Below are 43,382 nucleotides of genomic sequence, written 5' to 3'. Positions count from 1 at the left end.
GCGAGTTTGATTCGCAGGTTCCAGGCGTCGAGGGTTTTCTTCACCTTCGCGGTGTAGGACTCGATGAGTGTGAGGGTGCCGAGGCTGTGGCGTTGTTGAAGGGCTGCGGTACGGGCTTTGCGTTGTTTGCCGCTAAAGCGGGTGGGACCGAAATACACCTGGTTAAGGTTTGCAAGCTCAGTGGCATCGGAGGCATCCGCGCCGAGCGCGCGGAGCTCGTCGGGTGAGCCAGGAATGTTTTCCACCAGCGCAATCCCCGAATTGCGAAGGCGGATGTAGGTTTCAATATCCCCCATGAGCACAGAGACTAAAACAGGTCTCTACACCCCGCAACCGGAAGAAGAAAAATTCTGGTCGCGGGTAGCGGAGGGATAAGAAAAGCCCCTCAGGGGAGGGGCTTAGCAGCTACATCTCGGTAAGCGAGCGGTCACCTGACCATTCGATATGGAACGTGCCCTCGCGGTCCACACGCTTGAAGGTGTGGGCGCCGAAGAAATCGCGCTGGCCCTGAATCAGAGCAGCTGGGAGGCGCTCGGCGCGCAAGCTGTCGTAGTAGGACAGGGAAGAGGCAAACACCGGAACCGGCAGGCCCAGCTGCGTTGCAGTAACCACGACGCGACGCCAGGGGTCGATGAGGTTCTCCAGCTCGCCCTTGAAGTACGGGTCCAGAATCAAGGCAGGCAGGTCGGCATTGTTGTCGTAGGCCTCACGGATGCGATCGAGGAACTTCGCGCGAATGATGCATCCACCGCGCCAGATGGTGGCCAAATCGCGTGGGTCCACGTTCCAGCCGAACTCCTCGGAGCCAGCCTTGATCTCATCGAAGCCCTGGGAGTAGGCAATGAGCTTCGCGGCATACAGTGCACGGCGAACGTCTTCGACGAACTCAGCCTTGTCCACATTGAGCTCGGCAATGGTTCCGGAAGGCAGCTGGCCTTCCTGGGCAGCTGCACGTTGAGCAGTGGCAGAAGAGAGCGCACGCGCGAAAACGGATTCCGCAATGCCGGTGATCGGCACGCCCAGCTCGAGACCATTAATGGCGGTCCAGCGGCCGGTGCCCTTCTGACCGGCGGCGTCCACGATGACGTCGACAAGCGGGGCACCTGTCTCCGGATCTTTCTGTGCTAGTACTTCGGCGGTGATCTCAATGAGGTAGGAGTCTAGGTCTCCGGCGTTCCATTCGCGGAAGACTTCGGCGATTTCAGCCGGTTCCATGCCCGCACCATAACGAAGCAACTGGTAAGCCTCACCGATAACCTGCATGTCGGCGTATTCGATGCCGTTATGCACCATCTTGACGAAGTGGCCAGCGCCATCGGGTCCGATGTGGGTCACGCACGGAGTACCGTCGACATTAGCGGCGATGGACTCGAGGATTGGTCCCAAGGTCTCCCAAGACTCAGCTGGGCCACCAGGCATGATGGACGGGCCATTGAGCGCGCCTTCCTCACCACCGGAAATGCCTGCGCCGACGAAGTGACGGCCCTTAGCGGCCACCTCCTTCTCGCGGCGAATGGTGTCCGTGAACAGTGCATTGCCGCCATCGATGATGATGTCACCCTCATCCATGGCTTCGGTGAGTTGCTCGATGACGGCGTCAGTAGCCGCGCCAGCCTTAACCATGATGATCGCCTTACGCGGGCGCTCGAGGGAGGCAACGAAGTCCTCGACGTTCTCGGAGGCAATGAACGCTCCTTCATCGCCGTGCTCGCTGATGAGCGCGCGAGTCTTTTCCGGGCTGCGGTTGTACACCGCGACCGTGTTGCCGTTGCGAGCAAAGTTTCGCGCAAGGTTGGAGCCCATCACAGCAAGCCCCACAACGCCAATCTGAGCGAGATCTGTCTTTTCAGCACTTTGAGTCATGTTCACCATCCTACGTCACCGAATTCCACTAACCTGTTGTGGCATGAACCACTCTGAAATCTTTGAAAAGCTCTTGGCCGTTTCCCAGTCGCGTCCGCTCAACGCGGAAGAACTCGAGTTGATCAACTCCAACCCGCAGGGGCTCGCAGGGCTTATTGGCCTGCGCTACACGCACATTTCTGCAGACGAGGTTCGATCTGAGGTGGAAGTCGTCCCAGATCACCACCAGCCTTGGGGCGTTGCAAATGGGGGTCTGTACTGCACAATTACGGAATCGACTGCATCCGTCGGCAGCCTAATCCTCGCAGGCAAGCCCGTTGTCGGTGTCAACAACAACACGGATTTCCTCAAGCCGGTGGCTTCGGGCACGGTGACCGCCGTTGCTACACCGCTGTACAAGGGGCGCCGCACGCAGCTGTGGGAGGTTAAGATCAGCCAGGGGGATGTGCTCCTCGCCGCGTCCACGCTGCGCACGATGGTGGTGCAGTAGCCTCTTACAACCAGTTGTTGCGGCGGAACCACCACCACATTCCGGCCACGACTAACACCATGAGGCCGATTGCGCCGTAATAGCCCCAAGGAAAATGCAGCTCCGGCATGACATCGAAGTTCATTCCGTAGATACCCGCGACAAGCGTTGGTGCGGCCCACATACCAACCACCGCGGAAATCGTGCGCATGTCGGAGTTTTGCTGCATGCTGATCTTGGCCACGGAGGCGTCGATAAGCGAGGTCAAGCGTTCATCGAACCCCGACACGTGGTCCTGGACCACCAGCTGGTGATCGTTGACGTCCCTGATGTAGGAGCGAATCGCCTTCGGAATGAGGTCCTTGTGGTCAGAGACCATCGAGCGCAAAGCAGGCGAAAGCGGCACGATGGCGTGCTTCATCTCCAGAATCTCGCGCTTGAACATATAGATGCGATCGATGTTCGGCAGCGAATTCGGAGTGAAGATTTCTTCCTCGAGCTCGTCGACCTCGATGGCGATGAGGCGGCAGATCTCCGAATAGCGGTCCACCATCATGTCTAGGATCTTCCACGCTAGGGACACGGGGCCCTGTTCGACGAGGTCCTGCTCATCATCGATCACGTAGGCCAAGTTGGGTAGCTTCGCCGAGTGACGCACCGTGATGATGAATGTGTCACCGATGATCATCTGCATCTCACCAGTGGAAATAATTTGGCGCTTATCGGCTACCTCGTCGTGATCCCGGTAGTTCACCGACCGCGCCACCACGAACAGCTGGTCATCGTAGCGTTCCAGCTTCGGGCGCTGGTGAGCTTGGACGACGTCCTCGACGATGAGCTCGTGGATACGAAACTCAGCCGCCACCTTCGTCATCTGTGATTCGAGCGGCTCGTAGAGGCCTACCCACACGAAGCCGCGTCCGTACTCTTCCACGGTTTGCAGCGCGCTGTGCGGCGAAAACTCGCCGGGAAGAGCCTCGCCATCGACGAACACGCGGCAGTGCTCAATGGCACGTTCGACGGGAACGGAAAAACTCGGAGCACTGTCGTCAGAAGTGTTTTTCTTGCGTGGCTTGAATGGTGACGGTACAGATGGCATCGTGTCTCAGCCTCCTTCGTTTCGTATAGGCGTTTTGTAATGGCGGCTAAAGCTTACACCTGTAAGGGCATATAATCGTTGTCATGCCTACCTGGAAAGAAGTTACTGCAGCGAATCCCGCCCATTCCCATAACTTTGCGCGGAAGTGGAAGACACTTCGGGCCCAGGGCAAGGACATCGATGGGGAAGCCCGGCTTATCGACGCCATGAGTGAACGCCACTCCCGCGTCCTCGACGCCGGCTGCGGTTCCGGGCGCCTCGGCGGTGAGTTGGCAAAGCGCGGCCACACGGTGTTGGGCGTGGACGTCGATCCCATCCTGATCGAGCATGCGGTCAATGATTATCCGGAGGCCCGTTGGGAAGTGGGGGACCTTTCGGAAGAGGAAATCCCGGAGGGTAACTTTGATATCGCTGTGGCTGCGGGCAACGTGATGACCTTCATTGCCATCGAAGGACGTGAGGCCGCTCTGCGCAACGTCTTCAACGCTTTGCGCCCGGGTGGTCGGTTCGTCGTTGGTTTTGGCGAAGGTCGTGGTTGGGGCTTCGATGAATTCCTCGACCTCGCCCGCGCGGTGGGCTACCGAGTCGACTTCATCTTCGCATCCTGGGACATGAAGGTCTTTAAGGAGAACTCCACCTTCATGGTGGCCGTGCTTACCCGCCCCGGCGCAGACCTATTGGGTTAGCGCTGCGCGCCTGCGGCGAGGCGCCGCAGCCGGTGACCATGGTCAACGGGGCCGCGCCCGCGACCGACGTGAAGCGCATCAGCATTCTCTATCGCTTCGTGGAGCCATTCGGTGGCCCATACCAATGCCTCGTCGAGTGTTTCCCCCGCTCCTAAACGTGCTGCGAGCGCGGAGGAGAGCGAGCAGCCGGTGCCGTGCGTGTTCTTCGTGTTAATCCGCGGGCAGGGCACGCGGGTTACCGCGCCGGACGGGCTTACCGTTGCATTATCGGCTTGGGCGCCGTCGAGGTGTCCGCCCTTGACCACGACCCAGGTCCCATTGTCGTGAGCCCACTGAATGGCGATATCGATTGCTTCCTCGAGGATGCGCGGCTGTGCGACGTCCGCGAGGACAGCGAGCTCCGGCAAGTTCGGCGTGACCACGGTGGAGCGGCGGGCGAGTTCGCGCACAGCGCGCTCCGCCTCCCGTTCGAGTAGGCGGTCGCCGCTGGAGGCGACCATGACCGGATCGCAGACTATGGGAACCCCCTCGGGCAGGGTAGAGACGAACTTGCTCACCGTTTCGGTGATGGACACCGAGCCGAGCATGCCGATCTTGAGGGCGTCGATAGTCACGTCCTCCTTCACACTTGTCAGTTGTTCGCGCAGGAATTCCACCGGAGGGGTGTGGATGGCGCGCACCCCTTGCGTGTTTTGCGCGACGAGGGCCGTCACCACTGCCATGCCATAGGCGCCGGCCGCCTCAAAGGATTTGAGGTCAGCGTGAATTCCCGCCCCTCCCGTGGGATCGGTGCCAGCAATGCTGAGGACGCGAGGCAGGGCAGGACGGTTCACGGTTTTCTCCTTTACGCTAGGGACTTCTTCCGTTCTACCGTATGTGGCCAAAGAAAAGGGAGAGAGGATGATTCCTCTCTCCCTTAAAGCGCGTAGAACTTAGTGAAGGTCGCGGTCAATGACGTTGCGAGCGACGCGCTGCTGCTGGGTGATTTCCAGGTTGCCGCGGTCGCGCGAGAAGGCGTTGAGGATCCAGTGCAGCGCCACGAGGGTACGGCTGCGGAAGCCAACGATGTAGAAGATGTGCAGGCCGAGCCAGGAGATCCACGCCGGGAAGCCAGCAAACTCGGTCTTGCCCAGCTTGACGACGGCGTTGAAGCGGGAAATAACGGCCATGGAGCCCTTGTCAAAGTACTCGAACGGCTCGGCTTCGTTCGCGGTGGACTCTTCATCGATCTTGGCTTCGATGAGCTTGCCCACGTGGTTGCCGCCCTGGATGGCCACCTGGGCCACGCCCGGAAGGCGGTTGAGGGAAATCATGTCGCCGACGATGTAGACGTTCTTGTACTCGCCAACCGTGAGGTCCTCGTTAACGGAGACGCGGCCGGCACGGTCGGATTCCACGCCAGCCTGGTCAGCGATGACCTTGCCCAACGGGGAAGCGGCGACACCTGCGGACCAGATCTTGGTCGCGGCCTCGATGGTGACCTCTTCCTCGGTCTTCATGTTCTTGTAGGTGACGGCGTCAGCGGTGACGTCGGTAACCATGGCGTTGAGGCGCACGTCAACGCCCAGCTTCTCCAGCGTGCGCTGAGCCTTGCGGCCGAGGCGCTTGCCGAACGGCGGAAGGACCTGCGGAGCGCCGTCCAAGAGGTAAATCTTGGCGGAGGAGGAACCGAAATTGGAGTATTCGCCAGCAAAGGTGCGCTGTGCCAGCTCGGCAATCTGGCCGGTCAGCTCAACGCCGGTCGGGCCAGCGCCCACGATGACGAAGGTCAGCAGCTTCTCGCGCTTTGCAGGATCCTCTTCCAGCTCCGCCTTCTCAAAAGCGGAGATAATGCGGGAGCGGATCTCTAGGGCATCATCCAGCGTCTTCATGCCCGGGGCATACTCGGCGAAGTGGTCGTTGCCGAAGTAAGACTGGCCAGCGCCGGCTGCCACAATGAGGGAGTCGTAGCCGTAGGTACGAACAGCGCCATCGAGTTCCGCGGTGACGGTCTGATCCTTGATATTGACGTCGGTGACCTCACCGTTGACAAAGTTAACGTTGTCCTGGTGACGCAAGATCTGACGCGTAGACGGGGCGATTTCGCCGGCGGAAATGACGCCGGTGGCTACCTGGTAGAGCATCGGCTGGAAGAGGTGGTGGTTCTTCTTGTCGATGAGGGTGATCTCAACATCCGCGTCCTTGAGCTTCTTGACGGCGTTGATACCGCCGAAGCCGGCACCGATAACAACGACGTGGTGGCGGCCGTTACTAGGACGGTGGGGAGTTTGCGCCATGGTGTTTGATTACCTTCCTTAAGAAAGCCAGATTATTTTACCCGAGTCAGTCTAAACCTTTCTAGCGGTACATGCATACTTTATGGGTTATTAACTGGCTTTTTGGGCCGCGCCTCCACCCGCGCGGGCCCCGTTGGCTTTAGTCTGGGAGGACACATGCGTGCGATGAGGAAGGCTGACTTGAGCGTGTATCCCCACTTGGCTTCGATCGATGCTGCGGTGTGGCCCGGTGTGGCTACTGTCCCTTCACCGCGCCTACTGCGTATGAAAGCTGGCCGGGCTGAGGCGGAGTTCGCGCAGGCCTGTTCCAAGGCTGGGGTAGAGCTGGACGGCGAAGACCCAGATGTCACCGTGCTTCACGACGCCCTTTTCTCCCGCATCGCCGATTCGGGCTGGCTGGGCCTGGCCGAGTCTTATATGGCTGGCGAGTGGACAACTCCCGATTCTGAGCGCCTTGTCAGAGTCCTCACGCGGCTGGTGGGGGTGGGTTATCGGCCGAAGGCCAAGGAGCTTGCCGTGGAGACATCGAGCCCTGGTGAACTACCCCTTGACGTTGTGAAACTGTACGCAGGTGACTCGTTGAGCCATTCGGGCGGCATTTTTGCAAGTGGCGTACCCACTACGGTGCGCGAGGCGGTGCGTAGCTATAGCGCGCGTGCGGGCAGAAAAGAACCCAAAGAGCACTTCGTCGATGTAACCACGGTGACCGAGCCGGCATCAACGGACCGCGAGGACTTGGGCGACGCACAGCGTCGCGCTGCGCAGTGGCTTCTCGACGCCACCCGCACCGGCGCCGGAACCCACCTCCTGGTCTACCCAGCCACTGGGCTGCAAGTAGCGGTTCAGGCGGTGGCCCGGCGCGCCACGGTGGACGTGCTTACGGGCGACACGGAGCAGAAGGCGCTTTTCGACGAGCAACTGCTTCTCGAAGGCGCCGCTGATTCGGTTCACGTGCAGGGCATAGAGACGGCCTTGCCCAACCCAAAGAAGTGGCGCGGGCGGTATGACGCGATAGTGAGCGTCGAAAAGCTGGAGACGCTTTCGCCGCCGGAACGCCGCCGATATGTCGAGATGCTGGACCGCTCGCTGGTCAGTGGCGGGCGTCTGGCTTTAGCTTCGCTTTTTGCCACGGATGCGATGACTCCGGCGGCTCGTTCGGCGATTCAGGTTCTGCGTGCCTATATCTGGCCTGGCTTGGAATACCCGTTGTTGGAAGAAACCCATAGGCTCTTCGATAAGCGTTCCAACCTGCGAATCATCGCGCAAACCCACACCGGAAGCCACTACCTCGAAACGCTTCGCTACCAGCGCAGCTTTTTCGATGGCCGCCACCGCGAAGCCGGGGCAGCCGGGTTCGATCAGGTCTTTCGACGCCTGTGGACCTTCCAATTTGCCCTGCGCGAGGCGGTGCTCAGCCTGGGCATGCTGGATGCCGTGCACGTGGTGGCGACCCACCGCCACCGCGGCGGCCGGCGTTAGCGGTCTACACTGGGGCGGCGCCAACGTCACAATTCACTTTGCCGCCCGGAGGATAAGAGTATGTCAGAGCGCCCAGGAATTATCGCGCACCGAGGTTATAACGGCTGGTACCCCGAAAACACATTCCGGTCCTTCGAAGAAGCCCTCAAACTCGACGTGGCTGGTGTGGAGTGCGACGTCAACCTAACCAAAGACGGAGAAGTCGTAGTTATCCACGATCAGACGGTGGACAGGACGTCGGATGGCGCCGGCGCTGTTGGCGACATGACCCTAGAGGAGCTGCGCACACTCAATTTCGGTACCCACGGGGATCCGCAACGCATCATGCTTCTCGACGAACTCGTGGACCTCGTCATGTCTTACCCCGGAAAGCAGCTGCTCATAGAGACGAAGCATCCGTCTCCTTTTGGTGCACGCCTTGAGGAATCGGTAGCGGAAGTCCTACGCGGCCGACAGCTCGATGCCGACCCACGGTTTAGCCTGATCTCCTTCAACCCCGAAGCAATTGCTCGGTTTCGACACTTCTTGCCGTCCTTGCGGTCATTCCTTCTCCTTGAACCTGATGAGGGAGTCCCGGAAATGCTCGAGGGTGCAACGGGATTTGGGCCTTCGATTCACCAAGCGCGGAGGGACGCCGACTTCTTTGTCGGTGTTGATGCCCCGTCCTACGTGTGGACGGTGAACCTGCCAAAGGACATGGAGTGGTGCCGCGAAAACGGAGTATCGCTCATGGCAACCGACCTGCCAGAGCTGGCAATCGACGTGCTTTCGCGCAGTTAGCCAGCGTTAGGCTACATCCTCATCTGATCCGTCATGGACCGAAATGGTCTATCTAAAGAGATGGCGGAGTTCTCTCATTAACGCAACGTGATGTGAGGTCTTCCATTGTGTTGCTTGTGATGTTCCCCACGCGCAGCATGGGTTTTCGAGTGCTCGGCTCCGGAAATTTTCCTGCTGTTTATCAAGTCAATACTTTCAATAAACTTTTTGTTTACTGCCTTGGTCTAGTTTCTTCTGCATGGCAATTTCCACCCCGGCAAGCGGGCTAACGGCTGCGATCCCTGCAGTCACTGAGAAGCCGGTCGTCTCCGAGGACTTCGCGCGTCATCCACGCAAACGGAAGCTCGATTGGAAACAGATCGGTCTTGCGGCATTGCTCGTTGGCCCGAACCTTCTCCTTCTCGTTCTTTTCACTTATCGGCCGTTGGTCGATAACATTCGCATCTCTTTCTTTAACTGGAATATTTCATCGCCGACCATGACCTTTGTCGGTCTTCAGAACTACATCGACTGGTTCCAAGCACCGGATACCGGACGCGTGGTGTTCAACACTGTCGTTTTTACTTTCTTCGCGGTGGCCGGTTCGATGGTTTTGGGACTGGCTCTGGCATTGCTGCTGGACCAAAAGCTTTTTGGTCGCGCTGCGGTGCGTTCGATAGTCTTCGCTCCCTACGTCATCGCAGGTGCGGCGATTGGCGTGGCCTTCCAGTTTGTCTTTGATCCCAACTACGGCCTCATCCAATACTTCTTGGGGATCATCGGGGTCGATGTGCCGAACTTTTACCAACAACAGAACTGGGCGCTGTTCATGATTACGGTGACCTATATTTGGAAAAACGTAGGCTACGTCTTCGTTATCTATCTGGCTGCCTTGCAAGGACGGCGCCGTGATCTTGACGAAGCATCGGAGATTGACGGTACCCCGGCCGCGCGACACTTCTTCCGTGTGGTCCTGCCGCAGCTTCGCGGCACCACCTTCTTCTTGTTGATTACCGTGCTGCTCAATTCCTTCCAGGTCTTCGACATCATCAATGCGATGACCGGTGGTGGACCGTTCGGCTACGGAACTTCCACGATGGTTTTCCAGGTGTACCAGGAAACCTTCATCAACAACCGCGCCGGCTATGGCGCAGCCGTAGCCACCATCATGTTCCTCGTAGTGCTTGTCATTACGGTGCTGCAGATTAAGTTGCAGGAAAGGATGGATAAGTAAATGTCCGAAAGCAACGCAATTCCGGCTTCCGTCCAGGTAGGTCTCCCGCAAGCCAAAGGCGAACTGCCACCCGTTCCTGGCTCCCAATCCCTCGCAGCGCCGGTCATTACTGATGCCCAGCGAAAACGCAAAGGCGAGCCAATTGATCACAGTCATCCAGCGACGAAGGTCATCGGCTACATCGCCTTGGTACTGACAGTGCTGATGATTATGGTGCCGCTGTACTTTATTTTCATCACCAGCTTCAAGTCTTTCCAGGACGTGTACTCGGATCCAATTTCCTTCTGGCCTAATCCGCTCGAGGCGGAGAACTATTCCTACGTCTGGCAGACCTCTGGCTTCTCGAGCTACCTGAAAAACTCCGTCATCATCACTCTGATCCTGACGGTGGTAGAGGTAGTCCTCGGCGTTCTGACTGCCTATGCCTTCGCATTCATTCGTTTCCCCGGCCGAAACCTACTGTTCCTGCTTATCATCGCCTCGCTGATGGTTCCCAACCAGATCACCATTATTTCGAACTACTCGCTGGTTGCGTCATGGGGTTGGAGAGATACCTACGCTGGCGTCATCATCCCACTGGCGGGCGTGGCGTTCGGTGCCTTCCTCATGCGCAATCACTTCCAGTCATTGCCCCCGGAAATTCTCGAGGCCGCTCGCATGGACGGAGCAGGTTTCTTTACCACCTTGTTCCGAGTGGTCCTGCCAATGTCGTGGCCAACGCTGTCTGCGTTTGTCCTCATTACCGTGGTCAATGAATGGAACCAATACTTGTGGCCCTTCCTGATTACGGATACACCGGCTGCCGCCACGCTGCCGGTGGGCCTGACCCGCTTGCAGGATGCGGAAGGCGTTACAAACTGGGCGCCGGTGATGGCCGGCACCGTGCTGACAACTCTGCCCATGATCATTATCTTCCTCATTCTTCAGAAGCCGATGATCAAGGGCCTGACTGCGGGCGCAGTCAAGGGTTAGTCTGACCGCCTGCTATCTCAACGCCCAACTCACTCAAGTCCCCCATATTCTTCACTTTTCAAGGAGAACCTCCACCATGTCTCGTAAGACCTCTACTCGCATCGCTGCCGTTTGTGCAGCACTGCTGACCACCGTGTCTCTGACCGCCTGCGCAGGTGGCTCGACCACTGCAGGAAGCGGCTCCAAGGATGGCGGCGATGCCAACACTATTACTTTCTGGTCCAATCACCCGGGATCCTCGCGCGACTTAGAGCAAGAGCTCATTGATGAGTTTGAGAAGGAAAACCCGGATCTCAAGGTTGAGCTGGTCACCGCGGGATCCAACTATGAGGAAGTTGCGCAGCGCTTCAATGCTGCCCTCGCAGGCGGCGATCTGCCTGACGTCCTCGTTGCCTCCGACGTCACCTGGTTCAACTTCGCACTGAATGAGGCCACCACGCCGCTCGATGACCTCTGGGAGATGAACGACATTGACTCGGAGAGCTACGTCGATACCCTGCGTGAAGACTACAAGTACAAGGACAAGCACTACGGCGTGCCGTACTCCCGATCCACGAACCTGATGTACTGGAACACCGATGACCTCAAGGCAGCGGGGCTTCCTACCGATCGTGGCCCGAAGGACTGGGAAGAGTTCGACGAGTGGGCTACCAAGATCAAGGACAAGCTCAACAAGCCGGCTGTTACTGTTCCGGATGGCTCCAGCTATCTCGACTGGTACTTCCAGGGCATGATTTGGGCCTTCGGTGGTTCTTACTCTGATGAGTGGGAACCGAACTTTACCTCGAAGGAGTCCATCGAGGCAGGTAAGTTCCTGCAGGAGCAAGTCAAGGCTGGGCATATCGAAATCTCCACTGACCCGACCGTCGCATTCGGCTCCGGCAAGGCCTCCGGTCTGTTGGAGTCCACCGGTTCCTTGGGTGGCCTGAAGGAGACGGCAACGATTCCGTTCATCACCACCTACCTGCCGGGCCCTGGTCCTTCGGCAGCGACTGGCGGTGCCGGACTGGCCGTGCCGGCTGGCATTTCTGACGAGCGCAAGGCTAACGCGGTTAAGTTCATTGACTTCCTGACTAATACCGAGAACACCATCAAGTTCTCCCAGAAGACGGGTTACATGCCGGTGCGCAAGGACGCCTTGGACGATCCGGAAGAGAAGAAGTTCTTGGAGGAGAACCCGAACGCGCAGACCGCTATCGAGCAGCTCAACGAGAACACCAAGCCGCAGGACTATGCTCGCGTCTTCGTACCAGGCGGCGGCCAGCGTATCGGTGGTGTTCTCGATCGCATCACCGTAGGCAATGAGGACGTGGAGTCCGCATTCGGTGACCTGCAGAAGGAGACCCAGAGCGTTATCGACCGCGACATCACCCCGAAGCTCAAGTAACACTTCGGATAGTTTGAAAGGACACCATGGCTACAGTTGAATTCCGTCAAGCTTCCAGGATTTATGATCCGAAGAAGCCTCCGGCGGTTAGCCGCATAAACCTAGATATCAAGGACGGCGAGTTCCTAGTACTCGTCGGGCCTTCGGGCTGCGGCAAATCTACGACATTGCGCATGCTCGCTGGCCTTGAGCCAATCGACGAAGGCCAGATCTTCATCGACGGGGTTGACGTTACTGAAGCCCGCTCGCGGGATCGCGATGTAGCTATGGTGTTCCAATCCTATGCGCTGTACCCCAACATGACAGCGCGCCAGAACATGGCCTTTGCTTTGCAGAACGCCAAGGTGGATAAGGCAACCATCGAAAAGCGCGTTAATAATGCCGCCAAGATGTTGGAACTGGAAGACCTCATTGATCGCAAGCCTTCCGCGATGTCGGGCGGCCAGCGCCAGCGCGTGGCGATGGGACGCGCTATAGTTCGCCAGCCCAAGGTCTTTCTCATGGATGAGCCGCTGTCTAACTTGGATGCGAAGCTGCGTGTCTCCACACGTGCACAAATCCTGCAGCTGCAGCGCGAGCTCAATACCACCACGGTCTACGTCACCCACGACCAGACTGAAGCGATGACCATGGGGGACCGCGTGTGCGTTCTCAAACAAGGCATCATTCAGCAGGTCGACGCGCCGAACACGTTGTATGAGAATCCGGGTAACTCGTTCGTGGCGACGTTTATCGGTTCGCCGGCTATGACTCTCATCGACAACGTCCCCTTCGTCGACGGTCGCGTTGTCGGCGGCAAGGACCATGCTTTGGACTACTACATGCCGCCGGAGCAGGCCGCGAAGGTGGCATCGGATCGCGTCATCGTCGGCGTGCGCCCAGAGAACTGGGAAATCGTTGGCGTGAACCAACCCGGTGAGCAATATGGTCTACCAGTTCGGGTCGACATTGTGGAGCACCTTGGCTCCGAGTTGTACGTCTACGGCGGCCGGGAGGAATCGGCGGACGACGTCATCGCAGTCCGCGGTGACCGGATCACTGTGAAGGTGCCGCGCGGCATTGCCGTGCACCAGGGAGACACGATTTACCTGCGCCCGATTAAGGGAGGTTGCGTGTTCTTCGCCCCAGACACCGAAATCAATTACGACTATCTCTAAGCTGCTTCCGCCACGACTGACGTGCCGGTGGCGGGGCTCCCACGAGGGGTGCCGCCACCGGCATGGTGCTATGGAGTGACGACCGGACGGGAAGCCCTCTCCAACAGCACTGCAATCGAGTCATAGGTCTTGCCCGCAATCATCTCTAGACCCATCTCGCAGGTGCGGTTATCGGAGACGTACGCGTCGAAGTGTTCGGCGTCGAGAGAAGCGCGCTCCTCGCGGGTAGCGGACTCAACAAGCTCCGGGTGAAGCATGACGCGGTCGCCGGCGGAGCCACAGCACATCGCGCCCTCAGGGATCTGGGCGTCACCGCAGAGGTTGGCCAAGTCAAGGAGGTCCTGGCTAATCCCCATGTGGTCTGTCGAGCACGTCGGGTGGACGGCGATGCTGCCCATGCTCTTCACGATTGGCAGGTGTGGTGCAATTTCATCACGCAGCCACTCCACGACATCGAGGATCTTTAAGTCCTCCCAGAGCTCGCGGTCAGCGGGGGAGAGCACCTCGGGAACCGAATCGAGTAACCCGTGGGTGCAGCTGGCAGCATCGACCACGATGGGCAGGCGGCCGTGTTCCGACCAGTGCCAGAGGTCGCGAACGATCTTTTGAGCTTGATATTCAAATCCCTCTTTGTAGCCCTTGGAGGACCATGGGGTGCCGCAGCAATCGCCCGCGACATCTTCGGGGATCCACACTGGCTGGCCAGCCCGGCGACCAAGCTCCACGATGGCGCGCGGCAGGTCTACGGAATCCTTGGCTGCCCCTGCTGGGTGGCCGAAGATGCGGTTAATACAGGCTGGGAAGTAGAGTGCGCCTGCGGCCTCGCGCGGCGTTTCCGGCAGGCGCGATGCGGCCTTCGGAAGTGGGCCCGGGACGGTGGGCAGCAAGTCGGGAGCTACCACGTTGCGAGCCATGTTGGCGCCCAGCTCGAGGGGCTTGTGGGGGATCTTGTTGGCGGAGATGATGCCAGCGCGGGCAAGCTTTTCCACCAGTTCCCAGCGCTGTGCCGTCGTTAGTGCCACCTTCTCGCGGGCCGGGGTGGCCTGTTGCGCGCGCAGCTGCTTCATGACCGCACCGGTATCGATGCTGATCGGGCAGGGGATAGAGCACGTACCGTCGGCCGCGCACATGTCGACGGCGTCGTACTGGTACTCCTTCTGCAGCTGAGCCAGAACCTCCGAGCCTTCTTTCTGCCGGGCCATTTCTCGGCGCAAGACGATGCGCTGGCGCGGGGTTACCGTGGCGTGCCGGGAGGGGCAGACAGGCTCGCAGAAGCCGCACTCCACGCAGGGGTTGATTTCATTTTCGACCTTGGGGAAGGACTTGAAGTTGCGCAGGTGGATAGTCTGGTCACGCGTAAGCTTCACGTTCGGCGCGAGGATGCCCTTGGGGTCGATCATGTTCTTGACCTCCCAGAACAACTCAAAGGCCTCCGTGCCCCACTCGTGCTCAAGGAAGGGAGCCATGTTCACGCCGGTGCCGTGCTCGGCCTTCATCGAGCCCTGGTACTTATCAATGACCAGCTCGGCGAGGTCATCCAAGAACGCGGCATAGGACTCGCGCTCTTCCTCGACATCAAAACGCGGGGTGAAGAAGAAGTGTAGGTTGCCAAAGGCTGCGTGGCCCATGACAGATTCCGGGTAGCCATACTTGGCCTGCAGATCGAGCAGATCCGCCGCTGCCTCGCCGACCTGGGAGGGCGGGAAACATACGTCCTCGGTGATATAGGCCGTGCCATTCGGGCGATCCGCACCCAACAGGCCGTACAGGCCATTGCGTAGCTCCCAGGCGCCGCGCATTCCTTCTGCGGTGGTGAGGAATTCGAGGGGGCGCAGTAGTGGGGCGTCGGCAAGCACGGTGCGCAGGCGATCCATGGCCTTGTTCAGGTCTGCCTCGTCGCTGCCGCCGACCTCCACGAGGAGTGCTGCGGCGTCATCGTCGAGGTTGCGCCAGGACTCCGGGGCGTGGGAGTAGTGCTCGGCCGAGCGACGCATGACCGGGGCGACGAGAAGTTCGCAGGCTTCCGCGCCGGTTTCCATGATGGGGTGCACGTAATTGGCTGCGTCGCGGAGATTGGGCAGCTCGACCCACGTCGTGGCCTTCACGCGGGGTAGCTTCACCGTGCGGATGATGGATTCCGTGATCGCGCCGAAAATGCCCTCGGAGCCGATGAGCAGGCGCTTGAGGATGTGCACGGGCTCGTCTTCGTCAAGGAAGGCATCGATGCGCAGGCCGTTGGTGTTGCGGATGGAGAACTTGGTGCGCAGGAACTCTACCATTTCGGTGTTGGCGCGTAACTTATCGCGGAAGGCCAGCAGCTCGGCGTGGAGCTTCGGCTCCTGCTTGCGGAAGGCCTCATCGCCGCGCGAGGTATCGACGATGGTGCCGGATGGCAGGACGAAGATGAGCTCTTCGATGCTGTGGTAGCTGTCGCGTTCCAAGGAGCAACGCATGCCGCCGGAGTTATCCGCCAGCACGCCACCGATAGTGCATACGGACGTGGAACCCGGGTCAGGCCCCAGCATGAAGCCGTGGCGGGAGAGTACTGCTTGGGCATCGCCCAAAATGACGCCGGGGTGCGACCACAACGTGCGGCCTTCCTCGCGCACTTCCATGCCACCGAAGTGGGTCTTGACATCGACGAGGATGTCGTCGCCCATAGCTTGGCCGTTGAGCGAGGTTCCTGCAGCGCGGAAGGTCATGTGGCGATCGTGGCTATCGCAATACTTCATCAAGGCAGACAGGTCCGCCGCGTTGCGTGGAGAGACCACGATGTTGGGGATGGAGCGGTAGGGGCCGGCATCGGAGGAGAAGCGCACGAGGTCGCTGAGACGTCCATGCACGTTTTCTGCGCCGACGATGGCTTCCATGTCCGCGAGGAGTTCGGCGGGGGAGCCGTTCTTGAAGCGTGCGGGGACGGCGTCGGCCTGGCTTGTGGTGCCGGCTGGACGTGAGAAACGAGAGGAATCGGGGCTTAGTAGCTTGGACATGTTTCTAATCTATCGCTTGATAGTAAATATGGGTCAAACCGGGTACGTGAGGTTCATCATATGAGATACTCAATTCATCTAGTGAGACACCTTCTGGAAAGGAAACACCGTGACGAACCCACGCACAGAGGGGGAGACCGGCGAGAAATTCGCCGTGTATATCTTCCCCATCGTCATCATTGCCTGCGCTTTTGTTGCTTTCATGAGCCCCAACACCTTTGAACCGATAGGGCAGTACACCTCGCAATTGCTGATGGTCATCATGTTCTCGATGGGTCTGACCTTGACCATTCCGGACCTGGCGCTCGTGGCGAAGCGTCCGTTGCCCATCTTCTTGGGTGTTATCTGCCAATTTGCCATCATGCCGACCAGCGCCGTACTCGTGGCAAAACTGCTGGGGCTTTCCGACGCCGCCACCGTCGGCCTCATCCTCCTCGGCTCTGTCCCCGGCGGTACCGCATCCAACGTCATGGCTTACCTAGCCAAGGGTGATGTGGCACTGTCAGTGGCGATGACCTCGGTATCGACCCTCGTCTCACCGATTATGACGCCTTTGCTCATGCTGTGGCTGGCGGGGGAGACCGCTGAGGTCGACGGCGCCGGCATGATGTGGTCGCTGGTTCAGACAGTGCTCATTCCTGTAGGACTCGGGCTTCTCTTGCGCGTTATCGCCAGCAAGGCAGTGGACAAGGTCCTGCCGGCGTTTCCGTGGGTAGCTATTGCCGGCATCGGAGGCGTGGTCATGGCTGTGGTTTCACAATCGCAGGACAAGCTCGTCACCGTTGGCCTGGTCGTCTTCGCAGGTGTGGCCATTCAGAACCTCATCGGCTTCCTTTTTGGCTATTACTCGGCGAAGCTTGCCCGTCAACGCGAGGCGGCGGCGCGTACTACGGCAATCGAAGTGGCAACGCAGAACTCCGGATTGGCTTCGGCCTTGGCGCTGCAGTTCTTTACCCCGGAGGCGGCGCTGCCGGGTGTCGTGGCCGCGGTGTGGGCCAATGTCACCGGAGCGATTTTCGCCGCCATCGTGCGCCGCAAGCCCATTGTGAACGAACTCCAGACCGAGCGAGCAACTGTTGCTGCGTAGTTAGCAGGCGCCTCTGTCACAAAGCAGCATCTCATGGGCGGCTAGCAACTACTGTGCTAGCCGCCCTTTCCATTTGTCCAGACCTGAAAGTGCAGGAACGCTGGTCGTCGCCAAGCACTGCCCGGATGCTTAGCGACGGCCACCTGCAGGTATGCACTTTCTAGTCTGCGCTTTTGGAAGCAGCGGCAGAGTGCTCCCACGATTGGATCCCCCAATCGGTGTCTTTCGGGACGGCGCTGCCGGGGCCAAGCCGCCGACGGAACCGAAACCAAAATCTCCCCGACCTTTGGTGTGAAACACCAGAAGAAGTCGGGGAGAAGTATGTGTCTTAAGACCGGCTAAACCTGCGAGAGGTCATGGTCCTTCAGCTCCTGCATCATGATGATTGCGATGAGAGAGATGAAGCAGACGATGATGAGATAGTATCCAACAAAATTCACGTTATAGGAGCTGACCAGCCACGTTGCGATGAAAGGTGCTACTGCAGCACCGAGGATGGATGAGACGTTGTACGCGATGCCGGAACCGGTGTAGCGCACGTTGGTGGGGAAGAGCTCTGGAAGGACAGCGGACATAGGGCCGAAGATGAGTCCCATGATGAACATGCCGACGACGAGGAATCCGAGGACCGAGTTTCGGTCAGCGTTGTCGATGCCGAGGAAGAAGGGGAAGCTAAAGCCGAAGGCAATCATGATGAGTGAGGTTACGGTCAAGATTGGCTTGCGCCCGTACTTATCCGAAAGCATCGAAGATACGGGGATGCCGATCATGAACATGAAGATGGAGATTAGCTGAATCTCGAGGAATTCCAGGTAAGGGATTCCCAGGCCCAGCTCCTTGGTCTTATCACCAATGCCGTAGGAGAGAATCCAGGTGGTGACCAGGTAGAACAACGTGTAGCAGGCGACCATGACGAAGGTGCCGATGATCATTGGCTTCCAGGCGATGCGGAATGCTTCAGCCATAGGTGTTTTGACCTTCTTGCCTTCGTCAACGGCCTGCCGGAAGACAGGAGTTTCTTCCAAGCGCAGGCGGACATAGAGGCCGATGAGAACCATGACCGCAGACGCGAGGAAGGGGAGGCGCCAGCCCCATTCCATGAAGGTGCCGGTGGTGTCACCGCGTGAGTAATCCATGGTGGCAACCAAGGTTAGGAAAAAGCCGTTAGCTAAGAAGAAGCCGAAAGGTGCGCCAAATTGTGGCCACATGGCAGCAGAAGCGCGCTTACCTTCCTCAGCGGTTTCGGAGGCCAACAGTGCTGCGCCGGACCATTCGCCACCCAAGCCTAAGCCTTGGCAGAAACGCATCAGAGCCAGCAAGGCCGGGGCGATGATACCTGCGGTCTGGTACGTGGGCAGGATACCGATGATGAAGGTGGCGATGCCCATTGTCAGGAGCGCACCGACGAGCGTGGCTTTGCGGCCGACGCGATCGCCGAAGTGTCCGAAGAGCAATGACCCCAGCGGCCTCGCGATGAAGGCCAAGCCGAAGGTGGCGAAGGACTGGAGCAGGGCGACGGTGGGATCCTCGGTCTTCGGGAAAAAGAGAAAAGGAAAGACGGCTACGGCTGCCGTGGCATAAATATAGAAGTCGTAGAACTCGATGGTCGTGCCAATGGTCGAAGCCACGGCAATACGAACACGATCACGTTTGGTGAGTTGCTGTGTTGTGCCCGCTGGCTTTGGCAGCGTGGTGTTGACGGCGGTCATGTGAGAGGCGCCCTCCTTGAAAATTTCAATAGCTTGATTGGTTATGGAGGAAACACTACCGTCTCACCGGGTGAAATGAAAGTCTCATTGAGTGAAAAAGTTAAAGCGAGTGACTAGCGGTTGAAAGCTGGGGAGCGGAAGCGTGGTTAGAATGACATAATGTACATTATCGGACAATAAGATATTGAATGGGCGGAGTGAGATCTTTCAACGTGCACTGTTCGGGTCTACGCCCATGCCTTGACTGTGCGGCGACAACTCGCCTGCGGGTTACCAGGGCGCCACCCTGGGCAATATTAAGCACACTTGGCGGCCGTCTGGCGACTGGTGTTGGTTTCCGAGTTGCTGGTCGTCTCCGTGCTGCTGGTTCCACGCGATGAAGCTTTTAACGGCCGGGTGGTCGCTTTGCGCACCGCGCTTTGATGTGAGGTCGTGACCGTTTGTGCGCGGGGGCGCCGCTATTGGCGGCCGCTCACCTTGATCTGTGCCTCCCTGGTGGCAGTTGGCCGGACCTCTTCTATTGCCCATATATAGTCACTGTTACGTAATTGGGCTGTGTTTCCGTGCCTGCGGCGAGTGCCAGTTTTAGCGCTGACGGTAGGCGATCACCAGCTGCACCGCTGTGAGAGTTACGAGCACCACCGAAAAGGCAGCAAGGAGCTTCATCTCCTGCAACCAAATAAAGATGCCGAACCCTGCAAGCACGATGAGCCGGATCCACAGGACTGGAATGAGATGGCGAGAGTTCATAAGCAACCGTGGCTATTTCTTCTCAAAGGTGACGCGGACGTTGATCTCGCCGGTTTCGGAGATTCGCGCGGCGATCATCTCGGGAGTTTCAATGCCAAAATCGAGGCGGTTGATCGGGATATCGCCGCCTAAGATAATGGTGTCACCATCGCGGACCACCTGGAAGTCCTGGGTCACGCTCTTGGTCTGTCCATGGATGGTGAGATCGCCGCTAAGCGGGACGGTGGCCAGTGAGCCGTCGTCAGGCACGGCGGAAACGTCAGCGGGTTCGGTCAACGTAAAGGTGGATTCTGGGTACTTTGTGACCTCAAAGAGCTTCGTCTTCATGTTCTGATCGCGCACCTTTTTGTCCGTGGTTAAGGAAGTCATGTCCACGGCGATGCGCGCTTCTTCAACGATGCCGTCCTGAATGGTCGCCTGGCCGGTGACATGCTTGGTTGAGCCGGATGTTGTGCGCTTATCCGCTGGGAGGATTTCGTCGATAGTAAAACCTGCCGAGGTGTGGTTAAATGCCGATCCTTGCGCCACGTGCCATTCGCCATCGACGTCTGTGGTAGCGGCCTGGACCTTATCCGCGTTGATGGGCTCGGTGTGGACGCCCCGGCCCATAATCAGAGAGAACGCCAGCGGCCCTAGCGCCAGCGCTGTGGAGGCCACGATCAGGATCACGAAGATGCTGACAATCAGTTTGCGGTTGCCTAGTAAAGATTTCATGTGCTATCTCAATTCCTCAAGCTTGCGGGCCAGTGTGACCAGTTCGGCACACAGTTCTTCCATTTCTTCCGCGCTGGCGCTTTCCGACGCCGCTGTAGCAACATCCTCAGCGCAACACCGCAGCTCAAAAAGGCCGTCGCGGAGGCGATCAGCCTTCTCTGGAGTTAGGATGACGGCATCCGCAGGAATGGGCGTTCCAACCACGTTGTGGCGCTGCTCGTAGGCTCGCTGCTTGCAGGATGGCGAGCAGAACTTGCGTGGCCTACCCCGGCCGCCCTGCGCGATTTCCTTGCCACACCACTGGCAGGTTGCCGGGCTGCGCCTTGGCGGCGTGTCGGGCTGCGGATCCTGTGTACCAATCACCTCAATCACCTTAGCCCATTAACCCGAGGGTGGGAACAAAGGCAAGGGGCCATTCGTTATAATGATAGATCTTTGGGTGATATAGGTCGACCCTGATCCCTTTCCTACCTCAACACTTGAAAAGGATGATGTTGCATGGCAGATCGCGTACTCCGTGGCAGCCGCATGGGCGCAGTGAGCTACGAAACCGACCGCGACCACGACTTGGCCCCGCGCCAGATGGTGAAGTACCGCACCGAAGACGGCGACATCTACGAGGTGCCCTTCGCTGACGATGCGGAGATTCCCGAGGAGTGGATGTGCAAGAACGGTAAGCTCGGCACTCTGGTTGAGGGCGAAGGCGTAGAGTCCAAGCCCGTGAAGCCGCCGCGGACCCACTGGGACATGCTGCGTGAGCGTCGCTCCATTGAGGAGCTGGATGAACTCTTGACGGAGCGCATTGAGAATCTGCGTTCGCGACGTCGCGCGGCGGCACGCCTCCTCAAGGAGCAGAAGGCGCAGGAAGAAGGAGAGGCCTAGCAGCCTTTGCGCGCCGCATAGAATTCTCAAGGGTAGTGAATCCACGAAGAAGTGGATACCACTACCCTATTTTTCGTTTTGGGGCCGGCTTGCCCGCAGCGCCTTATGCGGCGCTGCCATCGGGTGAATCGGAATTGAGTTCGGGCCATTGTAGCGCCAACTCAGCGAGATAGACTGCGAGGGCCGGACCGAGCACAACGAGAAAGAACAGGTAGCCTCCCCACTGCGCAGGGAAAAAGAGTGGGTACAGTACCAGCAGTGCCCAAGGGCACACTGCTAAAAGCGTACGCGGAAGGTGCGCTACCGCCTTCATCATGGCCGTTGTGCACCGTTGACTAAACCTCAACCCTGGCGCATCGAGGTGGAAGAACCACACACTAATGCAGCTTATGACAATGAGGCCTGAGACCAGCGCAGCGCGAAGCACTACGCCCATCGTCCCGAGCTCAGCCTTTGCGATAATGGCGAATTCATAGGCGGCCAAGGCGCCTACGGCGAGGTAAATGAGCCACCATGTAGTGTTTACCCCGGGACGCGTCAAAAGGCCCCGAACGAAGGCCGAGCCGCGGCGGGAACCTTCTTCGCGAACCATCTGACCAGTCACCGCGTGAGCGGTGCGTAGGGACATTCCCCCAGTGAATACGGGAAAGCACGTGATAACCAGGAGAACGTTAACGATGACGAGGTCAGCGAAGAGGCTCAGAGCAGCATAGAACTTCGATTCGGGGCCCAGCATGCGGTTCATGGTTTTCTAACCTACCGCACTGCGGATTAGCCCTTGACAGCGCCGGCAGCAACACCTTCGATGATGTGCTTCTGCGTGGAGAAGTAGAAGATGACGATAGGAATAATGGCCAGAACCAGCATCGCCATCATGGCGCCCATATCGCGGTTACCGTTGGAGCCAACGAAGGACTGGATGACTACCGGGATGGTCTTGTAGCGGGTGGAAAGGCCGATGACCAGGTACGGCAGCAGGTAGTCGTTCCATACCCACATGGCATTGAGAATGGCCACGGTAATGGCAGTCGGCTTAAGCATAGGCCACACCACGCGGAAGTAGTTCTGGAGCGGGCCGCAGCCGTCGATCATCGCGGCTTCCTCGACGTCCAAGGGGATGGACTTCACGAATCCGGCAAACATGAACACCGATAGACCGGAACCGAAACCGAGGTAGAGCACCACGATGCCGATCGGGTTGTTGAGGTGAAGCATGTCTGCAATCTTGACCGTCGGGAACATGACCATCTGGAAGGGGATAATCATGGACACCACGAAGAGGTAGTACAGAAGGTTCGTCCACCAGGTCTTAACGCGCGTGATGTAGTAGGCGGTCATCGCGGAGAAAAACACGATGACAATCACGGAGAGAATCGTAATGACGAAGGACCACAAGGTCGCTTCAAGGAAGCCCTGCTTGGTCAAGCCCACCATGAAGTTCTCGAAACCGACCCAGGTTTCACCGATGGGTAGGGAGAAAGGATCGGATGAGATAGCGAACTTGGACTTAAAGGAGTTGATGAAGATGAAGAGAATCGGGCCAAGGAACACGATGGTAAAGAACACCAGGATGGCGTAGACAATGAACTTGGCGCCGCCGGACATCCTGGTCTGGTTGTCCGTGGGAAGCTGGTGTTCCTTCTTCTTCGGGGCCGGTGCGGCCTGCGCTGAAGTACTGGTAGTCATGACTTAAGCCTCGATTTCCTTGGAGCGGGTCGCGCGCAACTGGAAGTACGCGATGACGACCACGACGACGACGAAGATGACGGCCTTGGCCTGCCCCACGCCCTCGACGTTCATACGGTTGAACAGCGTATTGACGATGTTAAGGGCGACCATCTCAGTTTGTCCGCCAGGTGCACCGTTGGTCAGTGCAAGGTTTTGGTCGAAGAGTTTGAAGGAATTCGACAAGGTCAGGAAGAGACAAATGGTGATTGACGGCATGACCATCGGAATGGTGACGTGGCGCAGCATTTCCCACTTGTTGACACCATCGAGCTCAGCGGCCTCGAGAAGCTCCGGCGGGACGTTTTGTAGACCGGCGATGTAGATAATCATCATGTAGCCGATCAGCTGCCAGTTCAGCAGCATGATGAGGCCGGCGTAACCGAATTTCCAGTCCGCGCTAATAGTCGTGGAATAGTGCGAAAGCACGGCGTTGATCATGGTCTGCCAGGTATAGCCCAGGACGATGCCGCCGATGAGGTTCGGCATGAAAAAGACCGTGCGGAAGAAATTTGTTCCGCGAAGCTTGCGGGTCAGCATCCACGCCAAGAGGAAGGCGAAGACGTTGACGGTGATCACGGAGACGATGACCACGAGGACGGTGAAACCGAAGGCTGAGATGAATCCTTCGCGTTGGGAGAAAGCTTTGACGTAGTTGTCGATGCCAACCCACTTGGCGTTAGTGATGGTGGTGAATTTCGTAAAGGAGAGGAAGAAACCCACGATAAACGGCACCAAGAAGGCAATCATGAATGCCAGAAGGGTGGGCAAGACAAAGACTGGGAAGTATTTCTTCAGCGTTGCTTGCATGGTGGTGAAACCTTAAATTCAGGTGGTGCCACGCGTTTCCCAAAGGATGGCGGCGAGGAGAGGGGGGCTGAGGGGCGTGGAACAAACTGACGAGTACGTGCCATGCCTCTCACCTACTCCCCTCCCCGCCCTCCGTTTGGGAAGGCGGATGGCGAGGGGATGGGACTAAAGGTTTAGCCCCAGTTGGATTCCTTTTCAGCAGCCCAGTTGTCCTTGAACTGCTTGACGACGTCATCCCACTTCAGGGTGCCGGAGGCATACTGAGACAGGGCTTGGCCGAAGTCATCCTTGAACTGCTGTGACGGGAAGTACTGGAAGTTCCACGGGTAGGTGGTGAGGTCTTCGTTGTCGATAGCTTCCGCGACCTGCTTTGCCAGCGGGTCATTCGGAGTGTCTTCTGCGGAGTAGTTCTTGAACGGGGCAATGAAGCCAAGGTCCTTAACCACGTGCTCCTTGCCGGCATCGGAGGTGAAGAGCCAGTCCACGAAGTCCTTGGTAGCCTTCTGGTCTGCCTCGGAAGCCTCCGAGTTCACACCCAAGTAGTTTTCGGTACCGACGTTGATGCCGTGCTTCTCCTCATCCGGCAGGCCCATGTACATCGGCAGGAACTTGATCTTGTCTTCCTTGACTACGTTGCCGGAGGTCTCGGAAATCTGGGACCATGCCCAGTTACCGTTTTGGACCATGGCGGCCTTGCCCTGAGCGAACTCAGCCATGGAGTCAGAGACCGTCTTAGACGGGGCAAGAGACTTCTCGACGGTGGAGTTGTCCAGGTAGAGATCGAAGAGGTTCTTGTACTCCTTGTTATAGGAGAAGTCGATTTCGTTGGTGTCCTCGACGCCCTTGTCTTGGTACTCCTGCCAAATCGGAGCGTTGGCCAGGTGTGTCTGCCAGCGCCAGTCCTCGCCGGAGGTCAGTGAGGTGGAGGCAAAGGCGCCCTCAATGCCGAGCTCGTCCTTCTTCGCCTGCATGTCCTCGGCGACTTCCTTGAGCTTCTGGTAGCTCTTGATCTCATCGGTGGACTTGATCTTTGCCCCGGAGGTGGCGATGTACTTGTCGAAGATCTCGTCGTTGTAGATGATGCCGAAGCCCTCGACAGCGAACGGGACGCCGCGTACCTCTCCATCTTCAGTGGTCAGTGGCGGGATGTCATCGGTGAGCTGCTTAGCTACCTCGGTATCCGACATGTCTGCCATGTAGTCTTGCCAGGTGATGAAACCAGCCGGGCCGTTGACCTGGAAGAGGGTCGGTGCTTCATCTTTGCCGATCTCAGCCTTGAGGGTCTGCTCATAGGAGCCGGAGGCTGCGGTGACGACCTTGACCTTGACGCCGGTCTCTTCGGTGTAAGCCTTTGCGATCTCCTGGTAAGCGGCATCCTGTTCTGGCTTGAAGTTCAGGAAGTAGACATCGCCTTCGTCGTCAGTAGAGCCTGAGCAGGCGACGAGACTTGCGGCGGCCAGCATGGAAGCCATGCTGATGGATGCGATGCGAGTAAGACGCTTCATGTGGTCCTCATCTTTCTTGATGAAAAGCGGGATGTTGAGCCGTAGATAGACAACCGGCTCGTATGCGGTTATGTCTGGGCGATCCTCCATGACAAAGGCTCTTGCCCAGTGCTACCAGTTGGTCCATAGCTGGTCACTATCCGACTATGAACTGGTTAGCCTGTCTCCTACCTTAGTGAGGTATTCCACACGATCAAAAGAAATCGGGCCTAAAACGCCCGATTGTGACTATATCCATATTCGGGCATGAGATCGCTCCCCATTTAAGGGGCAATCGGGCCTAAAACATACAAAACGATATAAGAAACGGCTGAGAGCGGCTCGATAGACTTGAGCTATTGAGCGGTGTTGGGGCACACGGGCGGTTATGACAAGTCGTCATTCGGTGCCGGCGTCTGAAGCAGCCGAGCCTCGTCGCGGCGGGCGGGCAATACGGAAGAGAGATAGGACGCCGTGGCTTCCGGGAGGGTTACGGCTTCTCCCCTCTCTTGGGCGAGGAACCAGCGGTGGTCAACGATCTCGTGGAAGATCTGTGCCGGTTCCAGCTTGTGGAGCATCTCGACGGGAACCGCAGCAATGGTCGGTTCATACTCGTGTGTCATCCACAAGTGCGCCGCCTGGGTCAGCCCAACATGAGGGCCGCACTCGATGGCCTGATAGGCCTGGATAGAGCCCAATAGGCGTTGCGCTTGGTGCTCCTCGACGCTCAGCCCTGTCAAGCTCAACAACTCCGAACGATAGTGGCCGGGATCGACTACCACAGGGCGAATGCGCACGACCTGTTTCGACTCGTCCTTGGTGACCTTGAGCTCCCCCACGTCGAAACCCAGCTGGTTAAGGCGGTCGATCCTCTCGGAAACGCGCCAGTACTCGCTGGCATCTACGGATTCTTCGGCGGTCAGCTCTGTCCACAATTCAAGGTAGGAACTCTCGACCAAGCTTCCGAGGGCGATAACATCGATATCTTGATCTAGGCATTCACCTGCCTGCAAGTCCATGAGCTCACCGATGATGTTGACGCGGGCGATGTCGACGTCGTAAAGCCTGCGTGACTCGGAGAGATTGGGCTGGAACTCCCCTGTTTCGGCGTCGACAAGATAGGCCGAATAAGTCTCGGCATCACGCCGGAAAAGGGTATTCGACAGCGATACATCACCCCAGTAGAAATTCAGCAAGTGCATCCGCACCAAAAGCACCGACAAGGCACGGATGAGCTTCTCCGCTTCGACGACTGTCAGGTGCCGCGAGAAGATCTCGCGGTACGGAAGAGAAAACTCTAGGTGTTCAGTCACCAGAGCTGCGGTGAGCTCTCCGTAGCTTTCTACAGCCGGCTGGCGTCCCGTGATGACTGCAACGGGACGCACGCTGGGAGCGCCGAGGCGCTGCAGCTCACGCAGCATCTTGTACTCGTGGTGAGCGGTACGCGCACCAATCTCCTTGACTGCGACGATGCCGCGATTGATCCCCACGAAACGCACGATATGCCGGGAAATGCCCCTGGGCAGTGCGGCGATGAGATCATCGGGCCACTGTTCCAGGGGCGTATCCCAAGGCAACGCCAGCAATGCCGACGCGTACGTCGAAGAGGTGATGCTCATGGACTCTTTCATGTCGAGTCACTCCACCTTCTTTGCTGATTTTGGCCTAGAGCTTTGCCACAGCCGTGCTGACGTTCGCGACATGTTCCGCGGGTCAGCCGGCATATGGGCTTAAGGGAGGCGCTTGCCAGTCGACGCCGAGAAGTTGTGCTGGCCGCCTTCCACGATGCGTGCGTGGAAAATGCTGCCCGGGGCAGGCGCAGTGTTCGGAGCTGCACGAACGACGATCTGGCCCGACTCGGGAACGTCTTCGCTCGAGGAGCCGAGATCACCTTCGCCCACCAATTTTCCGTAGAGGAAGGAGTCGGAACCAAGCTCTTCCACGAAGTCAAGCTTGATCGGGATGGAGAGATCGGTGGACTCGCCCTCGGGGATGATTTCGAGGGCCTCTGGGCGGAAGCCGATGGTGATGCGACCGTTATCCTCCGGCGTCATCGCAGCGACAGTTTCCGGGGAAAGCTTGATACGAGCATGGCCGGAGGTTGCGTTACCGTCCTTGACAGAGAAGGTGCCCAGGTTCATTGCCGGGGAGCCGATAAAGCCGGCGACGAAGACGTTGGCGGGGCGGTCGTAGAGCTCGCGGGGTGCGCCAACCTGCTGAAGGTAACCGTCCTTCAGTACAGCGATGCGGTCACCCATGGTCAAGGCCTCAGTCTGGTCGTGGGTGACGTAGACGGTGGTAACCCCAAGCTTGCGCTGCAGGGCTGCGATCTGGGTACGGGTCTGCACGCGCAGCTTGGCATCGAGGTTGGACAGCGGCTCATCCATGAGGAAGACCTGCGGGTTACGCACGATTGCGCGGCCCATGGCAACACGCTGACGCTGACCGCCGGACAGGGCCTTCGGCTTGCGCTCAAGGAATTCGGTAAGACCCAGGGTGGCGGCGGCTTCGTCGACACGCTTGTTAATTTCGTCCTGGGACTTGCCGGCGATTTTCAGGGCGAAGCCCATGTTCTCGCGCACGGTCATGTGCGGGTAGAGAGCATAGTTCTGGAAGACCATGGCGATATCTCGGTCACGCGGGGCAACGTGGGTGACGTCTTTGTCGCCGATGTAGATGGCACCGTCGGTGACGTTTTCCAAGCCGGCCAGCATGCGCAGCGTCGTGGACTTACCGCAGCCGGAGGGGCCGACGAGGACGAGGAATTCGCCATCGGCGATTTCCAGGTTGAACTTCTTGACGGTGGGTTCCTTAGCGCCTGGGTAGGTCAGGGACGCATCTTTGAACGTTACGGTTGCCATAGCATACTCTCCTCCATCGGCAGGTACGTGCCGAACGATCCGTAGTGTGAGAATGAAGTGAAGCAAGTCACTGTGCACCAGATAAAGTGCCACCTACGACATTAGCACTGGTGGTGGTTATTACCGCAAAAGCCCGAAAACCATGACAGGTTTTCGGGCTTGTTTGCCTTATGCGAGGCTCGAAAGGTCAGCGTGCCTTTCCTTGGAGAGACTGGATTTTAACGGCTGAGCATTCCTTTAACCAGGCTGGATACCTCGGACACAAAGTCAGACACGGCATTCTTAGCCGTGGCGGCCTTGGAACCAAGCTCCATATCCTTCACTGTGCGGGAAGTGATCTTGGATACTTCCGAGGTGAAGTCGCTGACCTGCTCGGAGCGGTGAGCGACTCCCCACTTGGTCACCTCGAGCAGGGAATCCTTGACGAAGGAGCCGTCCAGCTTGGATTCGCCCAGCTCGCGCTCGGTGAAGGTAATCGGAACCTCGCGGACATCGAAGCCATCCTTGATGGCGCGGAAGGCAACATCTACCTGGAAGATGTAGCCGGCGTTGGATAGTTCCTCAAAGTCGAGGTGCTCTAGCAGTTCGCGACGGAAGGCGCGGTATCCAGCGGTCATGTCGTTGATGCCAGCGCCCAGCGCCACCGAAATGTACTTGTTGCCCAATCGGGACAGTAGCTCGCGGTTGGCCGGCCAGTTCACAGTCTCTCCACCCGGCACATAGCGAGAACCGATCACCAAGTCAGCACCCTTGTCGATCTCCTCGAGCAAGAGATGCAGCTGCTCCGGGGCGTGGGAGCCGTCCGCGTCCATCTCGCAGAGCACCTGGTAGTCCTTCTCCAGGCCCCACTCGAAGCCGGCGATGTAGGCGCCGAGGAGGCCGCCCTTGCCCTCGCGGTGAAGGACGTGCAGGTGAGAATCCTCGGCGGCCAGCTTGTCCGCGGCCTCTCCGGTGCCGTCCGGGGAGTTATCGTCCACGATCAGGATGTGAACCTCCGGGGTGGCCTTGCGCACGCGGCCGGTAATCAGCGGCAGGTTCTCAATCTCGTTGTAGGTGGGGATGATGACCAGAGTAGATTCGCGGGTCGAGCTCACTAGTTCCTTGCTCCTTTTGGTTTCTGCTTTAAGGCGCGCTGCGCCGTCCGGACAAGCGGGTGGAATAGATCGCGTACAGCGCGCAGACCGTTCCAATAATAGTCATGAGCCACTGCAGGAGCGAACCATAACGCACCGCAAATGTACGCCCCTCTCGGAGCGGAAGCTCTTCTTCGAGATAAGCCGGTTCAAAGATGCCGCTGTCCTGGCTCACGGAACCATCTGGGTGCACGATGGCCGAGACCCCTGACGTGGCCGCCACAACGACGGCGCGATCTGCTTCCATGGCGCGCAGACGGCTCATGGCCAACTGCTGGTAGGTCATATCGGAATCACTGAACGTGGCGTTATTTGTTGGCGTCGTGAGAATCTGCGCCCCGTTGTTAATCGCGGTTCGAAAGGCCTGGTCAAAGCTCACCTCGTAGCAGGTGGCAACGCCGACCGCAGTTCCGGCCATGGTCACCATTCCTGGCCCGTCACCGGGTTTCATGTCGCCTGCGAGATCCACCAAATCGGTAATCCGCGCAAAGAAGTCACGCATCGGCATCGTTTCGCCAAAAGGCTGCAGGTACTTCTTGTAGTGATGCTCCCCCACCGATCCATCCGGGTTGAATACCTGCATGGTGTTGCGCGCACCGACCTCATCGCGCGTTAACGTGCCGACGAGGATGGGGGCGTCGATGTCGTGGGCGGCGGCGTCGATAAGCGCCCGTGCGTCGTCGTTGGCAAAAGGATTGATATCGGAGGAGTTCTCCGGCCAGATGACGATGTCAGGCCGTGCACCATCCTTGGCTGCCTGTTCGGTGACGCGGACGTGGTTATCCAGCACCGCGCGGCGCTGCGCGGCGAAGTCGAGGCCAAGCCGCGGAACGTTTCCCTGGACAGCGGCTACCGTCACAGTACCCGTGGTATGGCTAGGGCGATTCACGCCCTGCGCAGCTACAAGTCCGGCAAGCAACGGCACCGCTAAGAGGGCACAGGCCAACCGTGGCGCGCGCGCAAGCCCCACCAGACCCGCGCCCATGCAGACGACCGCACAAGTAATGAGCGCGGGACCACCCCACGGGGCGAGGTTGGCCAACGGTCCTTCGATCTGACCCCATGCCAGGCGCACCCAGGCAAAGCCTCCAAAAGGTACGGAGGAGCGCAGCATTTCCACCGCCACGTAGAAAAAGGGAAAGAGCGCGAACCCATAGCGCAAGCGCAGCAGTGCTGCCCCACCGACGCCGAGGAGGATGCTGTACAGCGAGAGGAAGATAGCGAGCGCAATATAAGGCATGTTGCCCACGAGCTCACCAATCCACGGCAGCGTGAAGAGGTACAAGACAGCGCTATGGACTATGGCGATGAGTACTGCCCATCCTAGATGCAGGGGCTTTCTCCACGGCGCCAGCGCTGCCACCAGCATGGCCATCCCAATGATCCCCGCGGCCCACCAGCCGCGTGGTTCCACCGAAAGATACGTGACCGCGCCCGACAGAGCGGCAAGAACAAGCCGCGCGAATATGGGGAGCACTACTTGCTTCCGTCCTCGAAGTCCTCGGGCTTAACGTGTTGAGTCCACGAGCGGATTTCTTCTTCATCCAAGACTTCGTGCGATTGGCCTGACTGATCCATCCCGCTGCCGGCTGTATTGCCACCAACAGTGCCGAAGGAACCATAGGAATCGCGGTGCTGCGACATGGGCGAGGCCTCGTACACGCGCACGCCCATGTCCTCAATCTTTTTGAACATCGATGCGGCAAGGAGCGTGCGGATTATGGAGCGCGTGGGCGCAAAGATGAGCAGAGCGCCAAAAACAGTGGAGACGAACCCAGGCAGCGAAAGCAGGATGCCGCCCACCATGGTCAGACCAACATTGCCGGCCGTTTTGCCTGGGGTGGGATCCTCCATCACATAGACGCCGTCTTCGGTCTGCCGGATGCGGCTGGCCATCATGCGGCGCACTTCCCAGCTGGCAATCGTCATCCCGAACAGCATGGTTAACGCCAAAGCAAGCAGCGCCCACAGCACACCGATCCACTCGGCGACTGCCCAAAACGCCAGGGTTTCGAGGAGGATGTACGCGATGAACAGAAGAAACGGCATGCAGCCCACCATACTTGCTGGACCTGCCGGTTCGCTGGCGACCCTCCCGTAACGATTAAACTTGCGCACCATGTCCCTCACTGAGTCGAAGCATCCTGAATCCGAGACCATGCGCTTCCACCCCGCCGGCGGCGTCGTCACGCCCGAGCAGTGGTTAGCACTGGGCCAGGCCGCCCGTGAACATGGCGATGGCTATGTGTACCTAGAGCAGCACAGTGTTATCAGTGTGCGCGGCGTGAGTAACGAGCAGGCGCTTGGCGACGTCCCCCTCCCCACCGCCGCTGCCCACGTCTTGGCCTCTCCCCTCTCTCTTCAGGCGCGCCGGGTAGCGCAGCGCGTTGCTGATGCCTTATCTGAAGAGGAAGGAACCTCCCCGGCTATCACCCGCGCTGCGGTCTTCGGCGTCGATGGTGGAGCTGGCGATCTCCTCGCACACGGCGTGGCGGCGGGACTCCAACTATCCGGCGGCAGTGCAGGGCAGGTCGAGGAAGCCGACTCCGCACGCCTCATCCGTGAGGGGGCAGCAACTGGACCGGCGCTGGGATTATGCGACGCGATTTCGCAGCTCGTGGACTACGTGGACGAGGTCTCCGCTGAGAATCCAGAGGCCATTGACCGGTTGTCCTCGGCTACACCTGCCGGACTCGCGCAATCGGATGTGCCCATTGGTTGGTTAACCGAACACACTGCGCCCGGCCGCGTCGATCTCGGCGCGGGCCTCCAAGATGGCGTGTTGCCCGCAGAGTACGCAGGGCTCATTGCTCAGCTGGGAGCAGCGATCACCGTTACTCCGTGGCAGGGCTTGGTCATCCACGATTTGGCGGAGGGCGATGCGGACGTCGTGCTCCGCGTCCTTGCTCCGCGCGGCTTCATCTTCGATGCCAATTCCCCCGCGCTCGGACATCGCTAGCGCGGCATGTGCCGCCAGATGGGGCGCGGGACAAGCTTCATGACCCAGGCCAACAGCTGAAGCGTCCGTGGGATCCACAGCGTGCGGGACACCGGCCGCGAACCCGACGAGGATTCGACGGCCTTGACCACAGCTTGTGCGACTACGTCAGGTGTCACCGACAGGGGCGCGGGTTTCATCCCTTGTGTCATGGACCCGATAACGAAACCGGGGCGCGCGGTGATCAGCGCTAGGTCGCTGCCCTGCAGGCGATCCGCCAGACCTTGGCAGAAGGCATCGAGGCCAGCCTTGGTTGAGCCATAGACATAGTTGGCCCGCCGTGCACGCCAGCCCGCAATGGAGGAAAAGGCCACGATATGGCCTCTTTTCATGACGTCGGCCAGCACGGTGAGCATAGATACCTGCGCGGCATAATCAACCAGAGCGATGTCGAAGGCATGGGCTTCGTCGTGCTCAGCTTGCTCCTGGTCACCCAAGATTCCGAAGGCGACAACCGCCGTCGTGATGTCCTCACCCGCGAGCGCTGCAGCTTGCTCGATAACTGCGCGGTGGGAGGACACATCCGCGGCATCGAAGGAAAGCGTGTGAACGGACGTTGCTCCGTTGCGCAGAAGCTCTGAGGTGAGCTCATCCATGCCGTGCTCACCCCGCGCGGCAAGTACTACCGGGCGGCCTGCGCACAACCGGCGTGCAAGCTCGCCGCCAATATCGCTGCGCCCACCAAGAATCAATAGCGCGCCCATTAACGCAACCCCCTCGGAGCTTGGTTCAAAGACTCGTAGCCGGACTCGGTGGTCACCACGATGTCCTCGAGACGCATGCCCCATTTTCCGGGTACATAGATACCAGGTTCGATCGAGAAGGCCATGGACTCTGCAAGCTCCAGCTCGTTTCCTTCCATGATGAAGGGCTCCTCGTGCGTCGACAAGCCGATGCCATGTCCGGTGCGGTGCGTGAAGTACTCACCCCAGCCGGCGCTTTCGATCACACTGCGTGTCGCACGGTCGATCTCCTGGGCAGTCGCCCCGGGCCGTGCAGCAGCTCGCCCGGCAGCTTGGGCCTCTTCCAACACCGCATAGGCTTCCTGGAAATCAGCAGGCGCCGCAGAAGGATCTGCGCCTACCACGTAGGTGCGTGTGCAATCAGAGTGATAGCCGGAGGGCAACGTGCCCCCGATATCCACCACCACGGGATCACCAGCGCTGAGTTCGCGCTCCCCGTAGTCATAGTGCGGGTTCGCACCATTCGGGCCGGAACCAACGATGATGAAGTCCACCTCTTTGTGCTCGCGCAAGATAAGCTCGCGCAAATCTGCCGCTACGTCGGCCTCAGTGCGGCCAGGCTGCAGGAGACGTGGCACCTCTGCATGGACGGCATCGATAGCCACTGCCGCAGCGCGCAGCTCCGCGACTTCATCTGGGTCCTTGCGGCTAAAGAGCCCAGCCAGCGCCTCGGTAGCAAGCACATACTCCACATGTGGAGCATCCGTCGAAGTGAGCGAAGACGGCTCGACTTGGCGTCGAATCGTGGACTGGAAACGCAATACGTGGTCCGCAGTTAGCGAAGAGCCCACAGCCACGGTGGTGGGATGCGTACCGTCTAAGGCCAGTGCATAAGGGTCCTGCCCGTCACTCCATCCCACTAGCTGGGCAGCAACGCCTTGAAGCGATTCAATGTCGGTGCTGGGTGCGACGATGATCGGTTTGGCCTCGGGACGGATGACCAGGCACGTCAACCGCTCATGGGAAGAGACCCAGGAACCCGTAAGATAAGCGAACTCTGCGCCGGTACCCACGAGCAATACATCGATACCCTTGGCAGCGGCAATCGCGCGGGCGCGGTCCAAGCGGGAAGCATAATCAGTCATGGCAGTTAGCCTACCGCTCGCCTTCGTCCAGTTAAGCTGGGCGCCGTGAATTCCTATCCCGCAGCCGTCAAGATCCGTACCCGCGGTAGCTATTGCTCGGGTGTGCTCATCGATGCATCCTTAAACCCCCGCTCCCAGCAGCGAACCCGGCTAGTTCTGACCTGTGCGCACTTCTTTCGCGATGGCGTGGGCGGTGGTGAACACTACAAAGTCAGTGGCGGGTTCAACCGGCGGATCACCGCCGTGCGCACGATTGACGGGACCGATATAGCTGTGTGCCTGCTTGATATACCAGCACCGCCCCGGGACCTTCCGGGGCTCGCTAAAAGCACACCGCATTTTCGCGCGCCAGTCAACACCTGGGGATATGGCGGAAAGTCCCGTCGCGCACAGAAGCGAACGGGGTTGTTTCTACTGCCCTTCTTTCGCACGTGGTCCATCGACTTCCACACCACTGTCTCCCCCGCCGGATTTGTCTTCAACACGATTCCGGCAGTCAAGGGTGACTCGGGTGGGCCAGCGCTTGTCGACGCCGCCATCATCGGCACACAAGCCCTCATCCTCAACCCATTGGGGAGAAACCTGAAGCTAGCCACGGTGGCGCTGGTCGCGCCCCACCGCAAGGCCATCGCGGCGGCAGCCTCCGCGATGCTGGACTTGGTCGAAGGAAATTAAGCGCCGATGGCGACAACGCCTCGTTGAATCGCGTCAATGGCGCGCCGGGCATTGCGGCGAATCTCTTCTTCGTAGCCTGTCTTGGCTACCTGCTGGAGCAGGTCGATGACCTGGCGGCACCAACGGACGAAGTCGCCTGGAGTCAGCTCTGCGCCGGACTCGTTGGCAGCGGCCATGCAATAGGCCAAGGGTGCGCCCGCCGTCCACTGGTGGATCGCCAGCGCGAAGGCGGGCTCCGGTTCACGGGTCTGTGGCAGATTATGGCGCTTCTCATCGCTGACAAGCTCCGTGTAGATGCGCCACGTTGCGTTCATGGCGTCCGCCATGTCGTCGCTAGCCGCACCTGGTTCGCCGCGGGTGGCCTTGCGGTTTTCGAAGACACACAGGGAGGCAACGCCGGCCAGCTCTGCCGGGTCAAGGTCATTCCAGATACCCCGCTTGAGGCATTGTGCCACCAGTAGGTCGGATTCGGAATGGATCTTGGCCAAGCGCTCGCCTTCGTCCGTGATGACCGGCTCGCGGTCCTCGCCATAGCCTTCAAACTCCACGTAATCCATTTCCGCCAGCAGGTCCACGATGCGCTCGAAAGTGCGGCCGAGGGTATCCGTGGCGCGCTCCACCTTGGCTTCCAACTTGTGGAGCTCGCGCTCGCGTCGGGCGAGCTTTTGGGCCACACCGGCCAGCTGCTCGCGGTCGGTCGCCGGCCAATTGTGCACCGGGTGCTCGCGGAGGGCATCGCGCAGCTGCGCGATCTTCTTGTTGGGACGATTGCGCGGCTCAGTGCGCATCTTCTTAGGCCGCTTGTAGTAGTCGCGCTTGAAGGCATCCTGAACATACTTGGTATGCCGACGCGGATTCTTCTGCGCCGCACGCGGCAGCTTCATGTGGCCGACCACAATTGGCGGATTATCTATACCGGCTGCATCGATGCGGCCTGACCACCCGGTCTCCGTGGTGACCCAGGGGCGTGGATCGGCGGTCTGGTTTGCTGGGGTGATGACAACTGCCAGGGTTGGTCGCTTCTTCGTTGCGATAGCGATGACCTCACCCACCTGCAAGCGGGCAAGGACCGCCGCGACCTCCTTGCTCCTCTCTTCTTTCTTGGAGGCACGCGCTGACTTTTCCTCCTCAGTCAGTGCGCGGCGCAGCCTCATATAGTCCATGAGGATCTCCGCCGGGTCTTCACCATCAATTGTCGGTGGTGCCAAGTTATCTACGGCCTGATCCAACTGTGCCCGAAGCTCACGGACCCGGTGCTCAGCGCGCTCAATCTCGCGCGTTTCTTCCACGACGGAACCATCCGCCTGGAACTGCGCAAAGGACTTCTCCAGCAGGCGCAGAGAGTCATCGAAGCCGAGCATGCCCAGCAGGTTGATGGCCATGTTGTAGCCGGGTTCGAAGGTAGAGATGAGCGGATAAGTGCGGGTCGATGCGAGGCCCGCCACCGCGGTGGGATCCATGGCGGGTGCCCACTGCACGACGGCATTGCCCAAGGTATCGATGCCACGCCTGCCCGCGCGGCCGGTGAGCTGCGTGTACTGACCCGGTGTCAGGTCCACGTGTGCCTCGCCGTTAAACTTCACGAGCTTCTCAAGGACCACCGTGCGCGCCGGCATATTGATTCCTAGGGCAAGGGTTTCGGTGGCAAAGACCGCACGAACCAGACCTTTGACGAAGAGCTCCTCCACGATGTGCCTAAAAGCTGGCAGCATACCCGCATGGTGGGCGGCGAAGCCACGCGAAAGCGCCTCGCGCCAGCGCTTGAAATCAAGAACCTTGAGGTCTTCTTCCGGAATGCCTTCCACGCCCTTATCGACGATGGCCTTAATCTCAGCTGTCTCCTCTTGGGAGGTCAACACCATGCGGGAGCGCAGGCACTGATACAAAGCGCCATCGCAGCCCGCTCGGGAAAAGATGAAGGTAATCGCCGGCAGCATCTCCATTGACTGCAGTTCTTTGAGTACCTCTGGACGACCCAGCGGCCGGTAGCGGTCCTGCGCGCGGGGTGCGCCGCTGCGCCGATCTTTGTTTCGGTCGTTGCGTCCTCCGCCTTTGTGTCGGGCACGTGCACGGAAGCTCGCGCGGTTTTGTGCATAGTCTGCGCGGCCGTTATCGCTGTCTCCTGCTTCTAGGCGCTGGATACGGCGCGCCAACTCAGCATTGACCTGGCCGCCTGAATCAGGCTCGAAGAGTGGGTAGATCTTGCGTCCCACCATCATCCACTGGTCCAGCGGGACGGGGCGCTTATCGGTAACGATGACCTTGGTATCTCCGCGCACGGTGGTTAGCCACCGGCCGAACTCCTCGGAGTTGGACACCGTTGCCGACAAACCGATGATGGAAACATGTTCCTCGAGGTTGAGGATGACCTCTTCCCATACCGCGCCGCGCGAGGCATCCGCCAAGAAGTGGATCTCATCCATCACCACGTGGGTCAAGCGATCCAATGCGCCTGAGCCCGCATAAATCATGTTGCGCAAAACCTCAGTGGTCATCACGAGGATGTCCGCGGAAGAATTGATGGAGACATCACCCGTCAGCAGCCCCACGGCATCCTCGCCGTGTGCCTCAACCAGGTCGTGGTACTTCTGGTTACTCAGCGCCTTGATAGGGGTGGTGTAGAAACAGCGGGTCCCCTGGCGCAGCGCCAGGGACACGGCGAACTCACCAACGACCGTTTTGCCCGCGCCGGTGGGAGCACAGACCAAGACTCCGTGGCCCGCTTCAACTGCTTGGCATCCTTCGATCTGGAAGTCATCCAGTGAGTACGGCAGGGCTTGAGTGAACTCGTCCAGATGCGTCAGTGTCATAAGTCCCCAGGGTACCTGTCAGGTACCGCGAACTAGCGCGACGGTCCCCGGCGCCAAGCGGGAACGTTTGAACAAGGTACCTAAGAAGGCTGACAATCCTACAGAACGTCGTCGAAGAAGCCGCTCTGCGGGGGCTGAGTGTTCCTCTGTTGAGGCTGCGGTGTCGGAGCTTCACCCGTCGAGGTCGGGGGAACAGGCCTGGAAGATACCGGCCGCGAAGACGCAGAAACGCTCGTTGATGCAGACACCGGAGTTGGTGCACCTATGGCACCCGGACCTTCGTCCAAGGACGAGGCTGTTTCATCATCCAGATCCATCCAGTCTGGGCGCTGGCGCTTCTGGCGTTTGTCGTTGATGCGGCAGAACTGGAAGGCCAATTCCACGAGGAGTACGAGGGCACCGGCCAAGACCAACATCGAAAAAGGTTCTTGGCCGGGTGTCACCACCGCAGCGAAGATCATGATGGCGACAATGATGATGCGGCGCTTGTCCTTGACGTCATCGTATTCCAGGACACCTATCACATTGAGGCATACCACGAGTAGTGGGATCTCAAAGCTCACGCCGAAGATGAGGAGCAACGTCAGCAGGAAGTAGAAATAGCGCTCACCGGTTAGTGCCGCGGTCTGGTACTCCGAGCCCATGCCCATGAGGAACTCCAAACCCACGGAAAGGATGAAGTAGGCAAGAAGCGCGCCAAGCACGAAGAGAACTACCGCCGTGGAGACAAAAAAGAAGGTGAAACGGCGCTCGTTCTTATGCAGACCGGGCACAATGAATGCCCATATTTGATGGAGCCACACCGGTGAGGACATTACTGCGCCAGCCAACGCGCCCACTTTGAGGCGCAGCAGCAGCATTTCGAAGGGGCTGGTGGCGAGCAAGCGGCATTCGCCATCCGCGGTGAAAGAGATGCGCTTTTCCTCAGGCAGCGAGCAATAGGGCCCACGCAAGATCTCGCCTAGCGGCGCCATATTAAACGGAGCGTTTTGATACCAAATGAATCCGATGATGGTGCCTACCACGAGAGCAAGCAAGGAAATCACGATGCGCCGACGCAGTTCTTGGAGATGTTGGACTAGGGTCATCTCCCCCGTAGGATTCTTGGGCTTGCGGCGCAGCTTTGAGGTCCACTTTTGCTTGCGTGCGCTAGACGCGGGATTCGGCGGTGTACTCGCGGTACTCAATGCAATGCCTCCCTAGAAAGCCCACAGCGGCACACACTCCCTTGGAGTTCCAAGTCCCTTGAGCGTGGTGTGCCTACCGAGAAAGATGATTAGTTCTGATTTCCATCAACCGGCTTGGATGCGCGCGGCTGCATTTCCGGGCTGTTCCAGAAGTCCTCATCGTTCTTCTTCGATGCAGCAATTTGGGCCTGCTGCTCGGGAGTGTTGTTCTCCTCCTTCATCTCCTTGACTTCGGACTTAAAAATGCGCATGGAGCGGCCCATCGAACGAGCTAGCTCCGGCAGCTTCTTGGCGCCGAACAACAGCACGATAACGAGAACGACAAGGCCGATTTCCAAAGGTCCCACGGTCATTGAGGGTGCCCCTTCTTTCTAGGTTGATGAAGCGTACGCTTCCATGCAGCGCAGCGCTGCACGGGGCGCACACAGGAGAGCTCTTAGTCTGGCAGTTGAGTATAACGCTCCAACGCCCGTTTTCTATGTTCCGAAATGGCGTCGACGAGCTTCTGCGGCCCCACGACCCGCAATCGGTCGGCTTGACCGAGAGCGAAACGGCTAAACCATGCTTCAGATCCGACGGGCATCGTCGCAGCTATCCGCCCATTTTCTAGTGTTTTGCCGAGAGTGATGTCGTAGTGTTCTGCTAGCCAGGTGAATTCTTGGTTAATCTCCAGCTGCGCAACGAGAGTGTGATCTAGGCCAAAGGGGGAATCGGGGTTGAAGTCCAGCTTGCGCAGGTGCGGGGTTGCGGTTGCGTCAAGCACCTCAACATCGCTCATGCGGTCCAAGCGGAACGTGCGGTGCTCCCCTACCGATTCGTCCCAGGCCACCAAATAGGGTTCTCCATCCACGATGAAGATTCGTGCTGGGTGCACGGTGCGCTCGCTGGTGCGGTTGGAGGACATGCTCCAATAGGTGAAACGGACCTGCCGGCGCTTGTCGACGGCCCCCGCCAGCGCCGCTTGCACCTGAGATTCCTCCGGATCCGTTGTGGCCAGGGAATCGTAGATGGCGGCGGTCTTTTCATCCATGATCTCGCGCAGCTTCGCGGCGGCGGAATGGACTGCGGAGACGTCGACAAGCCCCGGCATTGCCTCAAGGGACTCGAGCGTCAGCAACAACGCGCCGGCCTCCGTTGGGGTCAAGCGCAGGGCCTGGGTCAGGCCCTGGTCGTTGTAGATCTCGATGCCATCGCGGTAGCTGAAGCTTAAGTCGATGAGGTCCTCAGTATTGCGGCCCACCCCGGAGCAGAAGAGCCTATCGACGGCATCCTTAAGCTCAGCGGGGGTCATTCCCAAATCCTCGGCCGCCTCCATCGGGGTCAACCCTGGGTGGTTGCGCAGGTATGGGATGAGGTTGAGGGAGCGAACAAGAGACTGCAGTTTGCGTGGCTGATCAGCCATGGTGTGATTCCTCCCCACTCAAGAGCGCGACGATGTCTGAACGAACTTCTGTCGGTTCAATCACCACGACATCTGGTGCATATCCCGCGGCGGTGCGCACTAGCCAATCGCGGCGCACGCCCGTCAGCGCAAGGAGGCCATCCGCGCGTCTGCGTCCGGCATCGACAAGCTCCGCGGCCTGGCCATCTGGTACCTCAAGGAGGGCATCGACGGTGTCTCCCCGGTCAAGCGCTTCCACGACGAGATCTTGCAGCGGCGCGGTGGGCTCGAGGTGGGTGGCCGCAGCGCGCGAGCGCCTGACGTTGTCCACGCGGGTAGCGCGGAAAGTACGAGGTGCCTCGCGGTCCACATCCCACCCGACGAGGTAAACGCGATCACGGTGGTTGACTAGGCCCCAGGGATCCATGTGGCGGCGAACCGGCTTGGCTGAGGGCGTGGCGTAGTAATCAAAGGAAATGCGCAGCCCCGCGCGCACGGCGGTAATCACCCCGGTGACGAGCTCTGGGCTCAGCCTGGTCATGTCGTTGACGGCGGTGTAGACGGGCGCACCGCGCAAGTCGCGGGAGGCTCCCGAGGCTGCGAGTTTGGTCCACGCGGACAAGCTGAAATCACTCAAGCCCCCCGGGGTGCCAATCCCTCCGGCAACGCCCAACACCATGGCTTCCTCGGGTGTGAAGTCCACGGGAGGCAGCTGGTAGCTCTCAGGATCAAGGCGATACAGCGAGCCTTCCACACCACTGCTGTGCACCACCGGCACTCCGGCGCGTTGCAGCGTCACAATGTCGCGGGAAAGCTGCTTCTGAAAGGCCTCGTCGCTGCGGGATTGATAACCCTCGACGTTGGTGCGAATCCAGGCAGCGCTGCGGTCGGGAACGCCGCCTTGGTGCGCTGCGCCGTGGAGGGCAAAGGCGAGGTTGGTGAGCCTTTCGATGGCTCGATCTCGGACTGGTGTCCGAGCCGCAGTGCGATCTGCTGACGGCATGATGGCAGGTTCCTTGTTGAGGTTCGGGGCCTTAAGCACCTTGGTGCGAACGCATGTAGTCTAACAACCCGTCTAAGCGCGGGTCCTCGGATACGAAGGGGTCGGAGAACTCTTCGGTCATGGGTTCTGGGCGGTTGACTTTCATCCGTGTCCAATCCACCGTCACAGCGGCATTGAGCTCGCGGGCAACGGCGAGGAACTCGCCGCGCAGCTTGGCACGGGTGGTCTGCGGTGCGGTATCGACGGCGGCATTGATTGCTGCATCATCGATCCACTGTTCCACCATGCCGCGCTGCTCCAGCACGCTGTAGAGACCGCGCCCAGGGCGAATGTCGTGGTAGGTCAGGTCAATCTGGGCCAGCTTGGGGTGCGCCCAATCTCCGCCCAGGCGCTCGCGGTAGCGGTTCAGCAGGCCGCGCTTAATCACCCAATCGATCTCGCGGTCGACCGCGGAAAAGTCTTGTGTGTCAATGGCCTGGAGGGTGCGCTTCCAGAGATCGACGACGCGTGCGAGCTCAGCCGTTGGTGTCCCGGTGTCCTCGCGGTGCTCCAGCCAACGCTCTGCGGCGGCACACAGTTCTTGCTGGATTGCGAGCGCGGTGGTGTTGCCGCCTCCCTCGAGCGGAAGCTCGGTGCGGCCGGTGGAATCGAGCGCGATGGTGCGGATGTGCTGAATTGGATCAAGCACCGAAAGCTCCGGTACCTCAAAGCCAGCCTCTAGCATCTCCAGCATGAGCAGCGTGGAGCCTACTTTGAGCGCCATCGTGGGCTCCGCCATGTTGGAGTCGCCGACGATAACGTGCATGCGGCGGAAACGCTTCGAATCACCATGCGGTTCATCGCGGGTGTTGATGATGGGGCGTGAGCGAGTCGTCGCAGAGGACACGCCCTCCCACACTTGGTCGGCGCGCTGTGAAAGCACGAAACGCGCAGGCTCGTCGCCCTTGGCAGGTTTAATCATCCCGGCGCCGCAAATGAGCTGGCGGGTGATCATGAACGGCAGGAGGGCCTTGCCGAGGTCTTTGAGCACCACGTGGCGGCCAATGAGGTAGTTCTCGTGGCAGCCGTAGGAATTGCCCGCAGAATCGACGTTATTCTTGAACAAGTAGACGGCGCGCTTCTCCCCCTCCGCAGCCAAGGCTTCCTCCGCCTGTACGGCCATGCGGTTGACCATGGCATCGCCAGCGCGCTCGTACGCGATGAGCTGGCTCAGGCTATCGCATTCAGCGGTGGCGACCTCCGGGTGGGAGCCGACATCGAGGTAGAGGCGCGAGGCGTTGGGGCTAAAGATGTTCGAGGAGGAGTACTTCGACACGATGGGCCGGAAAAGCACGCGAGCTATCTCATCCGGGGACATGACTCGCTGGCCATGGGAAGCACTCGCCGTGATTCCGTACTCGGTTTCGATGCCCATGATCCGCCGTGCGTAGACAGGGGCGCTACCGGAGCGCTGTTCCACCTTTATTCGCCGCCCTTTTGGACGTAGGAGCGCACGAACTCCTCGGCATTGGATTCCAGGAGCCCATCGATCTCATCGAGGAGATCATCGGTTCCGGCGCTGTTGATGCTGACTTGTCCAGCGTCGAACTCTTGTGAGTCTCCTCCCTCACCGTTGCCGCCGCCGGCATTGATCTGAGACTGCTGTCCGCTCATTGTCAGAGCTCCTTTCGCGAGTGGAGGTTTGCTGCGCTAATACAGTGTAGGGTACTCGATTCGCACCCCGAGCTGGCGCAAACCGTCGACGAAATCGGCGGCGCTGTCTGCAGATTCCAGCAAGGTTCCCACTTCGTCCTGTCCGAGCCGCGTGGTGTCATCGAGCGCCACGCAGGCGGCTCCCGAGTTGGCGCCCTCGGCTTCACCAATTCGGAAGGTTAGTGACTGCCACGATGCGGCCAGGACGTCTTCGCCGAACATGCGGGTGGCGTGTCCGCGCAGATAAGCGCGGGTATCCGTGGGCGGGGTGTCGCCGGCCGC

Annotated in this window: 40 protein-coding genes and 1 pseudogene (1 of these 41 only partly in view); 12 read left to right on the top strand and 29 right to left on the bottom strand. The window is 59.3% G+C overall.

The features are described 5' to 3' along the window. Nucleotides 1-296 (bottom strand): annotated as a pseudogene (locus HMPREF2760_RS02965) (HNH endonuclease); the annotation flags it as partial. 109 nt (nucleotides 297-405) lie between these two features. Then, a complete protein-coding gene (gndA, locus tag HMPREF2760_RS02960) occupies nucleotides 406-1,863 on the bottom strand; it encodes an NADP-dependent phosphogluconate dehydrogenase (protein ID WP_070520417.1) in 1,458 nt (485 codons plus the stop codon). A gap of 43 nt (nucleotides 1,864-1,906) precedes the next feature. Between gndA and HMPREF2760_RS02955 the strand changes: the two genes are divergently transcribed. Beyond that, nucleotides 1,907-2,353, top strand: coding sequence for a PaaI family thioesterase (locus HMPREF2760_RS02955; protein ID WP_070520420.1), 447 nt, complete (start codon nucleotides 1,907-1,909; stop codon nucleotides 2,351-2,353). A 4-nt stretch (nucleotides 2,354-2,357) separates the two neighbouring features. On the opposite strand, the gene corA is transcribed toward HMPREF2760_RS02955, so the two are convergent. Beyond that, the gene (gene corA, locus HMPREF2760_RS02950) at nucleotides 2,358-3,431 is read right to left on the bottom strand and encodes a magnesium/cobalt transporter CorA (protein WP_070520423.1); all 1,074 of its coding nucleotides are present in this window, start codon (nucleotides 3,429-3,431) and stop codon (nucleotides 2,358-2,360) included. Between the two features lie 83 nt (nucleotides 3,432-3,514). Here corA and HMPREF2760_RS02945 point away from each other — a divergent pair, with 83 nt between their 5' ends. Beyond that, nucleotides 3,515-4,117: a class I SAM-dependent methyltransferase gene (locus tag HMPREF2760_RS02945; RefSeq protein WP_070520425.1), complete on the top strand. Its 603-nt coding sequence runs from the start codon at nucleotides 3,515-3,517 to the stop codon at nucleotides 4,115-4,117. Here HMPREF2760_RS02945 and thiD read toward each other — a convergent pair. Next, a complete protein-coding gene (gene thiD / locus HMPREF2760_RS02940) occupies nucleotides 4,114-4,950 on the bottom strand; it encodes a bifunctional hydroxymethylpyrimidine kinase/phosphomethylpyrimidine kinase (RefSeq protein WP_070520428.1) in 837 nt (278 codons plus the stop codon). The genes HMPREF2760_RS02945 and thiD overlap by 4 nt on opposite strands. A 99-nt stretch (nucleotides 4,951-5,049) precedes the next feature. Beyond that, nucleotides 5,050-6,393, bottom strand: coding sequence for an NAD(P)/FAD-dependent oxidoreductase (locus HMPREF2760_RS02935; protein ID WP_070520431.1), 1,344 nt, complete (start codon nucleotides 6,391-6,393; stop codon nucleotides 5,050-5,052). Nucleotides 6,394-6,579: 186 nt separating this feature from the next. Between HMPREF2760_RS02935 and HMPREF2760_RS02930 the strand changes: the two genes are divergently transcribed. The 6 genes from HMPREF2760_RS02930 (at nucleotide 6,580) to HMPREF2760_RS02905 (ending at nucleotide 13,381) form a co-directional block, all read left to right on the top strand. Next, nucleotides 6,580-7,872 carry an SAM-dependent methyltransferase gene (locus HMPREF2760_RS02930; protein ID WP_070596587.1) on the top strand — a complete coding sequence of 431 codons (1,293 nt, stop codon included), beginning with the start codon at nucleotides 6,580-6,582 and terminating at the stop codon, nucleotides 7,870-7,872. 60 nt (nucleotides 7,873-7,932) lie between these two features. Further along, complete coding sequence (locus HMPREF2760_RS02925; RefSeq protein ID WP_070520437.1) at nucleotides 7,933-8,652, top strand: glycerophosphodiester phosphodiesterase; 720 nt, start codon at nucleotides 7,933-7,935, stop codon at nucleotides 8,650-8,652. A 238-nt stretch (nucleotides 8,653-8,890) separates the two neighbouring features. After that, nucleotides 8,891-9,865, top strand: coding sequence for a carbohydrate ABC transporter permease (locus HMPREF2760_RS02920; protein WP_070520440.1), 975 nt, complete (start codon nucleotides 8,891-8,893; stop codon nucleotides 9,863-9,865). Beyond that, nucleotides 9,866-10,837 (top strand): carbohydrate ABC transporter permease, encoded by a 972-nt coding sequence (locus HMPREF2760_RS02915; protein ID WP_070520443.1) that lies wholly within the window; start codon nucleotides 9,866-9,868, stop codon nucleotides 10,835-10,837. A gap of 76 nt (nucleotides 10,838-10,913) precedes the next feature. Then, entirely contained in the window at nucleotides 10,914-12,224 is a 1,311-nt protein-coding gene (locus HMPREF2760_RS02910) for an ABC transporter substrate-binding protein (RefSeq protein ID WP_070596586.1), read from the top strand. A gap of 26 nt (nucleotides 12,225-12,250) precedes the next feature. Then, nucleotides 12,251-13,381, top strand: a complete 1,131-nt coding sequence (locus HMPREF2760_RS02905) for an ABC transporter ATP-binding protein (protein WP_070596585.1) — start codon at nucleotides 12,251-12,253, stop codon at nucleotides 13,379-13,381. Between the two features lie 68 nt (nucleotides 13,382-13,449). Here the strand turns inward: HMPREF2760_RS02905 and HMPREF2760_RS02900 are convergent, their stop codons facing one another. After that, on the bottom strand, nucleotides 13,450-16,371 hold the full coding sequence (locus HMPREF2760_RS02900) for an FAD-binding and (Fe-S)-binding domain-containing protein (RefSeq protein ID WP_070596584.1): 2,922 nt from the start codon (nucleotides 16,369-16,371) through the stop codon (nucleotides 13,450-13,452). Between the two features lie 109 nt (nucleotides 16,372-16,480). Between HMPREF2760_RS02900 and HMPREF2760_RS02895 the strand changes: the two genes are divergently transcribed. Then, nucleotides 16,481-17,458 carry a bile acid:sodium symporter family protein gene (locus HMPREF2760_RS02895; protein WP_070520455.1) on the top strand — a complete coding sequence of 326 codons (978 nt, stop codon included), beginning with the start codon at nucleotides 16,481-16,483 and terminating at the stop codon, nucleotides 17,456-17,458. 338 nt (nucleotides 17,459-17,796) lie between these two features. Here the strand turns inward: HMPREF2760_RS02895 and HMPREF2760_RS02890 are convergent, their stop codons facing one another. The 4 genes from HMPREF2760_RS02890 to HMPREF2760_RS12480 form a co-directional block, all read right to left on the bottom strand. Next, nucleotides 17,797-19,167 (bottom strand): MFS transporter, encoded by a 1,371-nt coding sequence (locus HMPREF2760_RS02890; protein WP_070596583.1) that lies wholly within the window; start codon nucleotides 19,165-19,167, stop codon nucleotides 17,797-17,799. A 585-nt stretch (nucleotides 19,168-19,752) separates the two neighbouring features. Next, complete coding sequence (locus HMPREF2760_RS12835; protein WP_167595735.1) at nucleotides 19,753-19,917, bottom strand: hypothetical protein; 165 nt, start codon at nucleotides 19,915-19,917, stop codon at nucleotides 19,753-19,755. A gap of 12 nt (nucleotides 19,918-19,929) precedes the next feature. After that, nucleotides 19,930-20,631 carry a YceI family protein gene (locus tag HMPREF2760_RS02885; protein WP_070520462.1) on the bottom strand — a complete coding sequence of 234 codons (702 nt, stop codon included), beginning with the start codon at nucleotides 20,629-20,631 and terminating at the stop codon, nucleotides 19,930-19,932. A gap of 3 nt (nucleotides 20,632-20,634) precedes the next feature. After that, a complete protein-coding gene (locus tag HMPREF2760_RS12480) occupies nucleotides 20,635-20,994 on the bottom strand; it encodes a hypothetical protein (RefSeq protein WP_083304474.1) in 360 nt (119 codons plus the stop codon). A gap of 135 nt (nucleotides 20,995-21,129) precedes the next feature. Here HMPREF2760_RS12480 and HMPREF2760_RS02880 point away from each other — a divergent pair, with 135 nt between their 5' ends. Next, the gene (locus HMPREF2760_RS02880) at nucleotides 21,130-21,513 is read left to right on the top strand and encodes an RNA polymerase-binding protein RbpA (protein ID WP_010186588.1); all 384 of its coding nucleotides are present in this window, start codon (nucleotides 21,130-21,132) and stop codon (nucleotides 21,511-21,513) included. Nucleotides 21,514-21,616: 103 nt separating this feature from the next. Here the strand turns inward: HMPREF2760_RS02880 and musI are convergent, their stop codons facing one another. The 9 genes from musI to HMPREF2760_RS02835 all read right to left on the bottom strand — a co-directional run bounded on the left by musI (nucleotide 21,617) and on the right by HMPREF2760_RS02835 (nucleotide 31,575). Next, nucleotides 21,617-22,258, bottom strand: a complete 642-nt coding sequence (gene musI, locus HMPREF2760_RS02875) for an ABC transport system MusEFGK2I component MusI (protein WP_070520465.1) — start codon at nucleotides 22,256-22,258, stop codon at nucleotides 21,617-21,619. A 26-nt stretch (nucleotides 22,259-22,284) separates the two neighbouring features. Continuing rightward, nucleotides 22,285-23,199, bottom strand: a complete 915-nt coding sequence (locus HMPREF2760_RS02870; RefSeq protein ID WP_070520468.1) for a carbohydrate ABC transporter permease — start codon at nucleotides 23,197-23,199, stop codon at nucleotides 22,285-22,287. Between the two features lie 3 nt (nucleotides 23,200-23,202). Then, nucleotides 23,203-24,048 (bottom strand): carbohydrate ABC transporter permease, encoded by an 846-nt coding sequence (locus tag HMPREF2760_RS02865; RefSeq protein ID WP_070520471.1) that lies wholly within the window; start codon nucleotides 24,046-24,048, stop codon nucleotides 23,203-23,205. Nucleotides 24,049-24,221: 173 nt separating this feature from the next. Further along, the gene (locus tag HMPREF2760_RS02860; RefSeq protein ID WP_070520595.1) at nucleotides 24,222-25,553 is read right to left on the bottom strand and encodes an ABC transporter substrate-binding protein; all 1,332 of its coding nucleotides are present in this window, start codon (nucleotides 25,551-25,553) and stop codon (nucleotides 24,222-24,224) included. A gap of 365 nt (nucleotides 25,554-25,918) precedes the next feature. After that, entirely contained in the window at nucleotides 25,919-27,163 is a 1,245-nt protein-coding gene (locus HMPREF2760_RS02855; RefSeq protein ID WP_070520475.1) for a DUF4032 domain-containing protein, read from the bottom strand. A gap of 99 nt (nucleotides 27,164-27,262) precedes the next feature. Further along, a complete protein-coding gene (locus HMPREF2760_RS02850; RefSeq protein ID WP_070520478.1) occupies nucleotides 27,263-28,393 on the bottom strand; it encodes an ABC transporter ATP-binding protein in 1,131 nt (376 codons plus the stop codon). A gap of 218 nt (nucleotides 28,394-28,611) precedes the next feature. After that, nucleotides 28,612-29,487, bottom strand: a complete 876-nt coding sequence (locus HMPREF2760_RS02845) for a polyprenol monophosphomannose synthase (protein WP_070520481.1) — start codon at nucleotides 29,485-29,487, stop codon at nucleotides 28,612-28,614. 28 nt (nucleotides 29,488-29,515) lie between these two features. Further along, a complete protein-coding gene (gene lnt / locus HMPREF2760_RS02840; protein ID WP_070520484.1) occupies nucleotides 29,516-31,003 on the bottom strand; it encodes an apolipoprotein N-acyltransferase in 1,488 nt (495 codons plus the stop codon). After that, entirely contained in the window at nucleotides 31,003-31,575 is a 573-nt protein-coding gene (locus tag HMPREF2760_RS02835) for an FxsA family protein (protein WP_070565285.1), read from the bottom strand. Before HMPREF2760_RS02835 ends, lnt begins: the two co-directional genes overlap by 1 nt. Before the next feature lie 70 nt (nucleotides 31,576-31,645). Between HMPREF2760_RS02835 and HMPREF2760_RS02830 the strand changes: the two genes are divergently transcribed. Beyond that, entirely contained in the window at nucleotides 31,646-32,485 is an 840-nt protein-coding gene (locus HMPREF2760_RS02830; protein ID WP_070520490.1) for a cobalamin biosynthesis protein, read from the top strand. On the opposite strand, the gene HMPREF2760_RS02825 is transcribed toward HMPREF2760_RS02830, so the two are convergent. Continuing rightward, entirely contained in the window at nucleotides 32,482-33,228 is a 747-nt protein-coding gene (locus tag HMPREF2760_RS02825) for an SDR family oxidoreductase (RefSeq protein ID WP_070520492.1), read from the bottom strand. The two genes, HMPREF2760_RS02830 and HMPREF2760_RS02825, sit on opposite strands and share 4 nt — an antisense overlap. After that, complete coding sequence (locus HMPREF2760_RS02820; RefSeq protein ID WP_070520494.1) at nucleotides 33,228-34,352, bottom strand: M24 family metallopeptidase; 1,125 nt, start codon at nucleotides 34,350-34,352, stop codon at nucleotides 33,228-33,230. The genes HMPREF2760_RS02825 and HMPREF2760_RS02820 overlap by 1 nt, the downstream gene beginning before the upstream one ends. Before the next feature lie 45 nt (nucleotides 34,353-34,397). Between HMPREF2760_RS02820 and HMPREF2760_RS02815 the strand changes: the two genes are divergently transcribed. After that, entirely contained in the window at nucleotides 34,398-35,027 is a 630-nt protein-coding gene (locus HMPREF2760_RS02815) for a serine protease (protein WP_232755548.1), read from the top strand. Here HMPREF2760_RS02815 and HMPREF2760_RS02810 read toward each other — a convergent pair. From HMPREF2760_RS02810 to dop, 8 genes are all read right to left on the bottom strand, one after another. Further along, nucleotides 35,024-37,837 (bottom strand): DEAD/DEAH box helicase, encoded by a 2,814-nt coding sequence (locus HMPREF2760_RS02810; RefSeq protein WP_070520497.1) that lies wholly within the window; start codon nucleotides 37,835-37,837, stop codon nucleotides 35,024-35,026. The two genes, HMPREF2760_RS02815 and HMPREF2760_RS02810, sit on opposite strands and share 4 nt — an antisense overlap. Nucleotides 37,838-37,935: 98 nt before the next feature. Then, nucleotides 37,936-38,925, bottom strand: coding sequence for a twin-arginine translocase subunit TatC (gene tatC, locus HMPREF2760_RS02805; RefSeq protein WP_070520500.1), 990 nt, complete (start codon nucleotides 38,923-38,925; stop codon nucleotides 37,936-37,938). A 188-nt stretch (nucleotides 38,926-39,113) separates the two neighbouring features. After that, nucleotides 39,114-39,377 (bottom strand): Sec-independent protein translocase subunit TatA, encoded by a 264-nt coding sequence (gene tatA / locus HMPREF2760_RS02800; protein WP_070520503.1) that lies wholly within the window; start codon nucleotides 39,375-39,377, stop codon nucleotides 39,114-39,116. An 83-nt stretch (nucleotides 39,378-39,460) separates the two neighbouring features. Continuing rightward, a complete protein-coding gene (locus HMPREF2760_RS02795) occupies nucleotides 39,461-40,426 on the bottom strand; it encodes a helix-turn-helix transcriptional regulator (RefSeq protein ID WP_070520506.1) in 966 nt (321 codons plus the stop codon). Further along, a complete protein-coding gene (locus HMPREF2760_RS02790) occupies nucleotides 40,419-41,408 on the bottom strand; it encodes a helix-turn-helix transcriptional regulator (RefSeq protein WP_070520509.1) in 990 nt (329 codons plus the stop codon). The genes HMPREF2760_RS02795 and HMPREF2760_RS02790 overlap by 8 nt, the downstream gene beginning before the upstream one ends. 31 nt (nucleotides 41,409-41,439) lie before the next feature. After that, nucleotides 41,440-42,822, bottom strand: a complete 1,383-nt coding sequence (gene pafA, locus HMPREF2760_RS02785) for a Pup--protein ligase (protein WP_070520512.1) — start codon at nucleotides 42,820-42,822, stop codon at nucleotides 41,440-41,442. 47 nt (nucleotides 42,823-42,869) lie between these two features. Continuing rightward, entirely contained in the window at nucleotides 42,870-43,061 is a 192-nt protein-coding gene (locus HMPREF2760_RS02780; RefSeq protein ID WP_070520514.1) for a ubiquitin-like protein Pup, read from the bottom strand. A 36-nt stretch (nucleotides 43,062-43,097) separates the two neighbouring features. Then, nucleotides 43,098-43,382, bottom strand: the 3' portion of a protein-coding gene (gene dop, locus HMPREF2760_RS02775) for a depupylase/deamidase Dop (RefSeq protein ID WP_070520517.1). The gene runs 1,260 nt beyond the window's last position; 285 of the gene's 1,545 nt are visible here — the last part of the coding sequence; its start codon lies beyond the right edge, outside the window — the gene reads right to left on this strand; its stop codon occupies nucleotides 43,098-43,100.

Source organism: Corynebacterium sp. HMSC065D07 (assembly GCF_001810695.1).
GTDB classification, from domain to species: Bacteria; Actinomycetota; Actinomycetes; order Mycobacteriales; family Mycobacteriaceae; genus Corynebacterium; species Corynebacterium hesseae.
The sequence above is the reverse complement of the archived record's forward strand: the minus strand, read 5'-3'. Positions and strand labels throughout refer to the sequence as shown.

Excerpts from the sequence above, each read along its gene's own strand:
- HMPREF2760_RS02920 (WP_070520440.1), top strand. The coding sequence starts at position 8,891 with ATGGCAATTTCCACCCCGGCAAGCGGGCTAACGGCTGCGATCCCTGCA.
- musI (WP_070520465.1), bottom strand. The coding sequence starts at position 22,258 with ATGAACCGCATGCTGGGCCCCGAATCGAAGTTCTATGCTGCTCTGAGC.
- HMPREF2760_RS02780 (WP_070520514.1), bottom strand. The coding sequence starts at position 43,061 with ATGAGCGGACAGCAGTCTCAGATCAATGCCGGCGGCGGCAACGGTGAG.
- HMPREF2760_RS02935 (WP_070520431.1), bottom strand. The coding sequence starts at position 6,393 with ATGGCGCAAACTCCCCACCGTCCTAGTAACGGCCGCCACCACGTCGTT.
- HMPREF2760_RS02795 (WP_070520506.1), bottom strand. The coding sequence starts at position 40,426 with ATGGCTGATCAGCCACGCAAACTGCAGTCTCTTGTTCGCTCCCTCAAC.
- HMPREF2760_RS02925 (WP_070520437.1), top strand. The coding sequence starts at position 7,933 with ATGTCAGAGCGCCCAGGAATTATCGCGCACCGAGGTTATAACGGCTGG.
- HMPREF2760_RS02820 (WP_070520494.1), bottom strand. The coding sequence starts at position 34,352 with ATGACTGATTATGCTTCCCGCTTGGACCGCGCCCGCGCGATTGCCGCT.
- tatC (WP_070520500.1), bottom strand. The coding sequence starts at position 38,925 with ATGACCCTAGTCCAACATCTCCAAGAACTGCGTCGGCGCATCGTGATT.
- HMPREF2760_RS02790 (WP_070520509.1), bottom strand. The coding sequence starts at position 41,408 with ATGCCGTCAGCAGATCGCACTGCGGCTCGGACACCAGTCCGAGATCGA.
- HMPREF2760_RS02900 (WP_070596584.1), bottom strand. The coding sequence starts at position 16,371 with ATGTCCAAGCTACTAAGCCCCGATTCCTCTCGTTTCTCACGTCCAGCC.
- HMPREF2760_RS02855 (WP_070520475.1), bottom strand. The coding sequence starts at position 27,163 with ATGAAAGAGTCCATGAGCATCACCTCTTCGACGTACGCGTCGGCATTG.
- HMPREF2760_RS02825 (WP_070520492.1), bottom strand. The coding sequence starts at position 33,228 with ATGGGCGCGCTATTGATTCTTGGTGGGCGCAGCGATATTGGCGGCGAG.
- HMPREF2760_RS02915 (WP_070520443.1), top strand. The coding sequence starts at position 9,866 with ATGTCCGAAAGCAACGCAATTCCGGCTTCCGTCCAGGTAGGTCTCCCG.
- HMPREF2760_RS02835 (WP_070565285.1), bottom strand. The coding sequence starts at position 31,575 with ATGCCGTTTCTTCTGTTCATCGCGTACATCCTCCTCGAAACCCTGGCG.
- HMPREF2760_RS02880 (WP_010186588.1), top strand. The coding sequence starts at position 21,130 with ATGGCAGATCGCGTACTCCGTGGCAGCCGCATGGGCGCAGTGAGCTAC.
- HMPREF2760_RS02905 (WP_070596585.1), top strand. The coding sequence starts at position 12,251 with ATGGCTACAGTTGAATTCCGTCAAGCTTCCAGGATTTATGATCCGAAG.
- HMPREF2760_RS02955 (WP_070520420.1), top strand. The coding sequence starts at position 1,907 with ATGAACCACTCTGAAATCTTTGAAAAGCTCTTGGCCGTTTCCCAGTCG.
- HMPREF2760_RS02830 (WP_070520490.1), top strand. The coding sequence starts at position 31,646 with ATGTCCCTCACTGAGTCGAAGCATCCTGAATCCGAGACCATGCGCTTC.
- HMPREF2760_RS02885 (WP_070520462.1), bottom strand. The coding sequence starts at position 20,631 with ATGAAATCTTTACTAGGCAACCGCAAACTGATTGTCAGCATCTTCGTG.
- HMPREF2760_RS02890 (WP_070596583.1), bottom strand. The coding sequence starts at position 19,167 with ATGACCGCCGTCAACACCACGCTGCCAAAGCCAGCGGGCACAACACAG.
- HMPREF2760_RS02910 (WP_070596586.1), top strand. The coding sequence starts at position 10,914 with ATGTCTCGTAAGACCTCTACTCGCATCGCTGCCGTTTGTGCAGCACTG.
- gndA (WP_070520417.1), bottom strand. The coding sequence starts at position 1,863 with ATGACTCAAAGTGCTGAAAAGACAGATCTCGCTCAGATTGGCGTTGTG.
- HMPREF2760_RS02850 (WP_070520478.1), bottom strand. The coding sequence starts at position 28,393 with ATGGCAACCGTAACGTTCAAAGATGCGTCCCTGACCTACCCAGGCGCT.
- pafA (WP_070520512.1), bottom strand. The coding sequence starts at position 42,822 with ATGGGCATCGAAACCGAGTACGGAATCACGGCGAGTGCTTCCCATGGC.
- HMPREF2760_RS02870 (WP_070520468.1), bottom strand. The coding sequence starts at position 23,199 with ATGACTACCAGTACTTCAGCGCAGGCCGCACCGGCCCCGAAGAAGAAG.
- HMPREF2760_RS02860 (WP_070520595.1), bottom strand. The coding sequence starts at position 25,553 with ATGAAGCGTCTTACTCGCATCGCATCCATCAGCATGGCTTCCATGCTG.
- corA (WP_070520423.1), bottom strand. The coding sequence starts at position 3,431 with ATGCCATCTGTACCGTCACCATTCAAGCCACGCAAGAAAAACACTTCT.
- HMPREF2760_RS02810 (WP_070520497.1), bottom strand. The coding sequence starts at position 37,837 with ATGACACTGACGCATCTGGACGAGTTCACTCAAGCCCTGCCGTACTCA.
- HMPREF2760_RS02865 (WP_070520471.1), bottom strand. The coding sequence starts at position 24,048 with ATGCAAGCAACGCTGAAGAAATACTTCCCAGTCTTTGTCTTGCCCACC.
- tatA (WP_070520503.1), bottom strand. The coding sequence starts at position 39,377 with ATGACCGTGGGACCTTTGGAAATCGGCCTTGTCGTTCTCGTTATCGTG.
- HMPREF2760_RS02945 (WP_070520425.1), top strand. The coding sequence starts at position 3,515 with ATGCCTACCTGGAAAGAAGTTACTGCAGCGAATCCCGCCCATTCCCAT.
- HMPREF2760_RS12835 (WP_167595735.1), bottom strand. The coding sequence starts at position 19,917 with ATGAACTCTCGCCATCTCATTCCAGTCCTGTGGATCCGGCTCATCGTG.